Raw genomic sequence first — 56280 nt, forward strand, 5'->3', positions numbered from 1 at the left:
GCGAGCAGTCGCTGAAGGAGCGCGTCGAGCAGTTCGAGCGCGCCGTGATCGCCGACACGCTGACGCAAACAGGCGGCGCGGTGGCCGCCACGGCCGACCGGCTGCATTTGGGCAAGGCCACGCTCTACGAGAAGATCAAGCGCTACGGTTTGTCGACCAAGGGCGACAGCGAGCGCTGAACCGGGGCGAGCTCGGTGATCGGGGTCAGGGGCAACAAAAAAGCCGGCGGCGCCTGCAAGGCGCGGCCGGCTTGTTGCCGAACCGGGTGGAGCGTTCGCTCAGGCGTTGCTGTTGCCGAGCGCCTTTTGCAGCAGTTGGTCGAGTTCCGCGAATTGCGGCTCGCCGACGTAGCGCTTCAGGATCTTGCCGTCCTTGTCGACCACGAAGGTGGTGGGCGTGAGCTGGACGTTGCCGAACTGCTTGGCGAGCGAGCCGTCGTCGAACGCAACCTTGAACGGCAACTGGCGCGTCTTGACGTAGTTCGAGACGTACACCGGCGAATCGTAGTTCATCGCCACCGCGACGAATTCGAGGCCCTGGTCCTTGAAGCGCTTGTACGTGTCGACCATCTGCGGCATTTCCTTCATGCAGGTCTCGCAACTGGTTGCCCAGAAGTTGACGAGGTAGACCTTGCCCTTCAGATCCGCGCCGGTGGAGACCTTCTGGCCCGACAGCAGCGTGAACGTGGCGTCCGGCACGCTCGACTTGCCGTTCAGGGCGAAGTAGCCGGCCACGGCGATCGCCACGGCGACGGCCGCGATCGCGACATAGCGCAGCGGGCTCGCGCGGCGGGGGGAAACGGGGGCTTGGCTCATCGTCGGTACCTCGGAAGACTGCGGGGCCGCGCGGCACAGGCGCACGGCGGCGATCATTGTAGCCTCAAAACATGACGGATATCGGTAGGCGTGGGCGCCCCAGCGGTTGCGGAGGGTGCTCGGCTCGATACCCGCAATGGCACGGCCGGCGCGGCTTCCGGGCAGCGGCGGCGCGGCTTGGGCATCGTTCGCTTATGCCGGGCATTTCGGGGCGCGAGGCCGCGCCGGACGACGATAATGGCGGCTCGATGCTTCCTCTTGCCGATGGCCGTTGAGCCGATCCATGTCCGTCCCCCATTTCTTCACCCACCGCATGACGATGGTCCGCCGCCTGGCGCGGCGTTCGGCCGTGCTCGCAATGGCGGCGCTGCTCGTGGCCGCATGCTCGCCGGCGCTCGACTGGCGCACGCTTCACAACGACGCCGGCTACACGATCGACCTGCCGGCCAAGCCGATGCTCGACGCGCGCGAGATCACCATTGGTGGCGCACCGATGACGATGCGGATGCAGGCCGCGCACGTGAGCGGCGCGGTGTTCGCGGTCGGCACGGTGATGCTGCCCGATGCGCGCCCGGCCACCCGGCAGGCGGCGCTCGACGTGCTGCGCGCCGCGCTGTCGCGCAACTTGCATGCGCCCGCGGCCCGGCGCGAGGTGACGGTGCCGCTCGCGGCCGGCGGCACGGTGCCGGGCATCGAACTGACCGTGAACGGCGAGCCGGCCGGCACGGCATCGGGCGCGCAGGGCGCGGCAGCCGGCAAGACGCTGGTGGCGCGGCTCGTCGCGCGCGGCACGCATGTCTATCAGGCCGTCGCGATCGCCGACGCACCGCTGCCGGCCGACGTGCTCGACTCGTTCTTCGGCTCGTTCAAGCTCGACTGAAGGATGCGCGGCACCGCGCAATTTGTTGACGAATTGAAGGTCTGCTCGCAGGAAGCCACGCTAATCGCCGGATTTTCCTGGACTTTTCCACTATCCACAGCGGGTGTGGATAACTTTGTTGACAACCTTCGCCTCGCCCCGACACCGCCCGCGCCACGTGCTTTCAAACGGATTTCATCGTTTTTGACTTCTTAAAAAACGATTGACAATTCAATGCCTTGCGTCGGCCCTTACAGGCACGCCGCATGCGTTGCGGCGACGACGTTCGATTCCGGTAAATGTGTATAAGTCAAGTCTTGACAGGCCGTTTTTTCGGTTCAAACCAGCTCGACAGCCCGCCGGTAGCGGATTGCCTCGCCGATCTGGGCGGCGTCCGGATCGGTATCGCCGGCTAGATCGGCGATCGTGCGCGCAACTTTCAGTACCCGGTAATACGCCCGCGCGGACCAATGGAAGCGCTCGCCCGCCTCGCGTAACAGACGTTCGCCGGTGGAATCGAGGCGGCAGAACGCGTCCGTTTCGCGGCCACTGAGCATCTGGTTGGTCTTGCCCTGGCGAGCCAACTGGCGCTCGCGGGCTGCGGCCACACGCCGCGCCACGGCCGCGCTCGGCTCGGCCGGCGTCACGCCGCGTTCGGCCAGTTCGGCCGGGGAGAGCGCCGGCAGTGCGACCTGCAGATCGATGCGATCCATCAGCGGCCCGGACAACTTTCGCAGGTAGCGCGCGGCCACATCCGGCGTGCAACGGCAGCGGCCCGACGGATCGCCGCGCCAGCCGCACGGGCACGGGTTCATGGCCGCCACCAGTTGGCAGGCGGCGGGGAAATCGGCTTGCAGGGCCACGCGCGAGATCGTGATGCGGCCCGCTTCGAGCGGCTCGCGCAGCATTTCGAGCACATGGCGGTCGAATTCGGGCAGTTCGTCGAGAAACAGCACGCCGTGGTGCGCGAGCGTGATCTCGCCGGGTTGCGGCGGATTGCGGCCGCCCACCAGCGCCGCCGCGCTCGACGAATGATGCGGCGTGCGAAACGGCCGCCTGCGCCACTGCGCGGGCGAGAAGCCGAGCCGGCTCGCCGACAGCAGCGCGGCCGAGGTCAGCGCCTCGTCGTCCGTCATCGGCGGCAGCAGGCCCGGCAGGCGCGCGGCCAGCATCGACTTGCCGGCGCCGGGCGGCCCGATCATCAGCAGGTGATGCGCGCCGGCCGCCGCGATTTCGAGCGCGCGTTTCGCACCCTGTTGCCCGACCACGTCGGCCAGATCGGGCGCGGTGGCATCGGGTGCGGCATCGGGCGGCGAGACGGCGATCGGGCTCAGGCGCGCGTCGGCGGCGCCGTTCAGATGCGCGCAGAGCGCCGGCAGATCGGCCGCGCCATACACAGTTACGCCCGGTGCGAGCGCCGCCTCGGCCGCGCTGGCCAGCGGCAGATACAGCTCGGGCGTGCGCGTCGGCAGCGGGCCGTCGGACGCGAGCGCGCCGCGTGCGATTCCGCAGGCCATCGCGAACGCGCCGCGCATCGGCCGCAACGCGCCCGTCAGCGACAGTTCTCCCGCGAATTCGCGCCCGTCGAGCGAGGCCGGCGGCAGATCGCCGTTCGCGGCGAGGATGCCGAGCGCGATCGGCAGATCGAATCGCCCCGATTCCTTGGGCAGATCGGCTGGCGCCAGGTTGACGGTGATGCGCCTGACCGGGAAATCGAAGCCGCAGTTCTGCAGCGCCGCGCGCACGCGCTCGCGGCTTTCGCGGACTTCGAGATCGGGCAGGCCGACGATCGAGAACGACGGCAGGCCGTTCGCGAGATGGACTTCGACGGTGACTTCCGGCGCACGGCCGGCAGCGGGCGCGCGCGAGCGCACGACGGCAAGCGACATGAGGCACTCCGAGGAGCAGGCCCGCGGGCGGTGGGCCGCCCGGCGGGAGATTCCATTGAGGTGCGCGCTTGCCGGCGTGGCGCGGGCGGGTACAGCGGGGAGCCGCGGCGTGGGCCGCGGCGGGAGGATCAGAGGCCCGAGGGGCGCTCCGTGAGCTTGCGTTCGAGGTCGGCCACGCGGCGCTCCAGCTCCTCGAGGCGCGCGCGGGTGCGGGCCAGGACTTGGGTTTGCGTGTCGAATTCCTCGCGGGTCACGAGGTCGAGTTTCGAGAAGCCTTGCGTGAGCATGGCCTTCACGTTGCGTTCGACGTCCTTGGCCGGCGAGTTTTTCAGCAGATCGCTGACGCGCGACTGCAGATCATTGAAAACGTCGCTGGGTTGCTTCATGGGATTCCCCTTCTCTGCACAAAAAATGTGCAATTTCCGTTGCGTTCGTGCCCACGATGCATGCATGAGCGGATTTGGTGCGTGCCGTGGGCCCGTTTCCGGGCATCGTGCGCCCCGTTGCGGCGCGCCGGGTGCCCCGGACGTCCGTGCACTCTAACAACCTTCGATTACGCACGCCAGCAATGAGCCGCCATGTTGGCCGTTCGGGCAGGCTCCAGGCGGCCCGGGCCTGACTTTTCGGTGACCGAAACGTATTCGGCCGGTGACTTGGCACGCGAGTTGCTGAGTGTGTTCCCGCTACCTACGGAACGCGCTCGGTCGGACCTCCGACCTGACAACCAGAAAGCGAGAGGACTTCATGAAACTGATTACCGCAATCATCAAGCCGTTCAAGCTCGATGAGACGCGCGAAGCGCTCTCCGCGCTCGGCGTCTCCGGCATCACGGTGACGGAGGTGAAGGGCTTTGGCCGCCAGAAGGGCCATACCGAGCTCTATCGCGGCGCCGAATATGTCGTCGACTTCCTGCCGAAGATGAAGATCGAGGCAGCAGTGTCCGACGATCTCGTCGACCAGGCTGTCGAGGCCATCGAGCGGGCAGCCCGCACGGGGAAGATCGGTGACGGCAAGATTTTCGTCACGCCGATCGAACAGGTTATCCGGATTCGCACCGGGGAGACGGGCGCCGACGCCCTGTAAATCAAACAGAACGACAAGCGACAAGAGGAAACCTAAGATGCGCAAACTTTTGATGTCACTGCTGATGGCCGGATCGCTCGTCGCGACCGGCATCGGTGCTGCGATGGCCGACGATGCGTCGTCCGCGCCCGCCGCAGCCTCGGCTGCCGTTGCTTCGGACGCCGCCGCCAGCGCCCCTGCCGCCAGCGCCGCACCTGCGCCGGCCCCGGCTGCTTCGGCCGCCCCTGACGCCAGCGCGGCCGCCGCCGCACCGGCCTCGGCTGCCTCGGCCCCGGCCGCGCCTGCCGCACCGACCGCGCCCGTCTCGGTGGATTCCTCGAAGATCAACTCCGGCGACACCGCCTGGATGCTGACCTCGGTGGCACTCGTGCTGTTCATGACGATCCCGGGCCTGGCCCTGTTCTACGGCGGCATGGTCCGCAAGAAGAACGTGCTCGCCACGGTCATGCAAAGCTTCGCGATCACCGCGCTGATCACGGTGCTCTGGACGGTGATCGGCTACAGCCTCGCGTTCACGCCGGGCAATGGCTTCATCGGCGGCTTCTCGCGCGTCCTGCTCTCGGGCATGAGCTACGTGAAGGGCGACACGGCGACCACGCTGACCGTCAGCCACCTGGCCACGACGATTCCGGAATCGGTCTATGTCGTGTTCCAGATGACGTTCGCGATCATCACGCCGGCCCTGATCTGCGGCGCGTTCGCCGATCGCATGAAGTTCTCGGCGATGCTGGTGTTCATGACGATCTGGTCGCTGGTGGTGTACGTGCCGATCGCCCACATGGTCTGGGAACCGACCGGCTGGCTGGCAACGGACGGCGTGCTCGACTTCGCGGGCGGCACGGTGGTGCACATCAACGCCGGTATCGCGGGCCTGGTCTGCGCCCTGGTGCTCGGCAAGCGCGTCGGCTACGGCCGCGAAGCGATGGCGCCGCACAACCTGGTCCTGACGCTGATCGGCGCCTCGATGTTGTGGGTGGGCTGGTTCGGCTTCAACGCAGGTTCGGCAGTGGCGGCTGACGGCCGTGCCGGCTTCGCGATGCTGACGACGCAGGTCGCCACGGCTTGCGCCGCACTGGGCTGGATGTTTGCCGAGTGGATCGCCAAGGGCAAGCCCTCGGTGCTGGGTATCGTGTCGGGCGCCGTTGCGGGCCTGGTGGCCATCACCCCGGCAGCCGGCTTCGTCGGCGTGGGCGGTGCACTGGTGATCGGTATCGCCGCGGGCGTGGTCTGCTTCTGGTCGGCCACGTGGCTCAAGGTCAAGCTGGGCTACGACGACTCGCTCGACGCATTCGGCGTGCATGGCGTGGGCGGTATCCTCGGCGCGCTGCTGACGGGCGTGTTCGCGGTCAAGGACATCGGCGGCTTCGACGGCAGCCTGCTGGTTCAGGCCAAGGGCGTGCTGATCACGCTGCTCTACAGCGGCATCGTGACCTTCATCATCCTGAAGGTGATCGACATGGTGATGGGCCTGCGCGTGACGGAAGAAGAGGAACGCGAAGGGCTGGACATCATTCTGCACGGCGAACACGTCGAGTAAGTATCGAATCACATACCGGTAATGCGCCGGGCGGCGCCGCGAAACGCCGCCCGGCCAACATAATGAGCGCAGCGACTTCGACCCGCCTTCCCGGCGGGTCTTTTTTCGTCTGCTGTTTCGCACGCGTCGCGCGCCTCGCGGCCCGGCTGGAAAACCCTTCCGCCTATCGGGTCAATAGCGAGAAAAAGAACTGGACAACCTTGCGAACCCGGGAACAATCCCCAAATGGGCGCAGTAATTGCTCTACAATCTTTTTTCTCCTGTTCGCGAGTGATTCATGGTTCCCCATCTCGTTACGGCGTTAAACGGTCCGCTGCTCGAGCTGGAGCGGAAGATCCTCGATGCAACGCCAGCAATCGAACGCTGGTTCCGCCTCGAGTGGCAGGAACACACGCCGCCGTTCTACTGTTCGGTCGATCTGCGTAACGCCGGCTTCAAGCTCGCCCCCGTCGACGCCAATCTGTTCCCCGGCAGTTTCAACAATCTGCCGCAAGAAGTGCTGCCCCTCGCCGTGCAAGCGGCGATGGCCGCGATTGAAAAAATTTGCCCGGATGCGAAAGGCCTGCTGGTCATTCCGGAGCTGCCCACCCGCAATGCGTTCTACCTCGAAAACGTCGCGCGGCTCGCCGCGATCATGCGTCAGGCCGGCCTGAACGTGCGTTTCGGTTCGCTCGACCCGAGCGTGACGGATACCACGCCGATCACGCTCGCCGACGGCCAGAAGATCGTGCTGGAGCCGCTCGAACGCTCGCAGCGCCGCCTCGGCCTGAAGAATTTCGACCCGTGCTCGATCCTGCTGAACAATGATCTGTCGGGCGGCATTCCCGACGTGCTCGAAAACCTGCACGAGCAATACCTGCTGCCGCCGCTGCACGCGGGCTGGGCCGTGCGCCGCAAGTCGACGCACTTCGCCTGCTACGACGACGTCGCGAAGAAGTTCGCGAAAATGGTCGGCGTCGATCCGTGGATGGTGAATCCGTACTTCGCGCATGTGGGCGACATCGACTGGCAGGCCGGCAACGGCGGCGAGGCGCTGGCCGACGCGATCGACGCGGTGCTCAAGAAGATCGCCCGCAAGTATCGCGAGTACGGCATCAGCGAGAAGCCCTACGTGGTCGTGAAGGCCGATGCGGGCACCGCGGGTCGTGGCGTGATGACGGTGCACGATGCCTCCGAGATCGGCGGCATGACCAAGCTCGAACGCGCGCAGATGTCCGAAACCAAGGCCGGGCTGCCGGTGAGCGACGTCATCGTGCAGGAAGGCGTGTATACGTTCGAGCGGATCGGCGACGACGTGGCCGAGCCGGTCGTCTACATGATCGACCGCTACGTGGTGGGCGGCTTCTACCGCACCCACTCGGCGCGCGAGCGCGACCAGAACCTCAACGCGCCCGGCATGCACTACGTGCCGCTCGGTTTCGAGCACACCGCGCTGCCCGACGCGCACGCGAAGCCCGGCGCCGCACCGCCGAACCGCTTCTATATGTACGGCGTGGTGGCCCGGCTCGGCCTGCTCGCCTCGTCGATCGAGCTCGAAAAGACCGATCCCGAGGCGATTCAGGTCTGAGGCGCCGCCGCCGATCCAATCGCCCGACATCACAGGATTCGCATGGACATTCTTTTTATCGCCGACCCGCTGGATCGCTTCAAGATCTACAAGGACACGACCTACTCGATGATGGCCGAGGCCGCGCGCCGCGGCCACGCGATCTACGCGTGCGAGCCGCAGCAACTGGCCTGGACGGGCAGCTCGGTCGAGGCCGACGTGCGGCGTGTGACGATCGTCGGTGATCCGGCCGATCTGCACCGCGATGCCTGGTTCGAGGCCGCCGCGCCCGAATCGCGCGCGCTGACCGCGTTCGGCGCGGTGCTGATGCGCAAGGACCCGCCGTTCGACATGGAGTACGTGACGTCGACCTGGCTGCTCGAAGTGGCCGAGCGCGCCGGCGCGAAGATCGTCAACCGCCCGCAGGCGATCCGCGATCATTCGGAAAAGCTCGCGATCGGCGAATTCCCGCAGTTCGTCGCGCCCACGCTGGTCACGCGCGACGCCGCGCGGCTGCGCGCGTTCCATGCCGAGCATGGCGACGTGATCGTCAAGCCGCTCGACGGGATGGGCGGGATGGGCGTGTTCCGCGTGAAGGCCGACGGCATGAATCTCGGCTCGATCGTCGAGATGCTCGGCGAGGACGGCCGCCGCTCGCTGATGATTCAGAAGTTCATTCCCGAGATCAAGGCCGGCGACAAGCGCATCCTGCTGATCGGCGGCGAGCCGGTGCCGTTTTCGCTCGCGCGCATTCCGCAGGGCAATGAAGTGCGCGGCAACCTGGCCGCGGGCGGCATCGGCGTGGCGCAGCCGCTGACCGAGCGCGACCGCGAGATCGCCGCCGCGCTCGGCCCGGTGCTGGCCGCGCGCGGCCTGCTGCTGGTCGGGCTCGATGCGATCGGCGACTGGCTCACCGAAGTCAACGTCACGAGCCCCACCTGCTTCCGCGAGATCATGGAGCAGACCGGTTTCGACGTGGCCGGCATGTTCGTCGACGCGCTGGAGCGCCTGGTCGGCTGAGGATTGCCGAGTATTGCCGGCGGCGGCCGCGCAGGTCCCCCGCCGCCGGATCTAGCGGGGCCACTTCAATGTGGAGTGGCCCCGAAATCGGCCTGCTACAATGCCCGCACGCCCGGTAGGACTACTACTCGTGGCTTCTGGTCCGGCGGTCGGGCCGACATTGTTGCAAGGTTGACATGGCAGGCATCCTGATCATCGCTCATGCTCCGCTCGCCACTGCATTGCGGGAGTGCATTTCCCACATCTATGGCGGGCTGCCCGCGCGCATCGGCGCCATCGATGTGATGGCGGACAGCGATCCCACTCAAGTCATGGCGTACGCCCATTCCGAAATCGCGCGTCTGCGCGAGGAAAACGGCGTGCTGGTGCTGACCGACATGTATGGCGCGACACCGGCCAACATCGCCGGCCAGCTCGCGAAGCTCGATGGCGTGCGCGTGCTCGCCGGCGTCAATCTGCCGATGCTGGTGCGTTCGGTGTGCTATCGCACCACGCCGATCGACACGCTGGTCGAAAAGGCGCTGGCCGGCTCGACCAAGGGCATTCATGAAGTGGCGGCCGGCACGCCGCCGCCGCGTCCCGGCCTGGGCTGCGGCGAGTGCGCTCCGATTCCGCCCGAACCCAAGCCGCAAACCGAAACGCATTAGCCGACGGCCGCCTCGCGCGGCCGTTTGGCATCCCTTCGCCGGCGCGAGGGCGCCGGCTGTCTCCACCCGAACGGAACACCATGCTTCAGCAAGAAACGACCATCGTGAATAAATTGGGGCTGCATGCCCGCGCGTCGGCCAAGCTGACCCAACTGGCCGGCAACTTCCAGTCGGAAGTCTGGATGACCCGCAACGGCCGGCGCATCAACGCGAAAAGCATCATGGGCGTCATGATGCTGGCGGCCGGCATCGGCAGCACGGTGACCCTCGAGACCGAAGGCCCGGACGAACAGGAAGCGATGACGGCGCTGCTCGGGTTGATTGCCGACAAGTTCGGCGAAGGCCAGTAAGGCCGGCTCGCTGCCGGACTGGTTCTGAATCCGGAATGCCGCGTGATCTCACGCGGCATTTCTCTTTATTCAGACAACAGATCATTGTTGGCGGATGGTGCGGCGCATGCAGCCACGCGGGGCGTGCGGAATTTATAATCGCGAGTCGGGGTCATATGCGCAGCGCGGCGATGGGCCGCGGCAGACCGGACTCACAGGAGGTGCGCGTGTCGTTCACGCTGCAAGGAATTCCCGTTTCGAGAGGCATCGCGATCGGTCGTGCGTATCTGATCGCGCCGGCGGCGCTCGACGTCGCGCATTACCTCGTCGAGGCGCTGCAGCTCGACGCCGAGGTCGACCGATTGCGCGCGGCCTTGCTGGCCGTGCGCGGCGAGCTCGACGCGCTGCGCGCCGACCTGACCGAAGAGACGCCGAGCGAGGTGGCCGCCTTCATCGACGTCCATTCGATGATCCTCAACGACGCGATGCTCGTGCAGGAAACCATCGATCTGATCCGCGACCGCCGCTACAACGCCGAGTGGGCGCTGACCGAGCAGCTCGATGTGATCGTCGGCCATTTCGACGACATCGAGGACGAGTACCTGCGCGAGCGCAAGGCCGACATCCAGCAGGTGGTCGAGCGCGTGCTGAAGGCGCTGGCCGGCGCGCCGTCGGCCTCGCAGGCACTTGGCGGCGCGGCCAGTGGCAAGGACGACATGATCGTGGTCGCGCACGACATCGCGCCGGCCGACATGATGCAGTTCAAGAACCAGGCGTTCCGCGCGTTCGTCACCGATCTCGGCGGGCGCACCTCGCACACGGCGATCGTCGCGCGCAGCCTCGGCATTCCGGCGTCGGTCGGCGTGCAGCACGCGAGCGCGCTGATTCGCCAGAACGACGTGATCATCGTCGACGGCGATCAGGGCATCGTGATCGTCGATCCCGCGCCGATCGTGCTCGAGGAATATTCGTACCGGCAATCGGAGAAGGCGCTCGAACAGCGCAAGCTGCAGCGGCTGAAGTTCTCGCCGACGCAAACGCTGTGCGGCACCAAGATCGAGCTGCTCGCCAATATCGAATTGCCCGACGACGCGAAAACAGCCGTGGATGCGGGCGCGGTGGGCGTCGGCCTGTTCCGCACCGAGTTCCTGTTCATGAACGACGTGCACGCGCTGGCCGAGGAGGAAGAGCAGTTCCGCGCCTACCGCCGCGCCGTCGAGCTGATGAACGGCATGCCGGTGACGATCCGCACCATCGACGTGGGCGCCGACAAGCCGCTCGATTCGCACGACGAAGGCTACGAAACGGCGCCGAACCCGGCGCTCGGGCTGCGCGCGATCCGCTGGAGCCTGTCCGAGCCGCAGATGTTCCTCACGCAGTTGCGCGCGATCCTGCGCGCGTCGGCCACCGGGCCGGTCAAGATCCTGATTCCGATGCTCGCGCACGCGCAGGAGATCGACCAGACGCTCGACCTGATCCGCGAGGCGAAGCGCCAGCTCGACGATGCCGGCATGGCCTACGATCCGAACGTGCAGGTCGGCGCGATGATCGAGATTCCGGCCGCGGCGATCGCGGTGCCGCTGTTCCTCAAGCGCGTCGATTTCCTGTCGATCGGCACCAACGATCTGATCCAGTACACGCTGGCGATCGATCGCGCCGACAACGAGGTCGCGCACCTGTACGACCCGCTGCATCCGGCCGTGCTGCACCTGATCGCGTTCACGCTGCGCGAGGCCAAGCGGGCCGGCGTGCCGGTGTCGGTATGCGGGGAAATGGCTGGCGACCCGGCGATGACGCGCCTGCTGCTCGGCATGGGCCTGACCGAGTTCTCGATGCATCCGAGCCAGTTGCTGGTGGTCAAGCAGGAAATCCTGCGTGCGCACCTGAAGGCGCTGGAGAAGCCCACCGCCGACGTGCTGGCGTCCTACGAACCGGAAGACGTGCAGCTTGCGCTCAAGCAGTTGTCGGCGGCGGAACCTAAGGCCGACATGGCGGCCTGAGCGCGTTTCACGGCGGCAAAACGAAACGGCGGCGCATCGCAACGATGTGCCGCCGTTTCGTTTTGCCCGCGTCGTTCAGTGCCGGCCGCCGCAGACAGGGCAGTCGGGTTGCCGCGCGATGCGCATCGTGTTCCATTCCATGCGCAGCGAATCGAGCATCATCAGCCGGCCCACGAGCGGCTCGCCGATGCCGCCGATCACGCGCAGCGCCTCGGCCGCCTGCATCGCGCCGATGATGCCGACGGTCGGCGCGAACACGCCCATCGTCGAGCAGGCCGTTTCCTCGAACGGCTGATCCTCGGGAAACACGCAGGCGTAGCAGGGCGAGGCCGGATCGCGGAAATCGAACGTGCTGATCTGGCCGTCGAAGCGCAGCGCCGCACCCGATACGAGCGGCACGCCGTGCGCCGCACAGGCGCGGTTGATCGCATGGCGCGTCGCGAAGTTGTCGCTGCAATCGAGCACCACGCTCGCGCGCGGCACGGCCGCATCGAGCCAGGCCGCGTCGGCGCGCTCGGCCACGGCGTGCACGGTCACCTCCGGGTTGAGCCGCGCGAGCGCCTCGCGGCCCGACGCCACCTTGGGCTGGCCGATCGATTCGGTGACGTGCAGGATCTGCCGTTGCAGGTTGGTCAGGTCGACGGTGTCGGCGTCCACCAGCATGATCGTGCCGACGCCGGACGCCGCCAGATACATCGCGGCCGGCGAGCCGAGGCCGCCGGCGCCGATCACGAGCGCATGCGCGTCGAGAAAGCGCTGCTGCGCCTCGATGCCGATCTCGTCGACGAGGATGTGGCGGGAATAGCGGAGCAGTTGTTCGTCGTTCATCGCGGGGCGGATTGCGGATTGGGCGCCGTGCTTGGCTTTGGCTTCAGCCGCTATTTTAGGCGCGTTCACCTGCCGGCTGCCGGGCACGGGCCGACGGCCGCACAAAGGAAACGGGCCACCGCGGCAGCGCCGCGATGGCCCGTTGCAGGCGCAGCGACCGGCTTACTTGGTCGCCGAGGCCGGCTTGGCTGCCGCCGGCTTGGCCGGCGCCGTGACCTTCGGTGCCGAGGCCGACGGCGCGGCTGCGGCTGCCGTCAACGGCTTCGAGGTGCTTTCGGCCAGCAGCGACTTCGATTCCTGAACCGGCTTGCCTTCGAGCTTGGCCAGCGCTTGCTGGAGCATGAAGTCGTCGGCGCTGCCGAATTCCACCGGCTTGCGGTTGCGATCCTTCTCGCGCTGCTCCGGCGTCTTCTTGTCGTTCTGCTCCTCGAGAATGCGAAGCTGGTCGAGACGGCGCTGTTCGCGGGCCTCGAGTTCCTTCTTCTCGTTCGGATCCTGGGTGTTCGCGAGGTGGTTCGTGTAATCCACTTCGCGCGTGACGAGCACGTCGTCCGGATCGCCGTCGGCGAACTGATCGACCGGGATATCCGGCACGATGCCCTTGTTCTGGATCGAACGGCCGCTCGGCGTGTAGTAGTACGCCGTGGTCAGGCGCAGGCCGGTGTCGGCGGTCAGCGGACGCACGGTTTGCACCGAGCCCTTGCCGAACGTGGTCTTGCCCATGATCTGCGCGCGGTGCGAATCCTGCAGCGCGCCGGCGACGATTTCCGATGCCGACGCCGAATAGGCGTTGGTCAGCACGATCATCGGCACGGTCTTGAAGACGGCCGGCAGGTTCTTCAGCGGATCGGAATCGAAGGTCGGCAGACGGTAGTTGTCGTAGTCGTCGCGATAGACCTGCTTCGAATCGGGGATCTGGCCGTTGGTCGACACCACCACCGAGTTCGGCGGCAGGAACGCGCCGGCCACGCCGACCGCGCTCTGCAGCAGGCCGCCGCCGTTGTTGCGCAGGTCGACCACGAGGCCCTTCAGGTTCGGCTGCTGACGCGCGATGTCCTGCAGGCGGGCTGCGAGATCGGGCGTGGTGCGTTCCTGGAAGCTGGTGATGCGGATGTAGGCGTAGCCCGGATCCAGCATCTTCATCTTCACGCTCTGCACCTTGATGATGGCGCGCGTGACCGACACCGGGAAGGTGCGGTCGTCGGTCTTGCGGAAGAGGGTCAGCGTGACCTTGGTGCCCGGATCGCCGCGCATCTGCTTGACGGCCTTGTCGAGCGTCATGCCGCGTACGGGCTTGTCGTTGATGCGGGTGATCAGGTCGCCCGGACGGATGCCGGCGCGGAACGCGGGGGTGTCCTCGATCGGCGAGATGACCTTGATCAGGCCGTCTTCCTGCGAAATTTCGATGCCCAGGCCGGCGAAGCTGCCCTTCGTCTGTTCCTGCAGTTCCTGGTAATCGGTCTTGTCGAGATAGGACGAGTGCGGGTCGAGGCTCGACACCATGCCCTTGATCGCGGCGGTCAGCAGTTTCTTGTCGTCGACCGGTTCGACGTATTCACGCTTGATCTGGCCGAACACCTCGGCGAACAGCCGCAGTTGGTCGAGCGGCAGCGGCGTCGTGATCGTGGCTTGCTGGGCGGACGCCGAAATTTGGAGCGTCGCGAAAACACCGGTGGCAAGGCCCGCGGCAACGAGGCCGATATTCTTCAATTTCATTCGCATAGGATCGTGTGCGTCGGAAAGCGCGTGTGGCTATGGCTTGAAGGTGTGAGGACGGACAAGTATATCCCCGATCGTTCGAATGCTTCGCCGTTGCGGGCGGAAGCGACGACGAAGCGGGTTCGACAGCGGCGGCGCGGCGGGGTTCTCGTGAATTTGCGACGACCCCGCCGTGCCGTTTCGAGCCGATTTCAACCGGATCGAGCCGATTCGCGCTGCGTGAAGCGGCTGGCTGGCGCGAACCTGACACGCGGCTGACCGACGCGACCGCTACTGTGTCGTGCCGGCGCCGCGCTTACTTCGACTTGCCCTGTTGCGCGACGGCGGCTTGCGCGGCCGCGATGGCGGCCTGGTCGCCGAGGTAGTAATGCTTGATCGGCTTGAGGTTCTCGTCGAGTTCATAGACGAGCGGCACGCCGTTCGGGATGTTCAGGCCGACGATGTCGGCATCCGAAATGCCGTCGAGGTACTTGATCAGCGCGCGCAGCGAGTTGCCGTGCGCGGCGATCAGCACCTGCTTGCCGGCCTTGACCGCCGGCGCGATCGACTCGCTCCACAGCGGCAGCACGCGGGCCACGGTGTCCTTCAGGCATTCGGTGAGCGGCAGTTGCTCGCGCGGCACCTTGGCGTAGCGCGGGTCGGCGAACGGCGCGCGCTCGTCGGTCGACTCCAGCGCCGGCGGCGGCGTGTCGTAGCTGCGGCGCCAGACGAGCACCTGCTCGTCGCCGAACTTGGCGGCCGTCTCGGCCTTGTTCAGGCCCGACAGCGCGCCATAGTGGCGTTCGTTGAGGCGCCACGAATGGACCACCGGCAGGTACATCTGGTCCATCTGGTCCTGCACGTGCCACAGCGTGCGGATCGCGCGCTTGAGCACCGACGTGTAGGCGATGTCGAACGCGTAACCGGCTTCCTTCAGCAGCACGCCGGCCTGGCGCGCCTCGTGGTTGCCTTGCTCGGTCAGGTCGACGTCGACCCAGCCGGTGAAGCGGTTTTCCTTGTTCCAGGTCGATTCGCCGTGGCGGATGAGAACGAGCTTGTACATAGCGATAGCTTGCAGGTCGGTAGTGAGGAAGCGGGCCGGAAGGCGCGTTCGTTGCGGGTGCGCCATCGTGTCGTAGCGGTTATTTTATAATGGCGGGATTGTCCTTTTCGATTTCTCTTTTTAGCGGCGGATCCTCCGTGACGTTCTTTACCGATTACTTCAACCTTGCGCTCATCGCGATCCTGCTCGTTTCGGGTGGTTTGCTGGTCTTCCCGACGCTGCGTCGCGGGGGCGGCGGCCTGTCGAGCGCCGAGGCGACCCAACTGATCAATCGCCGCAACGCGATCGTCATCGACCTGCGGCCGTCCGCCGAATACGCGGTCGGGCACCTGCCGGCGTCGCGCTCGGTCGAATACGCGGAGCTCTCGACCAAGCTGGGCCAGGTTGCCAAGAACAAGAGCGCACCGCTGCTGCTGGTTTGCCAGAACGGCCAGCAATCGAACAAGGCGGCCAAGGTCGCTCGCGAAGCCGGCTACGGCGAAGTCCATGTACTGCAAGGCGGCGTTGCCGAGTGGCAGAAGGCCGGCATGCCGGTTGTCAAACAAGGAGTGGCGAAGTGAACAAAGTAGTCATGTACAGCACGCAGGTCTGCCCGTATTGCATGATGGCCGAGCGCCTGCTGAAGCAGCGCGGCGTCGAGCTGATCGAGAAGGTGCTGATCGACAAGGAACCCGCGCGCCGCGCCGAGATGATGGAGCGCACCGGGCGTCGCACCGTGCCGCAGATCTACATCGGCGAAACGCATGTCGGCGGCTACGACGACCTGTCGAAACTCGATCGCGAAGGCGGCCTGCTGCCGCTTCTGGAAGCCGCCTGATTCCGGCAGAATGTCGCCTCCCGGGCGCCGGGGCGGGGCAACGTGCCGTGCGGGCATGTCAAGACAATCGGGTGGTCGGTCAAAACCGGCCGCCGTCACATCATTTTTAGGGAGCCAACATGTCCGACGTCGAAAACCAGCCGTTCTTCAACATCCAGCGTATCTACCTGAAGGATCTGTCGCTCGAGCAGCCGAATTCGCCGGCGATTTTCCTCGAGCAGGACATGCCGTCGGTTGAAGTGGAAGTCGACGTGAAGGCCGAACGTCTGGCCGAAAGCGTGTACGAAGTGATCGTGTCGGGTACCGTCACGGCGAAGGTGAAGGACAAGGTCGCGTTCCTGATCGAAGCCAAGCAAGCGGGTATTTTCGACATCCGCAACATCCCGGAAGAGCAGCTCGATCCGCTGGTCGGCATCGCCTGCCCGACGATCCTGTTCCCGTACCTGCGCTCGAACATCGCCGACGCTATCACGCGTGCCGGTTTCCCGCCGATCCACCTCGCGGAAATCAACTTCCAGGCGCTCTACGAGCAACGTCTGGCGCAAATCACCCAGCAGCAGGGTGGCGCCAACGGCGCGACGCTGAACTGAGCGCTTCCCACGAACCGGTGCTGGGTCTATGAAAGTTGCTGTTCTCGGCGCCGGTGCGTGGGGCACCGCGCTTGCCGCGCATCTGGCCGCGCGGCACGATACGCTGTTGTGGGCGCGCGATCGCGCGCTCCTCTCGGGGCTGGCCGCCCATCATGAAAATTCCCGCTACCTGCCCGGCGTGCCGTTGCCGGCCGCGCTGCGCTGCGAGCCCGATCTCGCGATCGCGCTCGATCATGCGGCCGCCGCCGACGCGCTCTGCGTGATTGGTGCGCCCGTGGCCGGGCTGCGCGCACTGTGCGCCGCGATGCGCGCCGCGCCGCGCGTGCCGGCGCACGTGATCTGGGTCTGCAAGGGCTTCGAAGCCGAAACGGAATTGATGCCGCACCAGATGATCGCCGAAGCGCTGCCGGGGCATGCGAGCCACGGCGTGCTGTCGGGGCCGAGCTTCGCGCGCGAGGTGGCGCAGGGCCTGCCGGTTGCGTTGACGGTCGCCAGCAGTTCGGCGGCGTGCCGCGATCGCACGCTCGGAGCGTTCCATCACGGCGCGATGCGCATCTATACCGGCGACGACGTGGTCGGCGTCGAAGTGGGGGGCGCGGTCAAGAACGTGCTGGCGATCGCTACCGGCATCGCCGACGGGCTCGGGCTGGGCCTGAACGCGCGCGCCGCACTGATCACGCGCGGGCTGGCCGAGATGTCGCGGCTCGGCGTGGCGCTCGGCGGCCGTGCCGAAACGTTCACGGGCCTGACCGGCCTGGGCGACCTGATCCTGACCGCCACCGGCGATCTGTCGCGCAATCGCAAGGTCGGCCTGCAACTGGCGGCCGGCTTGTCGCTCGACGAGATCCTCGCCGCGCTCGGCCATGTGGCCGAAGGCGTGCGCTGCGCCCGCGCGGTGCTGGCGCTGGCGCGCGCGCAGTCGATCGATATGCCGATCACCGAAGCGGTCTGCAGCGTGCTGTTCGAGGGTGTCGCCGCGCGCGATGCCGTCAGCGGGCTGCTGCGCCGCGACGCCAAGGCCGAGTGAATTCAGGCGGCCGCAAGCGCCGCCCTGCACGCTGGAACGGGCTTGAACGAGGCCTGGCCGGTTGCCATCATCGGACGGGAGATATCTGATGAATCTCCGTCAACTTTCCTGATTGAATGCCGATCGGCGTTGAATGTCGGGCAATGCGCTGCTGTGCTCCGGCCGGAACTGCCATGTTGCCGCCTGCGTAAAGCGCAACAAACGGTTCGGTTTCTGGCGCCGCGCCGTCATCGCGCCTACGCTTGCCTTATCGAGATTGCCCCCGATGGGAGGCCTGCATGCTCACGATCGGTTCGACGCGCATCGAAGCGCGTGTCGTCGACATCACCACGCTGACGGTCGACGCGATCGTCAACGCGGCGAACGAATCGCTGCTCGGCGGCAGCGGCGTCGACGGCGCGATCCATCGCGCGGCCGGCCCCGAACTGCTGGCCGAATGCCAGACGCTGGGCGGCTGCACGACGGGTGACGCGAAGCTCACCCATGGCTACCGGCTGCCGGCGCGGCATGTGATCCATGCGGTCGGCCCGGTGTGGCACGGCGGGATGTCGGGCGAGGCCGAGCAGCTTGCCGCGTGCTACCGGCGCTCGCTCGAAGTGGCGGCCGCGGCCGGCTGCGCGTCGCTGGCCTTCCCGGCGATCAGTTGCGGCGCGTACCGGTTTCCGCCCGAGGTGGCCACGGCGATCGCCGTCAGCACGGTGGTGTCGATGCTGCCCGGCGCGGGCTTCACGCGCATCGTGTTCGCCTGCTTCAGCGACGACATGCTCGACCACTACAACGCCGAACTGGCGCGGCTCTGACGGCAAGCGCGTGAAGTGAACGCGTGAGGCAAGCGAATTACTCGCCGCCTTCGAAGCCGGCCTGGCGCCACGCTTCGAACACCACCACCGCCACCGTATTCGACAGATTGAGGCTGCGATTGCCGGGCCGCATCGGCAGACGCACGCGTTGCTCGTTCGGAAAGCGCGCCAGCAGCGCCTCGCTGAGGCCGCGCGTTTCCGCACCGAACACGAACCAGTCGCCGGGCGTGAACGCGTGATCGTGGAAGCGGCCCGAGCCGCGCGTGGTGAATGCGAACAGGCGCGCCGGGTCGGGCGTTTCCTTGTCGAGGAACGCGTCCCAGTCGCGATGCACGTTCATCTGCGCGTATTCGTGATAATCGAGCCCGGCGCGACGCAGCTTCGCGTCGTCGAGCGGGAAGCCGAGCGGCTCGATCAGATGCAGCCGCGCGCCGGTATTCGCGCACAGGCGGATCACGTTGCCGGTGTTCGGCGGGATTTCGGGTTCGACGAGTACGACGTTGAACATGTTCGTTTCCAGTTCGTTGATGCGTGATGCAGATGGGGTTCTGCAGCGCGAGGCCGGCGCTTGCCCAAGCCGCTTCGGCCCCGCTAATCCTTCGCGGTGCGCAGCGCGACGTAGTTCGTCACGCGCCGCGCGCCCGCTGCCTTCAGCCTTGCGGCCAGCGCGTCGAGCGTGGCGCCCGACGTCATGACGTCGTCGACGACGCCTACATGCAGCCCGCGCACCTCGCCCGCAACGACGAACGCGCGCGCGACGTTGGCGCGCCGCGCTGCTTCGTCGAGCCGCGATTGCGGCGCGGTGTGCACGGCGCGCGCCACGAGTCGCGCATCGGCTGGCACGCCGAGGGTGCGTGCGAGCGGCTGTGCGATCGCCCAGGCCTGGTTGTAGCCGCGCTCGACGAGCCGTTGCCGCGACAGCGGCGCGGGCACGATCACGTCGGGCCGCGGATCGCCGGCCGGCGCATCGGCGGCCATGCGCGCGAGCCGCTCGCCGAACAGCGTACCGACGGCGAGCCGCGCGCGGAACTTCAGATCGAGCACCAGCGTATCGAGCGGCGCGCGATAGTCTGCCAGCGCGAGCGTTGCATCGAACGGCGGTGGTGCGGTGCGGCAGCGGTCGCAACGGTAATCGGTGCGATGCCCGGCCGGCGCGCGTTGCCGATGCGGTTGCCGCGCAGCAAGCGGCAGCGCGCATTGGGTACAGCGCAGGCGCGACTCGTTCCAGTACGCCGCGTCGCAGGCTTCACACAGCACGTTGCGTGACGAATTGCCGCACAACGCACACAGATTCGGCAGCGCAACGGCAATCGCGCGTCGGCAAGCCATGCGCAGCGCCCCAGCGAGCCCGGCCGACATGCTGCGGCGCAATACGGCGGTGATGTTCATCGGGTTTCTCCACGCGGGCCGCTCGCACTGAAGCACGCGAGGCTAGCGAGTATACTTCGCGCACTTCGCCAGTTTGCCCGACATGTCCTCCGTTTCCGCACCCTCCGGCCGTCCGGCCAATGATCCCCGGCATCTGCAGCGGATCTTCGATCGCCGTGCCGCCGTCTTCGACGCGGTTGCATTCCTGCCACGAGAAATTGCCCAACGCATGGGCGAACGTCTTGACTACATCAAGGTGAATCCATCGGGCGTGCTCGATGCGGGCTGCGGCGTCGGCAACGATCTGCCGCTGCTGCGCGCGCGGTTTCCCGAGGCACCTGTCTATGGCGTCGATCTATCCACGGCGATGCTCGCGCGTGCGGCCTCGCAGGAATCGGCCGATACGAGCTGGCGGCGGTTCCTGCCGGCCTCGCTGTCGAAGGCGCTCGGCCAGCGCGGGCCGCGTCTCGCGCAGGCCGATTTCGCGGCGTTGCCGTTCGCGGGCAGTGCGTTCGATTTCGTCTGGTCGAATCTCGCGCTGCACTGGCACTCGCGCCCGGACCTCGTGTTTCCCGAATGGCAGCGCGTGCTGCGCGTGGGTGGCCTGCTGATGTTCAGCACGCTCGGCCCCGATACGCTGCGCGAATTGCGTGCCGCTTATGCCGATGCTGAGGCCGTTACCGATTGCGCGCCGCGCCCACACGTGATCGACTTCGTCGACATGCACGATCTCGGCGACATGCTCGTCGAAAGCGGTTTCGAGATTCCCGTGATGGATCAGGAAGCGTTGACGATCACCTACAAGTCGGCCGCCTCGCTGTTGGCCGACGTGCGGCGCTGGGGCGCCTATCCGTTCGCGCGCGGCGCGGGCGAACGCCTGCCGGCACGCACCTATCGTGCGTTGGTCGATGCGCTCGAAGCGCGTCGGCGCGACGACGGCACCATCGCCTTGAGCTTTGAAGTGATCTACGGACACGCCTGGAAAGCCACGCCGCGCATGACCGCGGAAGGTCATGGAATCGTGCGTCTGGAAGATATCGGACGCGGCCCTCGCAAGAATATTTAATGCGGTAAAGAGGGGTTTCGTTATGCCGGAAATTAGCGCTCGAAAACGACGCCAAAAAGTCTCCTAAAATGCTTGAAACGCTTGTCCAGCATGGGTTTGGCGGCGCCGGGGGCTTGCTTGTAGATGCGGTTTTTCACGCCTATAATGCGTCAGTTTGCCATTCTGTAAACGCCCCGCAATACAGGGCTGCAGGCCCGTTTCGGGCCAGCTTCGATGCCGATCGCGAGAGGCAGCGATGAGTGGAACGACAGGTATCTCGGACACCGAAACAGTTTTGATGGATTGGCTCATCAAGCGCAATTGTTCGGTTTCGCCGCGCCAGTTCGTGGCGTGTTACGTGTCGCTGGCCGTGTTCTCGCTCGCGATCGCCGTGCTGTTGTGGTGGCGCGGCGCCTGGCTCGTGCTGCCATTCACCGGCGCGGAGTTGTTGGCAGTCGGCGCGGCATTCGCCATCTATGCGCGCCACGCAGTCGATTACGAACGCATCAGGTTGTTTCCGCATCGTCTGCTGATCGAGCGGATGAGCGCCGAGCAACTGACGCGCTTCGAGTTCAACCCGTGCTGGGTGCGGGTCGAACCGGGGGCGTCGCCGCGCGATCCGGTCAGGGTCGTGTCGCGCGGGCAGAGCGTCGTGGTCGGGCAGTACCTCGCTCAATATCGGCGAGCCCAGTTCGCTCGTGAGTTGCATGCGTCGTTGAGGCGATGCGGCTGATCGGGGCGGCCGCCGGCATCGTGGGCGGGTGGGGGGAGGGTAGGAATGACAATTTTGGGTAAGGAAATCATGAAAACAATCAATCGCGCCCTCATTGGTTTGCTGGCGGTAGGCGGGTTACTCGCGTCCGGCGCTGCCCTGGCCGTCGGCGACAGCCCCGGTGGGCCGCGCGTCAACGAGATCAACCTCCAGCCCCCCGTCACGAAGATCGCGCAGGAACTGTACGACCTGCACACCATGATGCTGATCCTTTGCACGGTGATCTTCGTCGGCGTGTTCGGCGTGATGTTCTATTCGGTTTTCGCACACCGCAAATCGCGCGGCCACAAGGCCGCGAATTTCCATGAAAGCACCACCGTCGAAATCATCTGGACGATCGTGCCGTTCGTGATCGTCGTGCTGATGGCGCTGCCGGCCACCAAGGCCGTGGTCGCCATGAAGGACACCACCAACGCCGATCTGACCGTCAAGGTCACGGGCTATCAGTGGAAGTGGGGCTACGACTACGTGAAGGGGCCGGGCGAGGGCATCAGCTTCGTGTCGACGCTGACCACCCCGCGCAGCGAAGTGAACGGCCAGCAGCCGATCAGCGATACCTACCTGCAGGAAGTCGACAACCCGCTCGTGGTGCCCGTCGACAAAAAGATCCGCATCATCACCACGGCCAACGACGTGGTCCATTCATGGTCCGTGCCGGCGTTCGGCGTCAAGCAGGACGCGATCCCGGGCTTCGTGCGCGACGCCTGGTTCAAGGCCGACAAGATCGGCACCTATCGCGGCTCCTGCACCGAGCTGTGCGGCAAGGAACACGCCTACATGCCGGTGGTCGTGAAGGTCGTGTCGGCGGACGATTACGACAAATGGGTCAAGGACGAAAAGGCCAAGGCCGCTGCCGCGACGCTCGATCCGAACAAGGTCTGGACCAGCGCCGAGCTGATGGCGCACGGTGAGGACGTCTACAAGGCCAATTGCGCGGCCTGCCACCAGCCGAACGGCAAGGGCCTCGGTGCGTTCCCGGCCATCGACGGCAGCAAGATCGCCACCGGCCCGATCGCCGGGCACCTCGACATCGTGCTGCACGGCAAGGGCGCGATGCCGAGCTGGGCGTCGCTGTCCGATGTCGATCTGGCCTCGGTGATCACCTACGAACGCAATGCCTGGGGCAACCACATGGGCGACGCGCTGCAGCCGAAGCAGGTGACCGACGCGCGCAACGGCAAGATGCCCGAAGGCGGCGCGGCACCGGCCGCCGGCAACGCGCCGGCCGCGAATGCATCGGCATCCGAAGCATCGGTGCAGGCTGCGGCGGCAACGGGCGCGTCGGATGCCGGTGCGGCGGATGCGGCGCAAACCGCCGCGCTGCCCGCCGCGGTCTATTTCGACACCGGCAAGAGCGACCTGCCGGGTGACGCCCGGGCCGTGATCGACGCGGCGGCGCAATATGCGAGCGCGCATGCCGATGCGAAGCTCACGTTGTCGGGTTACACGGACAAGACGGGGTCGGCGGCTGCCAATGCCGATCTCGCCAAGCGCCGCGCACAAGCCGTGCGCGACGCCCTCAAGGCCGCGGGCGTGGCCGAGGGCCGCATCGTGCTGCAAAAGCCGCAAGCGATCACGGGTGGCGCCGACGCCAGACAAGCGCGACGGGTACAGATCGCACCGGCCGCCTGAGCCACCGTTCGTCGTCCTGACCGACGGCATCGGAATACGAATTAGGAGACATCCATGTCTAGCATTGGACACGACGTACCCGCAGACCACGCGCACGACGAGCATGCGCACGCGCTGCCGCATGGTTGGCGCCGCTGGCTGTTCGCAACGAATCACAAGGACATCGGCACGCTGTATCTGCTGTTCTCGTTCGTGATGTTCCTGTCGGGCGGCGTGATGGCGCTCGGCATCCGCGCCGAGCTGTTCGAGCCGGGCCTGCAGATCATGCGCCCCGAATTCTTCAACCAGCTCACCACCATGCACGGCTTGATCATGGTGTTCGGCGCGATCATGCCGGCGTTCGTCGGCTTCGCGAACTGGATGATCCCGCTGCAGATCGGTGCGTCGGACATGGCCTTCGCGCGCATGAACAACTTCAGCTTCTGGCTGCTGCCGGTGGCGGCGGTGCTGCTGGTCGGTTCGTTCTTCGCGCCGGGCGGCGCCACGGCGGCCGGCTGGACGCTCTACGCGCCGCTCTCGACGCAGATGGGGCCGGGCATGGATTTCGCCATCTTCGCGGTGCACTTGATGGGCGCCTCGTCGATCATGGGCGGCATCAACATCGTCGTGACCATCCTCAACATGCGCGCGCCCGGCATGACGCTGATGAAGATGCCGATGTTCGCGTGGACCTGGCTGATCACGGCCTACCTGTTGATCGCCGTGATGCCGGTGCTGGCGGGGGCGATCACGATGGTGCTGTTCGACCGTCACTTCGGCACCTCGTTCTTCAACGCGGCCGGCGGCGGCGATCCGGTGATGTACCAGCACATCTTCTGGTTCTTCGGGCATCCCGAGGTCTACATCATGATCCTGCCGGCGTTCGGGATCGTCTCCCAGGTGATCCCGGCGTTCTCGCGCAAGCCGCTGTTCGGCTACAGCTCGATGGTGTACGCCACCTCCTCGATCGCGATTCTCTCGTTCATGGTGTGGGCGCACCACATGTTCGCCACCGGCATGCCGGTCACGGGCCAGTTGTTCTTCATGTACGCGACGATGCTGATCGCGGTGCCGACCGGCGTGAAGGTGTTCAACTGGGTCGCCACCATGTGGCGCGGTTCGCTGAGCTTCGAGACGCCCATGCTGTTCTCGATCGGCTTCCTGTTCGTGTTCACGTTCGGCGGCCTGACGGGCCTGATGCTCGCGATGGCGCCGCTCGACATCCAGTATCACGGCACCTATTTCGTGGTGGCGCATTTCCACTACGTGCTGGTGGCCGGCTCGCTGTTTGCGCTGTTCTCGGGCTGGTACTACTGGTCGCCGAAATGGACCGGCTGGATGTACAACGAGATGCGCGGCAAGATCCACTTCTGGGCGACGATGATCTTCTTCAACGTCACGTTCTTCCCGATGCATTTCGTCGGCCTGGCCGGCATGCCGCGCCGCTACGCCGATTACCCGGCGCAGTTCACCGATTTCAACCAAGTGGCGACGATCGGCGCGTTCGGCTTCGGTCTTGCCCAGGTGTACTTCCTGTTCGCGGTGGTGCTGCCCGCCTATCGCGGCGGGGGCGAGCTGGAGCGAGCCGGCGACAAGCCGTGGGATGGGGCGACCGGCCTGGAATGGACGGTCCCGAGCCCGGCACCGTTTCATACCTTCGAGCACCCGCCGACGGTCGACTGACGCACCATGCGCTGGTCGCCCGGCCCGGGCGGCGGCGCCCACCACCCGCCCGAGCCGATGACCCGCCACTCTTCACAAGCACGCACACCCGCGCAGATCCGCGCGGGCAACAAGCGCCTCGGCCTGATTTTGCTTGCCGTGGTCGCCGTATTCTTCATTGCCGCCGTCGCCAATCAGTGGATCGCTTCGACCTCATGATGTAGACGCCGGCCCAGACAGAGAGGATTCCTCACCATGTCGAAATCGATCGCCGAGGCCGACAGCCTGTTCAACCGCACGATGCTGATCAAGCTCGTGATCGTGGCGGCGCTGATGTTCGGTTTCGGCTTTGCGCTCGTGCCGATCTATCGCGCGATCTGTCAGGCGACCGGCATCAACAATCTCGTGCAGCGCGATGTCAGCGCGCGCGAGGCGCGCAACACGCAGGTCGACCTGAGTCGCACGGTGTCGGTCGAACTCGATGCGAACGCGCGCGGGCCGCTCGGCTTCCGGCCCGAGCAGCGCAGCCTCGACGTGCATCCGGGCGAGGTGATGACGGTGGTGTACGAAGTCACCAACGGGCAGGACCGGCCGGTCGTCGCGCAGGCGATCCCGAGCTACGCGCCGAAGCAGGCGACCGAGTACTTCAAGAAGATCGAGTGCTTCTGCTTCACGCAGCAGACGCTGAAGGCGAACGAGTCGCGCAAGATGCCGGTGGTGTTCGTGATCGACAAGGCGCTGCCGAAGGATGTGAAAACCATCACGTTGTCCTACACGTTTTTCGAACTGAACAAGCCGGCGCCGGTGGCGGCCGTGCAGGCCAGCCAGGGCGCGTGACGCGGCAGGGCTGCACGGCGAATGCAATGCAGGCGGGAGAGGTCATGGCACAAGGCTCGATCGGCAAGACGTTCAAGGCGGTGTTGTGGTCGTTCTTCGGCGTGCGCAAGCGCAGCGATCTGGAGGCGGACGCGCAATCGCTGAATCCGCTGCATGTGCTGCTGGTCGCACTGGTCGCGGCGGCGCTGTTCATCGGCGTGTTGTTGCTGATCGTGCGGGCGGTGGTGGGGTAGCGGCAGGAACAACGGCGCGAGGCGTTGCGCTCGCGCGGCGGTCCGGGTGATCCGGACTCAACTGGACTGAAGTGGAGAATCAAGCATGAGCGCTCATAACGAAAGCCCTTACTATTTCGTGCCGCATCCGTCGCAATATCCGATCAGCGCGGCGCTCGGCCTGCTCGTCATGCTCGGTTCGCTGGCGCTCTGGATCAACGGCCACGGATGGGCGCCGATCACGGTGGTGCTCGGCCTGCTGTGGGTGCTGTTCGTGCTCTATCACTGGTTCGGCGATGCGATCTCCGAATCGGAGGGCGGCATGTACGGCCAGCGCGTCGACAAGTCGTACCGCTGGAGCATGAGCTGGTTCATCTTCTCCGAGGTGATGTTCTTCGGCGCGTTCTTCGGCGCGCTGTTCTATGCGCGCGAGATCGCGATGCATCAGCTCGGCAGCCTCGATTACCGGCTGATCTGGCCGGACTTCAGCGCGGTATGGCCGAACGAGGGGCCGGCCGCGCTGGCCGGGCACTTCCGCACCATGGGGCCGTGGCCGGTGCCGACCATCAATACCGCGCTGCTGCTGACCTCGGGCGCGACGCTGACGGTGTCGCACCACGCGCTGCGCGAGGATCACCGCCGCAAGGCGATCGCCTGGCTGGCCGCCACCATCGTGCTCGGCGTCTCGTTCCTGTTTCTGCAGGGCTTCGAATATTTTCATGCGTACCACGAGCTGAATCTGACGCTGGCCTCGGGGGTTTACGGTTCGACGTTCTTCCTGCTGACGGGCTTCCACGGCTTCCACGTGTTCCTCGGCGGCACGATGCTGACGGTGGTGCTGGTGCGGATGCTGCGCGGGCACTTCACGGCCGATCACCACTTCGCGTTCGAAGGCGCGGCGTGGTACTGGCACTTCGTGGACGTGGTGTGGCTCGGCCTGTACGTGGTGGTGTACTGGCTGTCGTAAGCGCGAGGCGTGGGCGGGCCGGCTTCAGCGGCCCATCGGGATGCCGGTCGAGTGAATCCAGCCCATCCAGTTTGCAAACAGGATGAACAGGAACAGCGAGATCGACAGCCCGACGCGCGTGGCGAGCGACCAGACCATGCGCTTGGTGTGGCCACGGTCGTGCATCATGAAATAGAGGGCTGACGCGAGGCTTGCGAGGATCAGCGCAAACGCGATGGGAACGAGGATGTGCATGGCACTTACCGTTGACCGGCGGTTCGTCGACGACCGGACGATTATCGCACTTCGCTCCAGCGGATGCGAATGTTCTGGAGTCCGAAGATGAAGCTGCATTGGCTGCCCGCGCTGCTGATTCTCGCGGTGATTGCGCTGACCGTGCGGCTCGGCTTCTGGCAACGCGATCGTGCGCATCAGAAGGAAGCGCTGGAAGCGAACGTGACGCGTTATGAACATGCGGCGCCGTTCGTCGCGGGCGCTGCGCCGGTGACGCTGCAGGCGGTGGAGTTTCATCGCGTGCGTGCGACCGGGCGCCTGATTGCGGCCGACGCCGTGTTTCTCGACAATCGCGCGTACCGCGATCAGCCCGGCTTCTATGTGGTGATGCCGATGCGGCTCGCCGACGGCGCCTACGTGCTCGTCAACCGTGGCTGGTTGCCGCGCAATCTGGCCGAACGCACGACGATCGCGCCGTTCGCGACACCGCCGGGCGAGGTGACGATCGAGGGTATCGCGCGCGCCGATGCGTCGCGTGCGTTCGAGCTCGGCAGCGGTGGCTCGGCCGCGCATCAGCCGATCCGGCAGAACCTCGACGTGGCCGAGTTCGCGCGCGAAACAGGGCTGCCGTTGCTGCCTTACGTGATCCAGCAGACCAGCCACGGCGACGACGGCCTGGTGCGCGACTGGCCGCAGCCGACGCAGGATGTCGGCCGCAACTACGGCTACATGGTGCAGTGGTGGGCGATGGCGGCGGCTGCCGCCGTGGCGGGCCTGTATGCCGCGCGGCGTGCGGCCCGCAAGACTGCCTCAGGCGTGGCTCGAGATACCTGAAGCAGAACCGGGCGGCGCGTCGCGTCGCACTTCGAATGAGATTCGTATGGAGAACGATGCCGTGTCGACCCCGTCTTCCCGCCCGGCGCCGGCCCAAACCGGGCGCGGCACATCGTCGCAGAATGGCTCGTGGCGGCGCGGCCGCTGGGTGCTGCTCGCGCTGTTCCTGATCTGCGCCGCGCCGGTCATCGCATCCTATTTCACGTACTACGTCGTCAAGCCCCGTGGCGGTTCCACCAACTACGGCACGTTGATCTCGCCGCAGCGGCCGATCCCGGCCGGCCTGACGGCGACCGACGAAACCGGCCGCACGGTGCCGCTCGCGTCGCTGCGCGGCGTCTGGCTGCTGGTGATGGAAAACGGTGGTTTGTGCGATGATGCGTGCGCCCGGAAACTGTACTTCATGCGGCAGGTGCGCGCGACGCAAGGCGGCGAGCGGCAGCGGATCGTCCCGGTCTGGCTGCGCAGCGATGCCGTGCCCGTCGACGCAAAGTTCCTGTCGGCCTATCCGGACACGCGGCGCTTCGTCGTCGATCCCGCCGCGGTCGAGGCCTGGCTGCCCGCCGATGCCGGCACGCACGCCACGGATCACATCTATCTGGTCGACCCGAGCGGCAACCTGATGATGCGGTTCCCGAAGGATCCCGACCCCAGCAAGATCAAGAACGACGTGACGAAGCTGCTCAAGTGGTCGAGCATCGGTTGAGGCCGGGCCACGCTGTGCGGCGCAACGAGAATTCTGGATGTACCTACTGCAACTCGGCCTGATCGGCCTGACGATCGCGCTTCTGCCCCTGTCCTATGTGTGGGTGAAGGCCGACGACGACAAGTTCCGCAAGCTCGTCTGGATGACGACCTTCTTCACGCTCGATCTCGTGATGTTCGGCGGCTTCACGCGCCTGACCGATTCGGGCCTCGGCTGCCCCGACTGGCCCGGCTGCTACGGCACCTCGTCGCCGTTCATTGCGCACGCGGCGATCTCGGCCGCGCATCTGGCGATGCCGTCGGGGCCGGTCAGCATGTCGAAGGCCTGGATCGAGATGATCCACCGCTATTTCGCGATGGCGATCGGCGTGCTGATCATCGCGCAGGTGCTGATCGCCTGGGTGGCGCGCGCGCGGCGCCGGCCGTTGTCGGTGTCGCCGTGGTGGCCCACCGGCCTGCTGCTGCTGATCCTCGTGCAGGGCGCGTTCGGCGCCTGGACGGTAACGATGAAGCTGCAACCCGTGATCGTGACGATCCACCTGCTGCTCGGCCTGACCCTGCTCGGTTCGCTCGGCTGGCTCGCGGCGCGCATGACGCCGCTGCCGGCGTACGACCCGGACGCGGGCCGCCATCGCGCCGCGGCGCTCGCGGCGCTGCTGCTGCTGGTCGTGCAGATCGCGCTGGGCGGCTGGGTCAGCACCAATTACGCGGTGCTCGCCTGCACCGATTTCCCGACCTGCAACGGCCAGTGGGTCCCGCCGATGGATTTCGCGCACGGCTTCCATCTGTGGCGCGCGCTCGGCATGGCCGGCAACGGCGAGGCGATCACGCAGGACGCACTGGTGGCGATCCACTGGACCCACCGCACGTTCGCGTTCGTCGTGATCGCGTTCCTGGTGGTGTTCGCGTGGCGCATGCGCCGCTATGCGTCGCTGCGGCGGCCCGCCGACGGCGTGCTGCTGGTGGTCGCGATCCAGTTCGTGACGGGGCTGACCAATATCGTGCTGCAGTGGCCGCTGCCCGTCGCCGTCGCCCACAACGGCGGGGCAGCGATCCTGTTGCTGTTGCTGATCATGTTAAACTTTCGAATCCTTTCAAGTCGCTCCAGCCGCGTCGCGCTCCCCACGCGCGACATCGCGCGCGCCTGACGACGCCAAGCGCCCATGGAATCCTCGCTTTCCCAGTCCCCCGGCAGCCGCCTGTCTCAGTATTTCGCGCTGACGAAGCCGCGTGTCACCCAGCTTGCCGTGTTCTGCGCGGTCATCGGGATGTTCCTCGCCACGCCCGGCATGGTGCCGTTGCGCGTGCTGATCGGCGGCACCATCGGCATCTGGCTGCTGGCCGGCGGCGCGTTCGCCATCAATTGCCTCGTCGAGCAGAAGATCGACGCGAAGATGCGCCGCACCGCCTGGCGGCCGTCGGCGCGCGGCGAGATCACCTCGCCGCAGATCCTCGCGTTCTCCGCGGTGCTCGGCGGCGCCGGTGCCTGGACGCTCTACACGTTCACCAACGCACTGACGATGTGGCTGACGATCGCCACGTTTGTCGGCTACGCGGTCATCTACACGCTGCTGCTCAAGCCGGCCACGCCGCAGAACATCGTGATCGGCGGCGCCTCGGGCGCGATGCCGCCGGCGCTCGGCTGGGCCGCCGTCACGGGCAGCGTCCCCGGCGACGCGTGGATCCTCGTGCTGATCATCTTCGTCTGGACGCCGCCGCACTTCTGGGTGCTCGCGCTCTATCGCGTCAAGGATTACGAACAATCGGGCCTGCCGATGCTGCCGGTCACGCACGGCTCGAAGTTCACGCGCCTGCATATCCTGCTCTACACGGTGATCCTGTTCGTCGTGACGATGATGCCGTTCATCTCGGGCATGAGCGGCGTGGTCTATCTGGCCAGTGCGGTGGTGCTCGGCGCGGTGTTCCTCGCCTATGCGTGGAAGGTCTACGTCGATTACTCCGATGAACTCGCGCGCCGCGCCTTCCGCTATTCGATCGTGTATCTGTCGCTGCTGTTCGCGGCGCTGCTGATCGACCACTACGCGCGTCCGGCTCTCGGTTTCTGAGCGCCACGTGACGTCGCCTTCCCGCTTCGCGCGGCGGCGCCGCCTGCTTGCCGCCGCCGCAACCTGCCTGCTGGCGGGCAGCGCGGCCGCCGGCCTCGCGGGCTGCCAGCCGCAACCCGCCTTCCAGAATCTCGACATCACCGGCAATACGCAGTTCGGCAAGGATTTCGCGTTGCCGGATACGGCCGGCAAGATGCGCACGCTGGCCGATTTCAAGGGCCGCGCGGTGGTGCTGGTGTTCGGCTACACGCATTGCCCCGATATTTGCCCGACCACGATGGCCGACCTGGCGCAGGCGATGCAGACGCTTGGGCCCGATGCCAGACGCGTGCAGGTGCTGCTCGTGAGCGTCGATCCCGAGCGCGATACGGCCGCGCTGCTCGCGCAATACGTGGCCGCGTTCGACCCGTCGTTCGTCGCGCTGCGGCCGGCCGACGATACGCAACTGAAGCAGGTCGCGAAGGCGTTCCGCATCTACTACGCGAAGTCACCGGGCAAGACGCCCGGCAGCTACACGATGGACCACACCGCGGCCAGCTACGTGTTCGATCCCGACGGCAAGCTGCGCCTGTTCGTGCGCGACGGGCAGGGCGCGGGGCCGTGGGTGCACGACCTGAAGCTGCTGCTCGGCTGAGTGCGCGGCGGCGGCCGGCGCGCGCTCAGGGCAGCGCCGGCAGGTTCAGCCCCGCCGCCACGCGGGTGGTCCTGAATTCGGTGACGGTGTAGGTCACGAGCCCCTCCAGTACGAACGGATCTTCGGCGAGGATCGCGTCGAGCCGTTCGCGTTCGATGCGCGCCGCGAGAATCACGCCGCCGTCGCGCGGCACCTTCGGCCCCGAGGCGATGAACACGCCACTGTCGAAATGAATCTGCAGATGGGCGCGATGCCGGTCGAGCGCCGCGTCGATGCGATCGCGCGAGGCCGTGTAGTGGAAATCGATGACGTACATTCGGGGTCCTGTCCGGGAGGGCGGCGGCCTGTGCGCCGCGCCGATCTGCTTTGTAGCACAGCCGCTTCGAGGCCCGTGCGTCGCGCGTCGATTCGCTGCGACGATTCGCAGCATGGATTCGCGCCGCCAGGCATACCCATATGAGCGGGATGTATTTCACTTGGCGCGAATCCTGTGACACCATTCGCATCCTTGACGGGCGGGCGGCCACGAGCCGCGCTGCTCATATCCGGTAAAGCAACAGCAATACAGCAAGCGAGAACAACAAATGATGAAGCGTCGCAATCTCCTGAAAGTGGTATCCGCCGTCGCCGCCAGCGCGGCCCTGGGTGTGTCGTTCGGCGCGCAGGCGCAGGACAAGGTGATCAAGGTCGGCACGGTCGCAGGCCCCGATGCGCAGGTCTGGCAAGTCGTGCAGAAGGTCGCGAAGGAGAAGCAAGGCCTGAACGTGAAGGTCATCGAATTCAACGATTACGTGCAGCCGAACGCGGCGCTCGATTCGGGCGATCTCGACGCCAACAGCTTCCAGCACCAGCCCTACCTCGACAGCCAGGTGAAGCAGCGCGGCTACAAGCTCGTCAGCGCGGGCCTGACCTACATCTCGCCGATCGGCGTCTACTCGAAGAAGTTCAAATCGCTGAAGGACCTGCCGGAAGGCGCGAAGGTCGCGGTGCCGAACGATCCGTCGAACGAGAACCGCGCGCTGCTGCTGCTGCAATCGCAAGGCGTGATCAAGCTGAAGGCCGGTGCGGCTACCGGCGGCAACAACGCGACGGTGCTCGACGTGACGAGCAACCCGAAGAAGCTGAAGCTGACCGAACTCGATGCGGCGCAACTGCCGCGCGTGCTCGGCGATGTGGATGCGGCCGTGATCAACACGAACTACGCGATCGCCGCGAACCTGCAACCGACCAAGGATGCGATCGCGCTCGAATCGCTGACCAGCCCGTACGCGAACCTGATCGCCGTGCGCGCGCAGGACAAGAACCAGCCGTGGGTGAAGAAGCTCGTGGCGGCTTACCAGTCGCCGGAAGTGCGCGCCTATATCCTCAAGGAATTCAAGGGTTCGATGGTGCCGTCGTTCTGAGCGACCGCCGCGTTTCCCTGGTTTGACCGAAAGGCCCTGCGGGGCCTTTCGTCGTTTACGGCGCCGGTTGGCGATACGGTTTTCGATACCGCTTCCGGCCCCTGAAATTGTTTCTCGAAAATCATGCGTCGCCGGACGGCTTCTCATATACTGTATAAATATACAGTTATTGTCGGCTTCACACCGCCTGCCCGTCTGCCCAATGTCGTCCGCCTCCGTTCCCCTCGAATCGCTGCATCCTTCGCTCTGGCGCGGCTCCCAGCTCGCCCGGGGCGGCGCGCGCACGGTCGGCACCGGCTATCCGGCGCTGTCGGCCGAGCTGCCGGGCGGCGGCTGGCCGGTCGGCGCGCTCGTCGAGCTGCTTGTGCCGCATGCGGGCTGCGGCGAGATGCGTCTGCTCGCGCCGGGGCTGGCCGGCACGGTGGCCGAGCGGCGGCCGCTGGCCCTGGTCGCGCCGCCGCATCCGCCGCACGCGGCGGCGCTCGCCGCGCTCGGCGTGCCGCTCGATGCCCTGCTGTGGTTGCGCACAGGCAATCGGCGCGACGCCCTGTGGACAGCCGAACAAACGCTGAAGGCCGGATGCTGTGGCGCGCTGCTGTTCTGGCAAATGGAGGCCGCGCCGGCCGACGTGCTGCGCCGCCTGCATCTGGCGGCCGCGCGCGCGGGCGACACGCTGTTCGTCATGCTGCGCCCGCTCGCGGCCGCGCAGCAGCCGTCGCCGGCCGTGCTGCGGCTGGCGGTGCATCCTTCGCCGGCGGGCGTGACGGTCGAAATCGTCAAGCGGCGCGGGCCGGCCAGCGCCGCACCGCTCGAACTGGCGCTGCCGTCGCCGATCGTGGAGGGACGTTATGCGCGTCTTGCTCGGCATCCATCTGCCGCGCCTGTCGCTCGACGTGTGCGCGCCGCCGTCCGAGGATGAGGCCGGCCGCGCCGTGCTCGAACAGGGCGTGGTGCTGCTGGCCGATGCGGCGGCGCGTGCGCGCGGCGTGCGTGCCGGCATGAAGCGCGGCGGCGTGCTGACGCTCGCGCCCGACACGCGCATGGTGGAGCGCGATCCGGCCCGCGAGGCCGACGCGTTGCGCGCGGTCGCGCTCGCGCTGCTGCGCTTCTCGCCGTCGGTCGCGCTCGACGAGGAAGCGACGCTGATCGTCGATGTCGGCCCGAGCCTGCGCCTGTTCGGCGGCCTGCCGTCGTTGTGCCGCCAGGTGCGCGCCTCGCTCGAGGCGCTCGGTTATGCGGCGCGTGTGAGCGCCGCGCCCACCGGCCGTGGTGCATGGCTGATGGCGCGCGCCTGGCGGCGCGCCATCAGCCGGCGGGTGGCGCGCCATGCGTCGCTGCAACGCGTGCTCGATGCGCTGCCGTGCGTGCTGATGCCGGCCGCGCGCCCGTATGCCGGCTGGTTCGACGGGCTCGGCTGCACGGTGCTGGCCGACCTGCGCCGGTTGCCGCGCGCGGGCCTGCAACGCCGCTGCGGCCCCGAACTGCTGGCCGCGCTCGATCGCGCCTATGGCGAGCTGCCCGAGCCGTTCGCGTGGCTGCCGATTCCCCCCGAATTCGATGTGCGGCTCGAACTGCCCGAGCGCGTCGAGCATGCCGAGGCGGTGCTGTTCGTCGCGCGCCGGCTCGTCGCGCAGCTTGGCGGCTGGCTGTCCGCGCGGCAGTTGTCGCTGTCGGCGCTGCGCCTCGATCTCGATCACGAGCGTGGCCGCGCCGCCGTGCCGCCCACCGCGATCGCGCTGGCGTTCGCCGAACCGACGCGCGACGAAACCCACTGCCTGCGCGTGCTCGGCGAGCGGCTCGCGCGCATCGCGCTGCCGGCCGCGGTGATCGCGGTGCGGCTCGTGGCGACGCGCGTCGAGGCGGTTGCGCCGCCGCCCGTCGATCTGTTTCCCGAGCCGGGCCGCACGCACGAGGAACGCGCGCGGCTGGTCGAACTGCTGGGCGCGCGGCTCGGCGCGGACAACGTGTTGCGCGCCGCGCCGTCGGCCGATTACCGGCCCGAAGCGGCGAACCGCTGGCTGCCGCTGCATATGCCGGCCAGGCGCGGCGGCGTGCCCGCCATGCCCGACGCGCCGGCCGCCGCACCGCGCCCGGCCTGGCTGCTGGCCGAACCGGTGGCGCTGGCGATGCGCGAGAACCGGCCCTGCTATCGCGGGCCGCTGCGCCTGATGTCGACGCACGAGCGCATCGAGGGCGGCTGGTTCGACGGCAGCAACGTCGAGCGCGACTATCACGTCGCGCAGGACGAGGACGGCGCCTGCTACTGGATCTACAAGGCCGCAGAGGGCGGCGAGCTGCGCTGGTTCCTGCACGGCCTGTTCGGGTGACGCGATGGCGACCTCGGCCGCGCTGCCCCTGCCCGATTACGCGGAGCTGTTCTGCCGCTCGAATTTCTCGTTCCTGACCGGCGCGTCGTCGGCCGACGAGCTGGTCGAGCGCGCGCTGAAGCTCGGCTATCGCGGCATCGCCATCACCGATGAATGCTCGCTGGCCGGCGCGCCGCGCATGCACGTCGCCGCCAAGGCGCTCGGCCTGCCGCTCGTGATCGGTGCGTATTTCGAGGTGACGGCCGACGCGGTCGCGCCGGGCGGCGACCCCGGCCCGGGCGCGTTCGGGCTGGTGCTGCTCGCGCGCAACCGCGAGGGCTACGGCAACCTGGCCGAGCTGATTTCGTGGCGGCGCATGGAATCGCCGAAGAAGGGCAGCTACACGCTGACGCCGCGCATGCTGGCCGCGCCGCCGCCGCCGTTTGCGCACCTGCGCGGCGTGCCCGATTGCTTCGCGATCCTGGTGCCCGCGTATCCGGTGCGCGCCGATGTGCTCGACGCGCAGCTTGCGTGGTGCGCGCGCGTGTTCGGCGCGCAGGCGCGGCTCGGGCTGGTGCAGCTTGGGCGCGCGCTCGACGGCGTGCACCGCGAGACGATCGAGGCCGCTGCCGCGCAGCGCGCGATGCCGCTCGTCGCGCTCGGCGACGTGATCATGCACGCGCGTTCGTGCAAGCCCCTGCAGGACACCATGACGGCGATCCGCATCGGCCGGCCGGTCGGCGAATGCGGCTATGCGCTCGCGTCGAATGCCGAGCAGCACCTGCGCGCGCGCAACCGGATCGCGCGACTGTTTCCATCCGAGGCGGTGGCGGAAACCTGCCGGATCGTCGAGGCCTGCCGCTTCGACATGAAGGAGTTGAAGTACGAATATCCGCTCGAGATCGTGCCCGACAACATGACGCCGGCAGCGTATCTGGAGCAGGAAGTCTGGAACGGCGCGCGCACGCGCTATTCGAAAGAGGATTACCCCGACGGCGTACCCGATACGGTCAGGCAACGGATTCGCTACGAACTCGATCTGATCATCGAGAAGGAATACGAACCGTTCTTTCTCACCGTGTACGACGTCGTCAAGTTCGCGCGAAGCCGGGCGATCTTGTGCCAGGGGCGCGGCTCGGCCGCGAACTCGGTGGTGTGCTATTGCCTGCGCGTGACCGAAGTGGACCCGGCGCGCAGCACCACGCTGTTCGAGCGCTTCATCAGCCGCGAGCGCGACGAGCCGCCCGATATCGACGTCGACTTCGAGCACGAGCGCCGCGAGGAGGTCATTCAGTACATCTACGAAAAATACGGCGAGGATCGCGCTGCGCTCGCGGCCGCCGTCTCCACCTACCGGCCGCGCGGCGCGCTGCGCGAAACGGGCAAGGCGCTCGGCGTCGATCCGATGCTGGTCGAGCGCGTGGCGAAGGAGCACCGCTGGTTCGACGGCCGCGACGACCTGCTCGCGCGCTTCGCGTCGGTCGGGCTCGATCCCGAGGTGCCGATCATCCGGGCGTGGGCGGAGCTGGCCTCGCGGCTGCTCGGTTTTCCGCGCCATCTGTCGCAGCATTCGGGCGGCTTCGTGATCAGCCGCGGCAAGCTCACGCGGCTCGTGCCGATCGAGAACGCGGCGATGGAAGGGCGGCGCGTGATCCAGTGGGACAAGGACGATCTCGAAGCGCTCGGGCTGATGAAGGTCGACGTGCTCGCGCTCGGCATGCTGACCGCGCTGCGGCGCGCGTTCGATTTCATCCAGGCGTGGCGCGGCGAGCGAATCGGGATCGACGATATTCCCGAGCCCGACCAGCCGACCTACGACATGATCTCGAACGCCGATACGGTGGGCGTGTTCCAGATCGAATCGCGCGCGCAGATGTCGATGCTGCCCCGGCTGCGGCCGAAGGAATACTACGATCTCGTGATCGAGGTGGCGATCGTGCGGCCGGGGCCGATTCAGGGCGGGGCCGTGCACCCTTACCTGCGGCGGCGGCAAGGCCTCGAGGAAGTCAGTTATCCGAAGGATGATCTGAAGCCCGCGCTGGAACGCACGATGGGCGTGCCGATCTTCCAGGAACAGGTGATGCAGATCGCGATCATCGCGGCCGGCTTCACGCCGGGCGAGGCCGACCAGCTCAGGCGCGCGATGGCGGCCTGGAAGCGCAAGGGCGGGCTCGAACACTATTACGCACGCATCGTGGACGGCATGAACGCGCGCGGCTATCCGCGCGATTTCGCCGAGCGGATCTTCGAGCAGATCAAGGGCTTCGGCGAATACGGTTTCCCGGAGAGTCACGCGGCGAGCTTCGCGATCCTCGTCTATGCGAGCAGTTGGCTCAAATGCCACGAGCCGGCGATCTTTCTGGCCGCGTTGCTGAACAGCCAGCCGATGGGCTTCTATCCGCCCGCGCAACTGGTGCAGGACGCCAAGCGCCACGGCGTCACGGTGCGGCCCATCGACGTGACGGCCAGCAACCGGGACGCCTCGCTCGAAGCCCTGCCCGGCGAGCCCCCGCCGCTGGGCCGCCCGGCGGTGCGGCTGGGCTTGTCGCTGGTGGCGGGCTTGGGCAAGGAGGCGGCGCTACGCATCGAGGCGGCGCGTGCGGTGCGCGCGTTCGACAGCGTCGATGACCTCGCGCGTCGCGCGCGGCTGGAGCGTCGCGATCTCGAAGCGCTGGCCGCCGCGAACGCGTTCGCGACGCTGGCCGGCAACCGGCGCGATGCGCTCTGGCAGGCGGTGGCGGCCGCGCCGTCGCGCGACCTGCTGGCGGCCGCGCCGATCGACGAGCCGGTGCGGCCGGAGTTGGGCGCGCCGTCGGAAGCCGACGACATCCTGGCCGACTACCGCACCACCGGCCTGACGCTGAACCGTCATCCGGTGGCGTTGCTGCGCGATGCATTGCGCGCGCGGCGGCTGGCGTCGGCCGAGGAGTTGAGCGTGCACCGCAACAAGCGGCTCGCGCGCGCCTGCGGCATCGTCACCGCGCGGCAGATGCCGGGCACGGCGAAGGGCACGCTGTTCGTCACGCTGGAGGACGAAACCGGCAGCGTCAACGTGATCGTGCGGCGCGAACTGATCGAGCGGCAGCGCCGCGAGGTGCTCGATGCGAAGCTGCTGGCCGTGTACGGCGTGTGGCAAGCGGAGAACGAGGTGCGGCACCTGATCGCGCAGTATCTGGAGGACCTGACGCCGCTGCTCGGCGGGCTGCGGACGTCGAGCCGCGAGTTCCACTGAGCCACGCCGTTTTAGTTTGCAATCCGGATCATTCGACGGTGGCCAGATCGCGCCCGCGCGTCTCGGGCAGCACCCAGGCGGCCAGCACCACGATCAGGTAGGCGCAGCCGGCGCACACGCCCATCGCCGCTCCGAGCCCGGTGCGCAGGCTGACCACGCCCACCAGCGTCGGCATCACCGCGCCGATCGCGCGCCCGGCGTTGCCGCACAGCCCTTGCGCGGCGCCACGAATGCGCGTCGGGAAAAGCTCCGCCAGGAACGCGCCGGTGCCGGCGGCGGTGCCCGATTGCAGCGTGCCGAGCACGAAGCCGAGCACCAGCGTGGCCGCGAGATTGATCGGCGCCATCGTGTAGACGCCGACCGCCACCGCCTGCAGGCACGCGATGATCATGAAGGTCTTGCGGCGGCCGAACGCGTCGGCCATCCAGCCGTTCAGGAACGCCCCCGCGAACGAGCCGAGGATGTTGATCGCCAGATAGCCGCCGATGTTGTTGATCGACAGGTTCAGCACGATCTTCAGATAGGCCGGCAGCCAGGTGATCATCACGTAGTTGCCGCCGTAGATGCCGAACGTCAGCAGGATCGCCTTGATCGTGGTGGCGCGGCTCGGCCCGCGGAAGATATCCCAGATGCCGACCTTCGCGGCCGGCGCGGTGCCGGCCGCGCCGCCCTGTTCGCGCACGAACACCGGCGCGTCCTCGATATTGCGGCGAATCCACAGCACCAGCACCGCCGGCACCACGCCGAGCGCGAACAGCAGACGCCACGCCAGGTTCGGCGCCAGCGTGTTGAACAGCAGCGTGGTCAGCAGCACCGCGATGCCGTAGCCGATCGCCCAGCCGGCCTGCAGCGCGCCGACCACGCGCCCGCGCAGCTTCGGGTTGATCGTCTCGCTGATCAGCACCGCGCCCACCGCCCATTCGCCGCCGAAGCCGATGCCCTGCAGGCTGCGCGTGATCAGCAGTTGCCAGAACGAATCGGTGAAGGCCGACAGGAACGTGAACAGCGAAAACCAGGCGATGGTGATCTGCAGGATGCGCACGCGCCCGTAGCGGTCGGACAGCACACCGGCGATCCAGCCGCCGAGCGACGCCATGATCAGCACCGTGGTGCCGAGAATGCCGGCCTGCCCGCGCGTCATGCCCCACAGGGCGATCAGCGTCGGGATCGTCAGCGCGTACATCTGGGTATCCATCGCGTCGAGCCCCCAGCCGCTGAAACAGGCCCAGAAGGTGCGCTTCTCCGATTTGCTTAGTTCTCTTAACCATGAAGGCATCGTGTCGGTTTCCTCGTCATCCGTATGGGGGCGGGCATTGCGGGCCGCGCGGCGGCCGTCGTCAGGCCGGCGTGTCGGGGGCGTCCTGCGTGCCGGCGTGGCGTTGCGCGGCGGCCAGCAATGGGCCGTCGTCGCCGCCGAGCCGGTTGGTGGCCTGCGCCGCATAGCCGAGCAGCAGCGGCAGGTAGCGCGTCATGGCCGCGTCGTTCAGGCGGCTGATCGGGCCGACCAGCCCGAGCGCGCCGGTCAGGCCGTGCGCCGCGCCGAACACCGGCACCGAGATGCCGGCCGTTTCGGGGTCGCGCTCGCCGGCCGACTTGTAGTGGAAGGACTGGCGCACCGTGTCGTACGGTTCGCCGGCCGCGCCCCCGAACGCCAGCAGCACGCGCCCGCTTGCGCCGCGTTCGAGCGGCAGGATGTCGCCGGGCTGGACCTCGGCGCGCAGCACGTGCCGCGAACTGATGCGATACAGGCAGACGCGCTGCTCGCCGTCGCGCACGTGGAACGACACCGATTCGCCGGTTTCCTCGTTGAGCCGCCGCATCAGCGGCATCAGCACGTCGGTCAGGTCGAGCGTGGATTCGTAGATCGCCGCGAGACCCAGCGTGGCGGGGCCGACCCGGTAGCGGCCATCGTCGAGGCGCATCAGCAGCCGGTGGTGGCAAAGCGCGCCGAGCAGCCGCAGCGCGGTGCTCTTGTAGAGCCCGGTGCGGGCGGCGATCTCGGTCAATGTCAGGGGCGCTTCGTCGCGCCGGAACGCGAACAGGATCGACGCGGCGCGATCCAGCACGTCGATGCCGCTCGGCGTGACGCCGAGCGGAGATTGGGTGGCTTCACGCGCCCTGACCATAATCGGGTTTCCGGAAATTCTATCTGATAGAACAATCACTTAGCAGATAGAACAGATTATCGAAACGCCCCGGGATGTGCAATGGTCAGCGGAAAGACGGCCCCGATGCGTGATCGCGCCCCGGGGCCATGCGGTATGTCTGGCGTGGGTTCGATACCAGATCGGAAACTGGTTCTATATTGGTATTGGTAGGCCTTGAAAGGCGTTCGTCTGCCCGTCGGTATGCAAAGCGTCAAAGAACGGGTTGGGGTAAATCCCGATCCAAAAAATCTTAAGTAAACAACGCCATGAGTCGACTAAAACACGCTCGTGGCAAGGTTTTTCGGCGAATCCAGGGCACGGAGCCCACTAAATTGACTGGTATTAGTTTGGTTATATAATCGGCTCGCTTTAAACGGGAAAGCGGCCTGCCGCGCCGCACCGTCCCGTCAAGCACCGCCGCCGCGATCGAGGTCAGATGCCAAGTCCGTCTGATCCGCCGGCCGGCTTCCTCTCGCAACCGCCATACCGGAAATCAAGTGAACGCGATGCTGACCGGAAATATCCTGACACCCGAGGGCTGGCGCCAAGGCACGATCGAATTCGGCAACGGCCGGATCACGTCGCTGACGGGCCGGCCTGTCGATCCGACCACCAACGATGCGCCCTATATCGTGCCGGGCTTCATCGACCTGCACGTGCACGGCGGCGGCGGCGCCGACGTGATGGAAGGCGGCGACGCGATCGAGAAGATCGGCCGGACTCACGCGCGCTTCGGCACCACCAGCCTGCTGGCCACCACCATGACGGCCCCGCGCGATGAACTGATGAACGTCGTCGCGCAACTGGGCGAGCGCGCCCGCAACCGCACGCCGGGCGCCGCCCGCGTGCTCGGCGTGCACCTCGAAGGCCCGTACATCAACCCCGGCAAGCTCGGCGCGCAGCCCGACGCGGCGGTGTCGGCGGCGCTCGACGAAGTGCTGCGCTATCTGTCGATCGCGCCGATCCGCGTGGTCACGCTGGCGCCGGAAATTGCCGGCCACATCGAGATCATCTCGGAGATGGCCGCGCGCGGCGTGCGTGTGCAGCTCGGCCATTCGCTCGCCACCTACGAAGATGGCGTGGCCGCGCTCAAGCACGGCGCCTGCGGCTTCACGCACCTGTTCAACGCGATGTCGCCGCTGCATCACCGCAACCCGGGCCTGGTCGGCGCGGCGCTCGCCCATGCCGAATACGCGGAGATCATCCCCGACCTGCTGCACGTTCACCCGGGCGCGATCCGCGCGGCGCTGCGCGCGATCCCGCGCCTGTACGTCGTCACCGACAGCACCTCGGCCACAGGCATGCCCGACGGCGAATACCGCCTCGGCAGCCAGCACGTCACCAAATGCCTGGGCGGCGTGCGCCTGGCCGACGGCACGCTGGCCGGCAGCACGCTGACGATGGACCAGGCGTTCCGCAATCTCGTCTCGCTCGGGCTGCCGATGGCCGACGTGTCGAACCGCATGTCGCGCTACGCGGCGGACTACCTCGGTCTCGAAGATCGCGGCCGTCTCGCGCGCGGTGCATGGGCCGACGTCGCGGTGTTCGACCGCGACCTGAACCTGAGCGCAACCTACGTCGAAGGAGAATCGATTGTCGAATATGCTTGAAGAGGCGCGCCAGGCGTCCGAGGTGGTGGCCACCCAACTGGCTGATCAGTCCGCCGTTGAGGCGCTGGTCGGGCGCCTGCTCGATACGCCGCCGCAAGTCGCGCTGACCGTCGCGCGCGGCAGCTCCGATCACGCGGCCAGCTATTTCGCGAGCCTGACCATGAGCCGCCTCGGCGTGCCGGTCGCGTCGCTGCCGATGTCGGTGGCCACGCTCCAGCAGGCGCCGCTGCGCGTGCGCGACCAGCTCGCGATCGCGTTTTCCCAATCGGGCAAGAGTCCCGATCTCGTCAACACGATGGCCGCGCTGCGCGACGCCGGCGCCCGCACGGTGGCCGCCGTCAACGTGCTGCCGTCGCCGCTGGCCGATGCGTGCGAACACGCGCTGCCGGTGGCCGCCGGCCCCGAATTGTCGGTGGCCGCCACCAAGAGCTATATCGCGATGCTGTCGCTGTCGGCGCAGATCGTCGCGCTCTGGCAGCGCGACGCGGCGCTGATGACGGGCCTGCGCGCGTTGCCCGACACGTTGGCCAAGGCCGGCGCGCTCGACTGGAGCGCCGCGGTGGACGAGTTGCGCGACGCCGAACGCATGATCGTGATCGGCCGTGGCCTGGGCCTCGCGATCGCGCAGGAAGCCGCGCTCAAGCTCAAGGAAACCTCGGGCATCCAGGCCGAGGCGTTCTCGAGCGCCGAGGTGCGTCATGGCCCGATGGAGCTGATCGACCGCGACTATCCGCTGCTGGTGTTCGCCCCGCCCGGTCCCGAGCAGGCCGGCCTGCTGACGCTGGCCGCCGACATGCGCGCCCGCGGCGCCCGCGTGCTGCTCGCCGCGCCGCACGGCACGCCCGATGCGACGCTGCCGCTCGAACGCGCGGCCCACGTGGCGCTCGATCCGGTGGCCGCGATTCTGTCCTTCTACGTGATGGCCGCGCAGCTTGCCGTGGCGCGCGGGCGCGATCCCGACGCGCCGCGCCATCTGAACAAAGTTACCGAAACGCATTGAACCGCGAGACGAACGATGAGACGTGCCGAGGAATCCCAGTTGAAAAAGCCATCCCCTGACCAGTTCGTGTTGTTGTCGCCGCTGACCGGGCCGGTCGTGCCGCTTGCCGATGTGCCGGACCCGGTGTTCTCGGGCGGCATGTTCGGCGACGGGATCGGCATCGATCCGCTCGACGGCCGGCTCGTCGCGCCGTGCGAGGGCATCGTCACGCATCTCGCGCGCACCGGGCACGCGGTCACCATCACCACCGTCGAGGGCGCGGAAGTGCTGCTGCATATCGGCATCGACACGGTCGAGCTGAGTGGGCGCGGCTTCACGCCGAAGGTCGAAGCGGGCGCGCGCGTGCGGGCCGGCGACCTGCTGGTCGAGTTCGATCAGGATGTCGTGGCGCAGGCCGCGCCGAGCCTCGTCTCGGTGATCGCCGTGGCGAACTCCGAGGCGTTCGAGATCGTCGAGCGCGCGGGACGCGGCGTGGTCAAGGCCGGCGAGACGCCGCTCCTGACCTTGCGCGCGAAGTCGACCGAAGTGGCGGCGGCCGCGCGCGACGTGGCCGATGCGATGGAAGCACGCCGCCAGATCACGCTCGCGCATGCGGGCGGCCTGCATGCACGGCCGGCGGCGCGGGCGCGCGAAGCGGCGCGCGGGCTCGATGCGCGCGTGCATGTGCATTTCGGCGAGCGCCGGGCCGCGATCGAAAGCGTGGTCGGCCTGCTCGCGCTCGGCGCGGGCGAGGGCGCCGTGATCGAACTGGTGGGCATCGGCTCGCAGGCGGCGCAGGCCGTCGACGCGATCGCCGAGGAACTGCTGCGCGCCGCGCACGGCGAGGTCGAGGCGCGCCCGGCGCGTCAGGCCTTTCCGGCGCCGAAGATGGCCGCGCGCGCGCCCGGCACGCCGCTCGATCCGAATACGCTGGCCGGCGTGTGCGCCGGGCCCGGTATCGCCGTCGGCCAACTGGTGCGCTGGGACGAAGCCGACCTGACGCCGCCCGAGCGGGCGAGCGGCACGCCGGCCGCCGAAAGCCGCCTGCTCGACAGCGCGCTCGCGGCCATCGACGCCGAACTCGAGCACACGGTGCGCAGCGCCTCGCAGCGCGGCGCGGTGGGCGAGGCGGGCATCTTCGCGGTGCATCGCGTGCTGCTGGAGGACCCGGCGCTGATCGACGCCGCCCGCGACCAGATCAGCCTCGGCAAGAGCGCGGGCTTCGCCTGGCGCGAAACGATCCGCGCGCAGATCGCCGTGCTCGGCGGTCTCGACGATCCGCTGCTGGCCGAACGCGCCACCGACCTGCGCGACATCGAGAAGCGCGTGCTGCGCGCGCTCGGCCTGACCGCCGGCACGGCCGCGCGCGAATTGCCCGACGAGGCCGTGCTGGCCGCCGAGGAATTCACGCCATCCGATCTGTCCTCGCTCGATCGCCAGCGCGTGACCGCGCTCGTGATGGCGCGCGGCGGCGCGACCTCGCACGCGGCGATCATCGCGCGCCAGCTCGGCATTCCCGCGCTGGTCGCCGTGGGCGACGCGCTGTTCGCGATTCCCGATCGCACCCAGGTGGTGGTCGACGCCACCGCCGGCCGCCTCGAATATGCGCCCACCGCGCTCGACGTTGAGCGCGCCCGCCTCGAACGCCAGCGCCTGGCCGGCGTGCGCGAGGTGAACCGCCGCCAGTCGGGCGAGGCCGCGAGCACGACCGATGCGCGTCATATCGAGGTGGCCGCCAACATCGCCACGCTCGACGACGCGAAAACGGCCGTCGAGAACGGTGCCGACGCGATCGGCCTGCTGCGCACCGAGCTGATGTTCATCCACCGTCAGACGGCTCCGACCACCGACGAGCATCGCGACAGCTACCAGTCGATCGTCGACGCGTTGCAGGGCCGCACGGCGATCATCCGCACGCTCGATGTCGGCGCGGACAAGGACGTCGATTACCTGACGCTGCCGCCCGAGCCGAACCCGGCGCTCGGCCTGCGCGGCATCCGGCTCGCCCAGGTGCGCCCCGATCTGCTCGACGACCAGTTGCGCGGCCTGCTCGCCGTGCAGCCGCTCGGTGCGGTGCGCATCCTGCTGCCGATGGTGACCGACGCCGTCGAGCTGGTGCGGATTCGCGAGCGCATCGATGGTTTCGCGCGCGCCATGGGCCGCACCGATCCGATCGAGGTGGGCGTGATGATCGAGGTGCCGTCGGCCGCGCTGCTGGCCGACCAGCTCGCGCAGCACGCGGATTTCCTGTCGATCGGCACCAACGACCTGACCCAGTACACGCTGGCGATGGACCGCTGCCAGGCCGATCTGGCCGCGCTCGCCGACGGCTTGCATCCGGCCGTGCTGCGGCTCGTCGATGCGACGGTGCGCGGCGCCGAGAAGCACGGCAAGTGGGTGGGCGTGTGCGGCGCGCTCGGCGGCGACCCGGCCGCGGTGCCGATCCTCGTCGGCCTCGGCGTGACCGAGCTGTCGGTCGATCCGGTCTCGGTGCCGAGCATCAAGGCGCGCGTGCGCGGCCTCGACTACGCGCTGTGCCGCCAGCGCGCCCAGGATCTGTTGTCGCTCGACTCCGCGCAGGCGGTACGGGCGGCCAGTCGCGAAATCTGGCCTCAGGATTGACGCTTGCCGAAGCCCGATTCGCGCCGTAGTTCCCTTCGCAATACATACATCAACAACGAAAGACGAGATGATTTGGAGGTCTGAATGGACGGGAACCCGTTTCTGAAAATACAGAGCCTGGGCCGGGCGCTGATGTTGCCGATCGCGGTGCTGCCCGTAGCGGGCATCCTGCTGCGGCTCGGGCAGTCGGACGTGCTCAACATCAAGATGATCGCCGACGCCGGCGGCACGGTGTTCGACAACCTGCCGCTGTTGTTCGCGATCGGTGTGGCGGTGGGCTTTGCGCGGGACAACAACGGCGTGGCGGCGCTCGCGGGCGCGATCGGTTACCTGATCGAAACCGCGATCATGAAGGACATCGACCCGAAGCTGAACATGGGCGTGCTGTCGGGCATCATCGCCGGCGTGGTGGCGGGGCTGCTCTACAACCGCTACAAGGACATCAAGCTGCCCGATTACCTCGCGTTCTTCGGGGGCAAGCGCTTCGTGCCGATTGTCACGGGGCTGGCCTGCGTGGTGCTCGGGATCGTGTTCGGCTATATCTGGGGGCCGATCCAGAACGTGATCGACGCCGCCGGCCACTGGCTGACCACGGCCGGCGCGATCGGCGCGTTCGTCTACGGCTTCCTGAACCGGCTGCTGCTGGTCACGGGCCTGCACCACATCATCAATTCGCTGGCCTGGTTCGTGTTCGGCAGCTTCACGCCGCCGGGCGGCGGCGCGGCGGTGACGGGCGACTTGCACCGCTTCTTCGCCGGCGATCCGACCGCGGGCGGCTTCATGGCGGGCTTCTTCCCGATCATGATGTTCGGCCTGCCGGCTGCCTGCCTGGCGATGTTCCATGAAGCGCCGAAGGAGCGCCGCGCGATGGTGGGCGGCCTGCTGTTCTCGATGGCGCTGACCTCGTTCCTGACGGGCGTGACCGAGCCGATCGAATTCAGCTTCATGTTCCTCGCGCCGGTGTTGTACGTGATCCACGCGCTGCTGACGGGCCTGTCGCTCGCGATCTGCCAGTTGCTCGGCGTGAAGCTCGGCTTCACGTTCTCGGCCGGTGCGATCGACTACGTGCTGAACTACGGGCTGTCGACGAAGGGCTGGATTGCGATTCCGCTCGGCGTGGCCTACGCGGTGGCGTACTACGGGCTGTTCCGCTTCTTCATCCGCAAGTTCAACATGGCGACGCCGGGCCGCGAGCCGGCCACGGCCGATGTGCCGGTGGTGGGCGTGCCGGCTGCGGCAGGCGGGGCAACGGGCGGTGTTGCACCGGCTGGCGCGGCGCTTGCGCCGAGCTCGGCGCCGCGTGCGGTGCGCTATATCGCGGCGCTTGGCGGGGCAGCCAATTTGTCGGTCGTCGATGCCTGCACGACGCGCCTGCGTCTGTCGGTGGTCGATCCCGAGCAGGTGTCGGAAGCCGGCCTGAAGTCGATCGGCGCGCGCGGCGTGCTCAAGCGTGGCGGCAGCAGCGTGCAGGTGATCATCGGGCCGGAAGCGGACCTGATCGCCGACGAGATCCGCACCGCGATCGCCAATGCAACGGGAGGCGGCGCGGCCGCGGCCGTTGCGCCGACGCCGGCCGTGGTGGCGGCGCCCGCAGCGGCGGCGCCGGCCAGCGAGCCCGGCCCGCTCGACCCCGATCCGATGCGCTGGCTGGCCGTGTTCGGCGGCGCGACCAACGTGCTGTCGCTCGAAACGGTGGCCGCGACGCGGCTGCGCGTGGTGGTGCGCGACCCGTCGGCCGTCGATCGCGAGCGTCTGTCGAGCGTCGACGTGGCCTGGGTGTCCACCGATACGTTCCACATCGTCTGTGGTACGGCCGCCTCGCGCTACGCGCAGCAACTGTCGACGCGTCTGCCGTCGCAAGGCACCGGCGGCCCTGCGGTGCAGCCGGCCTGAGCGCTTTTTGGCAGCGTGTCATGACAGAAGGCGCCCTCGGGCGCCTTCTGCGTTTTCACGGCCGCACATCGTTCAAGCGATGCGCGGTCGGCGAGTGAGAGGCACTGCGATCAGCGATCGCCGCCCTTCTCATGCGCCTCGTGGGCTTCGTGCGATTCGAGCCACATCGCATTGATCACGCCGAACGACAGCGCGACGCCGATGCCGAGGATCCAGGTGAAATACCACATGTCGTATCTCCGGTAGAGAGCGTTTCGGTCAGTACATCGAATGGTTGTTGTCTTTGATCACCTGCGTCGTGATCTTGCCGCGCAGCACGCGATAGACCCAGCTCGTGTAAAGCAGGATCAGCGGCAGGAACACGATCACGGCCCCCAGCATCACGCCGAGCGTCAGGTGGCTCGAGGTCGAATCCCAGACGGTCAGGCTGCTGCGCGGATCGAGCGAGGACGGCATGATGAACGGGAACATCGAGAAGCCGGCCGTCAGGATCACGCCGATGATCAGCAGGCTGGTGGACATGAACGCCGTTTTCTCGAAGCGCGAGCACGCGAGCACGGCCGCCAGCACGCCGCCGAGGAACGCGATGGCCGGTGCGGCCGTCATCCACGGGTAGGTGTGATAGTTGGCGAGCCAGAGGCCATGGCCGGCCGCGACTTGCTTGAGCAGCGGGTTGGCCACGGTATCGAACGGCGCGGCCTGGGTGATCTGATAGCCGCCGATCGAGGTGCAGATCAGCGCGCCGGCCAGCGCGAACAACACGATCGCGACGATGGCCGCGATGCGCAGCGCCCGTGCTGCACGGCGCGCGATGATGCCGTCGGTCTTCATGCGGATGAACGCTGCGCCGTGCGCGACCAGCATCGTCAGCGACACCAGCCCGCACAGCAGCGCGAACGGGTTCAGCAGCGCCCAGAAGCTGCCCGTGTAGGTCACGCGCAGGTCGCTGTCGAACGAGAACGGCACGCCTTGCAGCAGGTTGCCGAACGCCACGCCGAACACCAGCGCCGGCACGAAGCCGCCGATGAACAGGCCCCAGTCCCAGCCCGCGCGCCAGCGCGGATCGCTGCGCTTGCTGCGGTAATCGAAGCCGACCGGCCGGAAGAACAGCGCGAACAGCACCAGCAGCATCGCGAAGTAGAAGCCCGAGAACGACGCGGCATATACCATCGGCCAGGCCGCGAACATCGCACCGCCGGCCGTGATCAGCCATGTCTGATTGCCTTCCCAGGTTGCGCCGACGGTGTTGATGACGATGCGGCGCTCGTCGTCGGTCTTGCCGAGGAACGGCAGCAGTGCAGTGGCGCCCATGTCGAAGCCGTCGGTGAGGGCGAAGCCGATCAGCAGCGTGCCGATCAGCACCCACCAGATCACCTTCAGAGTTGCGTAATCCATGACGATTCCTTGTTCGGTTTCGGTGAGAGGGCGCGCATCAGGCGGCCGGGGCCGTGTGCTGCTGCTCGTGGTGGTAACGGCCGGTGTGCAGCGACGACGGGCCGAGGCGCGCGTACTTGAACATCAACGTGATCTCGATCACGAACAACGCCGTGTAGAACAGGACGAAACCGGCGATGCTCAGGTAGAGGTCGGTGGGCGTCAGGCTCGATGAGGACAGATGCGTCGGCAGGATGCCGGCGATGGTCCACGGCTGGCGCCCGACTTCGGCCACCACCCAGCCGAACTCCGCGGCCAGCCACGGCAGCGGAATCGCCCAGACGGCCCAGCGCAGGAACCAGCGGCGCTGCGGCTTCAGCAGCTCGCGCCGCGCGCAGAACCAGAACGCCAGCACGAAGGTGACGAGCATCATCACGCCGAGCAGCACCATCAGCCGGAACGAGAAGAACACCGGCGCGACGGGCGGGATGGTTTTCTTCGCCGCCTCGGCGATCTGCTGCGGCGTGGCATCCGTGACGTTGTTCGTGAACTGCTTGAGCATCAGCCCGTAGCCGAGGTAGGTTTTGTGTGCGTCGAAGCTGGCGCGCGTGGCCTCGCTGGTGTCGCCGGCCTTCAGCTTCTGCAGGGCCGCGTAGGCGATCATGCCGCTGCGGATGTGGTCCTCGCTGCGCTTGATCAGATCATTGAGGCCCACTACCGGTTCGTCGATCGAGCGCGTGGCCATCAGCCCGAGCACATAGGGAATGCGGATCGCGTAATCGGTGCGCTGCTCCTGTTGGTTCGGAATCCCGAACAACGTGAGTGCGGCCGGCGCCTGGGTCGTTTCCCATTCCGATTCGATCGCGGCCAGCTTGACCTGCTGCACTTCACCGGTGGTATAGCCCGATTCGTCGCCGAGCACGATCACGCACAGCGTGGAAGCCAGCCCGAAGCCGGCGGCCACCGCGAACGAGCGCAACGCGAAGGCCGTGTCGCGGCGGCGCAGCAGATACCACGCGGACACGCCCAGCACGAACATCGACGCCGTGACATAACCGGCCGACACCGTATGCACGAACTTGACCTGCGCGACCGGATTGAACAGCACGTCGGCCAGGCTCGACAGCTCCATGCGCATGGTCTGATAGTTGAACTGCGCGCCGACCGGGTTGTTCATCCAGCCGTTCGCGACGAGGATCCACAGCGCCGACAGGTTCGAGCCGACCGCCACGAGGAACGTGACCATCAGGTGCTTGACCTTCGACAGCTTGTTCCAGCCGAAGAAGAACAGCCCGACGAACGTGGATTCGAGGAAGAAGGCCATCATCCCTTCGACCGCGAGCGGCACGCCGAAGATGTCGCCGACGTAGTGCGAGTAGTACGACCAGTTCGTGCCGAACTGGAATTCGAGCGTGATGCCGGTGGTCACGCCCATCGCGAAATTGATGCCGAACAGCTTGCCCCAGAACTGCGTCATGTCCTTGTAGACCTGCTTGCCCGTCATGACGTAGACGGTTTCCATGATCACGAGCAGCCAGGACATGCCGAGCGTGAGTGGAACGAACAGGAAATGGTAGAGCGCTGTGATGCCGAACTGCAGTCGCGACAGATCGACGACTTCGCTACTGATCATGGTGGTCTCCCTTGGAGGAATCAGGGGTGGTGGGCCCAAGCAGGCGGGCGGCGACGACGGCCGGCGGCAATTGCATGTGATCCGCCTGCGGGTGATTGAAGAAGGCGTACTTGAGCGCCATCAGAAGAACCAGCTTGATGGCCAGCACGGCCGACAGGTCGCGCACGAGCGTCGGCCCCTTGGCCCAGGCGACGAGGCGTGTGCGTAGCGTGCGCGGGGCATCGCGCGGTGTGGGCTTGGGAGTGAGAAGCAGCGACATGATCGGTTGAGCAGCGCCCTGGATAGGCCGGTTGGGTATCGTTCGTCGCGCCGTTTGGCGCACGCGGAAGGACATTAAAATTTTAAAATTGTGCGCTGCGATAATTGCAATTCAACCTGCGGCGGACGGTCGCGAAATGGCGATTTGTATTTGATGTGTCGCAAAGCTTGCTCTGAATCGCGAATCCGATTTGGAACAATCCTACGGAATGCCGAATATTTCTAGTTATAGGATGGCACCCGACGAGTGTCAGGAAAAATGGAGCGGGGGTGGTAGCGCTGTTGTGCAGCCCAAAACAAAAAACCCGCTGTCTTGCGACAGCGGGCTCGATCAAACGAGGCCGGGCAGCTTGCCTGGGCGTTACGCGTATTCGGCGAGTGCGGCGCGCATTTTCTTCATTGCGCTGGCTTCGATCTGGCGGATGCGTTCGGCCGACACGCCGAACTCGGCGGCGAGATCGTGCAGCGTCGAGCCGCCCGAACCGTCGTCGTCGACATGAAGCCAGCGCGCCTCGATGATGCGGCGGCTGCGCGCGTCGAGCGATTCGAGTGCTTCCGAGATGCCGTCCGTCTGCAGGCGGTCGCGCTGGCGCGCGGCGATCACGGCCGTCGGTTCGTTATGCGAATCGGCCAGATAGGCGATCGGGGCGAACGATTCCTCGCCGTCGTCCACCTGCCCTTCGAGCGCGATGTCGCCGCCCGACAGCCGCGTTTCCATCTCGGCCACTTCTTCGCGCTTGACGTTCAACTCTTGCGCGAGGCCTTCGATTTCCTCGGGCGTCATCGCCTGCAAGCCCTTCTTGTGGCTGCGCAGGTTGAAGAACAGCTTGCGTTGCGCCTTGGTCGTGGCGACCTTCACCATGCGCCAGTTGCGCAGGATGTACTCGTGGATCTCGGCCTTGATCCAGTGGATCGCGTACGAAACGAGGCGGACGTTCTGAGTCGGATCGAAGCGCTTCACGGCCTTCATCAGGCCGATGTTGCCTTCCTGGATCAGGTCGCCGTGCGGCAGCCCGTAGCCCAGGTAGTTGCGCGCGATCGACACGACTAGCCGCAGGTGCGACAGCACCAGCCGGCGAGCCGATTCGAGGTTGTTCTGGTCACGGAATTCCGTGGCGTATTGACGCTCTTCTTCAAGCGTCAGCATCGGAATCCGGTTGGCCGCCTGGATATAGGCGTCGATATTGCCGAGTTGGCCCGGCAGCATCGATTGGGACGCGAGCGCCAGCGAGCCTGCCGATGAGGCTTTCGCAGGCGCCGAGCCAAAAATATTCGGAAGGGTCAGAGCGTTGCTCACTTAAACTCCTTTGGAATCAGGGACATTCCCCGTTACTAGGCGATTCCACCAAGCTCATCTTAGCACTCTCGCCAAGTGAGTGCTAAACACTTAGAGGCGACAGGGCCATTCGAGTTCCGGGATGTCTATCAAAAAATGTATATTGATAGTACACCGTTCCTGTCAGGGTTGCTGCTGATTCAAATTGACGATGATTCGTGAATCTTTTGGGATGTAATTTTGATTCTTGTTATTTTTGAAGAAAATTATTTCGAAAGACGATGCCGATAAGAAATCCCCTTTAACCTAAGATGCACTTCGTTTTTTGAGTCGGCGGCGTGATGCGTGGCCGATGCTCCATTCAACCCCGGAATCTGGAGTGGCGAATGCAGAACAAGAAGAACAGTCCCGGAACGGGACGATGGCTGCCAAGCGTGGCGCTGGCAGTCGTACTGGCGGGTGGTTCGACCTCGGCCATGGCCGACCGCTGGGGTGTCCAACTGGGAGGCGGCATCGCCGATCACGACATGAAGAAGGTCGATCTCGGCGTGGTGTGGGACCCGGGCTGGTCGTGGTGGCAGGTCGGCGATTGGCACTTCACCTTCGTGGCCGAAGGCCATGTGTCCTATTGGCATTACGGCGGCGATCACACCGTGCACGGCAACATCGGCGAATTCGGCTTCACGCCGGTGGTTCGCTTCATCAAACGCACCGGCTACGTGCGGCCGTTCATCGAGGGCGGCGTGGGCGTGCGGCTGCTGACTCACCCGACGATTGCCACCGATTACACGATGTCGTCGGCGTTCCAGTTCGCCGACATGGTGGGCGTCGGTGCGCAGTTCGGCTCCCGTCAGCAATACCTGGCAGGCTTCCGTTTCCAGCACGAATCAAACGCCAGTATCAAAGAACCGAATCCTGGTATAAATTTCAGCCAAATCTACTTGCAGTACAACTTCTGAGTGGCATGCGCCACGGGCGCGAGGCCGGGGAGTGCGGCGATGGTGGAGCAGCAGATGGAGGCGATCCGGACGCTCGAGCGCGACCGGTTTCGAGCGATGGTCGACGGCGACGGCGAGGCGCTCGACGTCCTGCTGTCGGACAACGTCTATTACGTGCACACCAACGGCAAGCGCGAGTCGAAACAGCAGTTCATCGACGCGATCCTGGCCGGACGCCGCCGCTATCGCCAGATCGAGGTGCAGTCGCAGGAGGTGATGCCGGTGGGCGGCGACGCGTTCGTCGTGACCGGGCGGGTGATCGTGGAACTCGAGGCGAACAACGGCGGGATCGTGTTCCCGATCGCCTACACCTCGCTGCAGGCCCGGGAAAGCGGCCAATGGCGCTTGCTCGCCTGGCACGCAACGCGCTGCGCAACCGAAACCTAGATCCCGCCGTTCGCGGGTGAAGCGGATGCTCGTCGCATCCCTGCGGTTTCATCGAGGCGGCCTGTCGGGCCGCCTTTCCGTTCCTGCCTGCCGAGGATCGCCCGGCCTGCATGTCGGTTGCGCATTGCGTGCCGACCGTGTGCGGCCGGTCGGCCTGCCGTATTCGGGGCGCGATTCGGCCCGTGAAATCAGGCCGCGGCGCGGTGATCCGAGCAGTGCCAGTCGGAGCGGTTGATCGCGCTGGCCACCGCGTCGATCGCCGCGACCACCGGCTCCTCGTGTGCGCCTACGCCGTAGCGCATGGCGGCATCGCCCATCTTGATGCCGACGAACATGGCCGTGCGCCCGTCGGCCGCGCGCACCGTCTCGACCGAAGCCACTTCGATCTCGGCGCCCGCCGCGCCGGCGAAGGCGGCCGCGGCATGGGCCACCACCGCTTCGGCCGTCGCGTCGCTCGCGATCGGGCCGCCGGCCGCAATCTCGTGCCGCTCCCAGCTCATCGTGCCGCCGACGCGCGCGGCCGGCCCGGTGGTTTCGAAATATTCGCGATGGAACAGCGCGCAGATCGCGTCGCCGGTCACTTCCTCGCCGGACTGGTCGGCCACCGTCTGCACGGCGTGGCTGAATTCGATCTGCACGCGGCGCGGCGGCGTGAAGCCCATGCCGCGTTCGAGCAGGTACGTGGCGCCGCCCTTGCCGGACTGGCTGTTGACGCGGATCACGGCGTCGTAGCTGCGGCCGAGATCGGCCGGATCGATCGGCAAGTACGGCACTTCCCAGATTGCGTCGGGCTGCTGCTGCGCGAAGCCCTTGCGGATCGCGTCCTGGTGCGAGCCCGAGAAGGCCGTGAACACGAGGTCGCCGGCATACGGATGGCGCGGATGCACCGGCAACTGGTTGCAGCGCTCGACCACGCGGCGCACCGCATCGATGTCGGAGAAGTCGAGGCCCGGGTCGATGCCCTGCGTGTAGAGGTTCATCGCGAGCGTGACGAGGTCGACGTTGCCGGTGCGCTCGCCGTTGCCGAACAGGCAGCCTTCGATGCGATCCGCGCCGGCCAGCAAGGCCAATTCGGCGGCGGCAACGGCCGTGCCGCGGTCGTTGTGCGGATGCACCGACAACACGATGCTGTCGCGGTAGCCGAGGTTGCGGTCCATCCATTCGATCTGGTCGGCGAACACGTTCGGCGTGGCTGCCTCGACGGTGGCCGGGAGGTTCACGATCATCTTGTGATCGCGCGTCGGCCGCCACGTTTGCGCGACGGCGTCGCACACTTCGCGCACGAAGGTCAGCTCGGTCATGCTGAAGGTTTCGGGGGAATACTGGTAGGTCCAGTGCGTGCCGGGGCGGGCCTGCGCCTGTTCCTTGATCATGCGCGTGCCGTTCACGGCGAGCGCCTTGACGTCGTCCTTCGACAAGCCGAACACGATCTTGCGGAACGACGGGGAGGTGGCGTTGTAGAGGTGGACGATCGCGCGCTGCACGCCGTCGAGCGCCTCGAACGTGCGAACGATCAGATCCTCGCGAGACTGCACCAGCACCTCGATCGTCACGTCGTCCGGAATCCGCTTCTCGTCGATGAGCTTGCGCACGAAGTCGTAATCCGTCTGCGAAGCCGACGGGAACCCCACTTCGATCTCCTTGAACCCGATCGCCACCAGCATCTCGAAGAATTCGAGTTTCTGTTCGATGCTCATCGGCTCGATCAGCGACTGGTTGCCGTCGCGGAGATCGGTGCTCATCCAGATCGGCGCACGTTCGATCGTGCGGCTCGGCCACTTGCGGCCGTTCAGGCGGACGGGTTCGAACGGGCGGTATTTGTCTGCGGGATTGCGCTTCATCTTGGCCTCAAGGCGATTCAGTCGCGAGCGAAGAGGGGCGGCAACGGATTCGGTGACGCTGCCTGCGCACGGGTACGCAAGGTCGCGTGACGGTGCGGCGGATCTTCGCGGCCATTCGACGGATGGACGAACGACGGCTGACGACTACAGGGTTAGGTACGGCGAGAAGGTGCTGCGAGAACTGCTCAGGGGGGACCGTGCGGGATGCACGGCGCTACGACAGCTTTACGCTAGTCGTAGCGATAGCGACCGCGCTAGGCGGCCGGAAGTAATTCGGAGGGGGTTCGGAAAGCAACGCATGGCGACAACTGTATTCGAAGTCGTTTCGCGTTGTCAATCGGTGGCGTGGCGGCAGGTTGTCGCGAATCGGTCGAATAGCCGTGCGATTCGGGCGGCCAGGCGGCCGATGCGGCTCGGCGGCGGTCGGGCCCGAGCGGGCCGGACCGCCAGCGCACCGGCCGCAGCCGGGCAACCGTTAGCCGGCGATGCGAGCGACGCGCAGGATCGTGCCGATTTGCCGCGCGAGTGCGTCCGGCACCGGAGTCTCGCCGTTCAGCACGGTGCGCGTCCAGGCCGCGGTGGTCGCCGCGTCCTTCGATTCGGGCAGATCGACGGCCGGGGCATCGGGCGACGAGCGTTCCGGTTCGATCAGCGTGTCGCATACCCCGTCGTGCAGCCAGTCGACCTGTACCTGGCGGCGCGTATCGGCCACCGCCTCGCCTTCGGTGCCGCGCGCCAGCAGCGCGCCGCCCGCGGCCGCGTCGGGGTGCTCGCGGAACAACTGCGCGAGGCTGTCGCGATACGGCGGGTGCGTGTAGTTGACGAGCCGCAGCCCGAGCGGCGCGAA

General features: G+C 66.9%; 56 protein-coding genes (2 of these 56 cut by a window edge). 37 read left to right on the forward strand and 19 right to left on the reverse strand.

Translation table 11 applies throughout. The annotated features are described in order from the left end of the window. Nucleotides 1–179 carry the end of a sigma-54-dependent transcriptional regulator gene (locus AB4851_RS18065; RefSeq protein ID WP_414450931.1) on the forward strand. It extends 1186 nt beyond the left edge of the window, so 179 of the gene's 1365 nt are visible here — the last part of the coding sequence; its start codon lies off the left edge, out of view; it ends in the stop codon at nt 177–179. A gap of 99 nt (nt 180–278) precedes the next feature. On the opposite strand, the gene AB4851_RS18070 is transcribed toward AB4851_RS18065, so the two are convergent. Beyond that, entirely contained in the window at nt 279–815 is a 537-nt protein-coding gene (locus AB4851_RS18070) for a TlpA disulfide reductase family protein (RefSeq protein WP_414450932.1), read from the reverse strand. A gap of 283 nt (nt 816–1098) precedes the next feature. Here AB4851_RS18070 and AB4851_RS18075 point away from each other — a divergent pair, with 283 nt between their 5' ends. After that, a complete protein-coding gene (locus tag AB4851_RS18075; protein WP_414450933.1) occupies nt 1099–1695 on the forward strand; it encodes a hypothetical protein in 597 nt (198 codons plus the stop codon). Nucleotides 1696–2012: 317 nt separating this feature from the next. Here AB4851_RS18075 and AB4851_RS18080 read toward each other — a convergent pair whose 3' ends face one another. After that, complete coding sequence (locus AB4851_RS18080) at nt 2013–3563, reverse strand: YifB family Mg chelatase-like AAA ATPase (RefSeq protein ID WP_414450934.1); 1551 nt, start codon at nt 3561–3563, stop codon at nt 2013–2015. 128 nt (nt 3564–3691) lie between these two features. Then, nucleotides 3692–3949, reverse strand: a complete 258-nt coding sequence (locus AB4851_RS18085; protein ID WP_206131574.1) for an accessory factor UbiK family protein — start codon at nt 3947–3949, stop codon at nt 3692–3694. A 358-nt stretch (nt 3950–4307) separates the two neighbouring features. Between AB4851_RS18085 and AB4851_RS18090 the strand changes: the two genes are divergently transcribed. The 7 genes from AB4851_RS18090 (at nt 4308) to ptsP (AB4851_RS18120) (ending at nt 11725) form a co-directional block, all read left to right on the forward strand. Next, the gene (locus AB4851_RS18090; protein WP_006398175.1) at nt 4308–4646 is read left to right on the forward strand and encodes a P-II family nitrogen regulator; all 339 of its coding nucleotides are present in this window, start codon (nt 4308–4310) and stop codon (nt 4644–4646) included. Nucleotides 4647–4683: 37 nt separating this feature from the next. Beyond that, a complete protein-coding gene (locus tag AB4851_RS18095; RefSeq protein WP_414443170.1) occupies nt 4684–6183 on the forward strand; it encodes an ammonium transporter in 1500 nt (499 codons plus the stop codon). 277 nt (nt 6184–6460) lie between these two features. Then, nucleotides 6461–7750, forward strand: a complete 1290-nt coding sequence (gene gshA, locus AB4851_RS18100) for a glutamate--cysteine ligase (protein WP_414443169.1) — start codon at nt 6461–6463, stop codon at nt 7748–7750. 42 nt (nt 7751–7792) lie between these two features. After that, entirely contained in the window at nt 7793–8749 is a 957-nt protein-coding gene (gshB, locus tag AB4851_RS18105) for a glutathione synthase (RefSeq protein WP_414443168.1), read from the forward strand. 176 nt (nt 8750–8925) lie between these two features. Then, nucleotides 8926–9396 carry a PTS sugar transporter subunit IIA gene (locus AB4851_RS18110; RefSeq protein WP_414443167.1) on the forward strand — a complete coding sequence of 157 codons (471 nt, stop codon included), beginning with the start codon at nt 8926–8928 and terminating at the stop codon, nt 9394–9396. A gap of 80 nt (nt 9397–9476) precedes the next feature. After that, nucleotides 9477–9746 carry an HPr family phosphocarrier protein gene (locus AB4851_RS18115; protein ID WP_414443166.1) on the forward strand — a complete coding sequence of 90 codons (270 nt, stop codon included), beginning with the start codon at nt 9477–9479 and terminating at the stop codon, nt 9744–9746. A gap of 155 nt (nt 9747–9901) precedes the next feature. Beyond that, nucleotides 9902–11725, forward strand: coding sequence for a phosphoenolpyruvate--protein phosphotransferase (gene ptsP / locus AB4851_RS18120; protein ID WP_414450935.1), 1824 nt, complete (start codon nt 9902–9904; stop codon nt 11723–11725). Nucleotides 11726–11800: 75 nt separating this feature from the next. Here ptsP (AB4851_RS18120) and AB4851_RS18125 read toward each other — a convergent pair whose 3' ends face one another. From AB4851_RS18125 to gpmA, 3 genes are all read right to left on the reverse strand, one after another. Then, entirely contained in the window at nt 11801–12553 is a 753-nt protein-coding gene (locus AB4851_RS18125) for a HesA/MoeB/ThiF family protein (RefSeq protein WP_414450936.1), read from the reverse strand. A 162-nt stretch (nt 12554–12715) separates the two neighbouring features. Then, nucleotides 12716–14275 carry a S41 family peptidase gene (locus AB4851_RS18130; RefSeq protein WP_414450937.1) on the reverse strand — a complete coding sequence of 520 codons (1560 nt, stop codon included), beginning with the start codon at nt 14273–14275 and terminating at the stop codon, nt 12716–12718. Between the two features lie 292 nt (nt 14276–14567). Continuing rightward, a complete protein-coding gene (gene gpmA, locus AB4851_RS18135; protein ID WP_414443162.1) occupies nt 14568–15314 on the reverse strand; it encodes a 2,3-diphosphoglycerate-dependent phosphoglycerate mutase in 747 nt (248 codons plus the stop codon). 137 nt (nt 15315–15451) lie between these two features. Here gpmA and AB4851_RS18140 point away from each other — a divergent pair, with 137 nt between their 5' ends. The 5 genes from AB4851_RS18140 (at nt 15452) to AB4851_RS18160 (ending at nt 18548) form a co-directional block, all read left to right on the forward strand. Beyond that, entirely contained in the window at nt 15452–15874 is a 423-nt protein-coding gene (locus AB4851_RS18140; protein WP_414445666.1) for a rhodanese-like domain-containing protein, read from the forward strand. Then, on the forward strand, nt 15871–16131 hold the full coding sequence (gene grxC, locus AB4851_RS18145; protein ID WP_414443161.1) for a glutaredoxin 3: 261 nt from the start codon (nt 15871–15873) through the stop codon (nt 16129–16131). The genes AB4851_RS18140 and grxC overlap by 4 nt, the downstream gene beginning before the upstream one ends. Nucleotides 16132–16250: 119 nt before the next feature. Beyond that, on the forward strand, nt 16251–16721 hold the full coding sequence (secB, locus tag AB4851_RS18150; protein WP_414443160.1) for a protein-export chaperone SecB: 471 nt from the start codon (nt 16251–16253) through the stop codon (nt 16719–16721). Nucleotides 16722–16749: 28 nt separating this feature from the next. Beyond that, complete coding sequence (locus AB4851_RS18155) at nt 16750–17748, forward strand: NAD(P)H-dependent glycerol-3-phosphate dehydrogenase (protein ID WP_414450938.1); 999 nt, start codon at nt 16750–16752, stop codon at nt 17746–17748. Between the two features lie 278 nt (nt 17749–18026). Continuing rightward, entirely contained in the window at nt 18027–18548 is a 522-nt protein-coding gene (locus tag AB4851_RS18160; protein WP_414450939.1) for an O-acetyl-ADP-ribose deacetylase, read from the forward strand. 37 nt (nt 18549–18585) lie between these two features. Here AB4851_RS18160 and trmL read toward each other — a convergent pair whose 3' ends face one another. Together trmL and AB4851_RS18170 are read right to left on the reverse strand one after the other, a co-directional pair. Continuing rightward, nucleotides 18586–19056 (reverse strand): tRNA (uridine(34)/cytosine(34)/5-carboxymethylaminomethyluridine(34)-2'-O)-methyltransferase TrmL, encoded by a 471-nt coding sequence (trmL, locus tag AB4851_RS18165; protein WP_206129623.1) that lies wholly within the window; start codon nt 19054–19056, stop codon nt 18586–18588. A gap of 83 nt (nt 19057–19139) precedes the next feature. Beyond that, nucleotides 19140–19937, reverse strand: coding sequence for a ComF family protein (locus AB4851_RS18170; protein WP_414450940.1), 798 nt, complete (start codon nt 19935–19937; stop codon nt 19140–19142). A gap of 82 nt (nt 19938–20019) precedes the next feature. Here AB4851_RS18170 and AB4851_RS18175 point away from each other — a divergent pair, with 82 nt between their 5' ends. The 8 genes from AB4851_RS18175 to AB4851_RS18210 all read left to right on the forward strand — a co-directional run bounded on the left by AB4851_RS18175 (nt 20020) and on the right by AB4851_RS18210 (nt 27022). Continuing rightward, nucleotides 20020–20982: a methyltransferase domain-containing protein gene (locus AB4851_RS18175; protein WP_414450941.1), complete on the forward strand. Its 963-nt coding sequence runs from the start codon at nt 20020–20022 to the stop codon at nt 20980–20982. A 235-nt stretch (nt 20983–21217) separates the two neighbouring features. Then, nucleotides 21218–21694, forward strand: a complete 477-nt coding sequence (locus AB4851_RS18180) for a DUF2244 domain-containing protein (RefSeq protein WP_414443155.1) — start codon at nt 21218–21220, stop codon at nt 21692–21694. 45 nt (nt 21695–21739) lie between these two features. Next, nucleotides 21740–23365 (forward strand): cytochrome c oxidase subunit II, encoded by a 1626-nt coding sequence (gene coxB, locus AB4851_RS18185; protein ID WP_414450942.1) that lies wholly within the window; start codon nt 21740–21742, stop codon nt 23363–23365. Between the two features lie 54 nt (nt 23366–23419). After that, nucleotides 23420–25027 carry a cytochrome c oxidase subunit I gene (gene ctaD / locus AB4851_RS18190; protein ID WP_414443153.1) on the forward strand — a complete coding sequence of 536 codons (1608 nt, stop codon included), beginning with the start codon at nt 23420–23422 and terminating at the stop codon, nt 25025–25027. Between the two features lie 57 nt (nt 25028–25084). Then, nucleotides 25085–25225 (forward strand): cytochrome oxidase small assembly protein, encoded by a 141-nt coding sequence (locus AB4851_RS18195; protein ID WP_414445665.1) that lies wholly within the window; start codon nt 25085–25087, stop codon nt 25223–25225. A 36-nt stretch (nt 25226–25261) separates the two neighbouring features. Further along, nucleotides 25262–25843, forward strand: coding sequence for a cytochrome c oxidase assembly protein (locus AB4851_RS18200; RefSeq protein ID WP_414450943.1), 582 nt, complete (start codon nt 25262–25264; stop codon nt 25841–25843). Nucleotides 25844–25887: 44 nt separating this feature from the next. Next, entirely contained in the window at nt 25888–26076 is a 189-nt protein-coding gene (locus tag AB4851_RS18205; protein ID WP_414450944.1) for a DUF2970 domain-containing protein, read from the forward strand. An 85-nt stretch (nt 26077–26161) separates the two neighbouring features. Further along, nucleotides 26162–27022 carry a cytochrome c oxidase subunit 3 gene (locus AB4851_RS18210; RefSeq protein ID WP_414443150.1) on the forward strand — a complete coding sequence of 287 codons (861 nt, stop codon included), beginning with the start codon at nt 26162–26164 and terminating at the stop codon, nt 27020–27022. Between the two features lie 24 nt (nt 27023–27046). Here AB4851_RS18210 and AB4851_RS18215 read toward each other — a convergent pair whose 3' ends face one another. Next, nucleotides 27047–27256, reverse strand: a complete 210-nt coding sequence (locus AB4851_RS18215) for a twin transmembrane helix small protein (RefSeq protein ID WP_206129766.1) — start codon at nt 27254–27256, stop codon at nt 27047–27049. 87 nt (nt 27257–27343) lie between these two features. Between AB4851_RS18215 and AB4851_RS18220 the strand changes: the two genes are divergently transcribed. From AB4851_RS18220 to AB4851_RS18240, 5 genes are read left to right on the forward strand one after another with little or no spacing between them, the layout of a single operon-like run. Continuing rightward, on the forward strand, nt 27344–28069 hold the full coding sequence (locus AB4851_RS18220) for an SURF1 family protein (RefSeq protein ID WP_414450945.1): 726 nt from the start codon (nt 27344–27346) through the stop codon (nt 28067–28069). Between the two features lie 46 nt (nt 28070–28115). Continuing rightward, nucleotides 28116–28775 (forward strand): SCO family protein, encoded by a 660-nt coding sequence (locus tag AB4851_RS18225; RefSeq protein ID WP_414451883.1) that lies wholly within the window; start codon nt 28116–28118, stop codon nt 28773–28775. A gap of 37 nt (nt 28776–28812) precedes the next feature. After that, nucleotides 28813–29922, forward strand: coding sequence for a COX15/CtaA family protein (locus tag AB4851_RS18230; RefSeq protein ID WP_414450946.1), 1110 nt, complete (start codon nt 28813–28815; stop codon nt 29920–29922). 15 nt (nt 29923–29937) lie between these two features. Further along, the gene (gene cyoE, locus AB4851_RS18235; protein ID WP_414443146.1) at nt 29938–30840 is read left to right on the forward strand and encodes a heme o synthase; all 903 of its coding nucleotides are present in this window, start codon (nt 29938–29940) and stop codon (nt 30838–30840) included. 7 nt (nt 30841–30847) lie between these two features. Continuing rightward, nucleotides 30848–31474 carry an SCO family protein gene (locus AB4851_RS18240; RefSeq protein ID WP_414450947.1) on the forward strand — a complete coding sequence of 209 codons (627 nt, stop codon included), beginning with the start codon at nt 30848–30850 and terminating at the stop codon, nt 31472–31474. A gap of 25 nt (nt 31475–31499) precedes the next feature. Here the strand turns inward: AB4851_RS18240 and AB4851_RS18245 are convergent, their stop codons facing one another. Then, on the reverse strand, nt 31500–31790 hold the full coding sequence (locus AB4851_RS18245) for a YciI family protein (protein ID WP_414450948.1): 291 nt from the start codon (nt 31788–31790) through the stop codon (nt 31500–31502). Nucleotides 31791–32061: 271 nt separating this feature from the next. On the opposite strand from AB4851_RS18245, the gene AB4851_RS18250 reads away from it, so the two are divergent. The 4 genes from AB4851_RS18250 to AB4851_RS18265 all read left to right on the forward strand — a co-directional run bounded on the left by AB4851_RS18250 (nt 32062) and on the right by AB4851_RS18265 (nt 38415). Then, entirely contained in the window at nt 32062–32877 is an 816-nt protein-coding gene (locus AB4851_RS18250; RefSeq protein WP_414451884.1) for a MetQ/NlpA family ABC transporter substrate-binding protein, read from the forward strand. A gap of 202 nt (nt 32878–33079) precedes the next feature. Beyond that, nucleotides 33080–33796, forward strand: a complete 717-nt coding sequence (imuA, locus tag AB4851_RS18255; protein WP_414450949.1) for a translesion DNA synthesis-associated protein ImuA — start codon at nt 33080–33082, stop codon at nt 33794–33796. Continuing rightward, the gene (locus AB4851_RS18260) at nt 33726–35204 is read left to right on the forward strand and encodes a Y-family DNA polymerase (RefSeq protein ID WP_414450950.1); all 1479 of its coding nucleotides are present in this window, start codon (nt 33726–33728) and stop codon (nt 35202–35204) included. Before imuA ends, AB4851_RS18260 begins: the two co-directional genes overlap by 71 nt. Nucleotides 35205–35208: 4 nt before the next feature. Next, nucleotides 35209–38415, forward strand: a complete 3207-nt coding sequence (locus tag AB4851_RS18265; protein WP_414450951.1) for an error-prone DNA polymerase — start codon at nt 35209–35211, stop codon at nt 38413–38415. Between the two features lie 28 nt (nt 38416–38443). On the opposite strand, the gene AB4851_RS18270 is transcribed toward AB4851_RS18265, so the two are convergent. Beyond that, on the reverse strand, nt 38444–39691 hold the full coding sequence (locus AB4851_RS18270) for an MFS transporter (protein WP_414443140.1): 1248 nt from the start codon (nt 39689–39691) through the stop codon (nt 38444–38446). 61 nt (nt 39692–39752) lie between these two features. Then, on the reverse strand, nt 39753–40541 hold the full coding sequence (locus AB4851_RS18275) for an IclR family transcriptional regulator (RefSeq protein ID WP_414450952.1): 789 nt from the start codon (nt 40539–40541) through the stop codon (nt 39753–39755). Nucleotides 40542–41068: 527 nt separating this feature from the next. Here AB4851_RS18275 and nagA point away from each other — a divergent pair. From nagA to nagE, 4 genes are all read left to right on the forward strand, one after another. Beyond that, the gene (gene nagA, locus AB4851_RS18280) at nt 41069–42172 is read left to right on the forward strand and encodes an N-acetylglucosamine-6-phosphate deacetylase (protein ID WP_414445663.1); all 1104 of its coding nucleotides are present in this window, start codon (nt 41069–41071) and stop codon (nt 42170–42172) included. Continuing rightward, nucleotides 42165–43172 (forward strand): SIS domain-containing protein, encoded by a 1008-nt coding sequence (locus AB4851_RS18285; RefSeq protein WP_414445662.1) that lies wholly within the window; start codon nt 42165–42167, stop codon nt 43170–43172. Before nagA ends, AB4851_RS18285 begins: the two co-directional genes overlap by 8 nt. 15 nt (nt 43173–43187) lie before the next feature. Beyond that, the gene (ptsP, locus tag AB4851_RS18290; protein WP_414450953.1) at nt 43188–45773 is read left to right on the forward strand and encodes a phosphoenolpyruvate--protein phosphotransferase; all 2586 of its coding nucleotides are present in this window, start codon (nt 43188–43190) and stop codon (nt 45771–45773) included. Between the two features lie 84 nt (nt 45774–45857). After that, nucleotides 45858–47666: an N-acetylglucosamine-specific PTS transporter subunit IIBC gene (gene nagE, locus AB4851_RS18295; RefSeq protein ID WP_414450954.1), complete on the forward strand. Its 1809-nt coding sequence runs from the start codon at nt 45858–45860 to the stop codon at nt 47664–47666. Nucleotides 47667–47776: 110 nt separating this feature from the next. Here the strand turns inward: nagE and cydX are convergent, their stop codons facing one another. From cydX to rpoH, 5 genes are all read right to left on the reverse strand, one after another. Next, nucleotides 47777–47896 carry a cytochrome bd-I oxidase subunit CydX gene (gene cydX, locus AB4851_RS18300; RefSeq protein ID WP_414443136.1) on the reverse strand — a complete coding sequence of 40 codons (120 nt, stop codon included), beginning with the start codon at nt 47894–47896 and terminating at the stop codon, nt 47777–47779. A 28-nt stretch (nt 47897–47924) separates the two neighbouring features. Further along, nucleotides 47925–49061: a cytochrome d ubiquinol oxidase subunit II gene (cydB, locus tag AB4851_RS18305; RefSeq protein WP_414450955.1), complete on the reverse strand. Its 1137-nt coding sequence runs from the start codon at nt 49059–49061 to the stop codon at nt 47925–47927. A 37-nt stretch (nt 49062–49098) separates the two neighbouring features. After that, complete coding sequence (locus tag AB4851_RS18310; protein ID WP_414450956.1) at nt 49099–50673, reverse strand: cytochrome ubiquinol oxidase subunit I; 1575 nt, start codon at nt 50671–50673, stop codon at nt 49099–49101. Next, nucleotides 50663–50932 carry a cytochrome oxidase putative small subunit CydP gene (gene cydP / locus AB4851_RS18315; RefSeq protein WP_414450957.1) on the reverse strand — a complete coding sequence of 90 codons (270 nt, stop codon included), beginning with the start codon at nt 50930–50932 and terminating at the stop codon, nt 50663–50665. The genes AB4851_RS18310 and cydP overlap by 11 nt, the downstream gene beginning before the upstream one ends. A 360-nt stretch (nt 50933–51292) precedes the next feature. Continuing rightward, the gene (gene rpoH / locus AB4851_RS18320; RefSeq protein ID WP_414450958.1) at nt 51293–52228 is read right to left on the reverse strand and encodes an RNA polymerase sigma factor RpoH; all 936 of its coding nucleotides are present in this window, start codon (nt 52226–52228) and stop codon (nt 51293–51295) included. Between the two features lie 365 nt (nt 52229–52593). On the opposite strand from rpoH, the gene AB4851_RS18325 reads away from it, so the two are divergent. Further along, nucleotides 52594–53166 carry an acyloxyacyl hydrolase gene (locus AB4851_RS18325; RefSeq protein WP_414443131.1) on the forward strand — a complete coding sequence of 191 codons (573 nt, stop codon included), beginning with the start codon at nt 52594–52596 and terminating at the stop codon, nt 53164–53166. A gap of 39 nt (nt 53167–53205) precedes the next feature. Next, the gene (locus tag AB4851_RS18330; protein ID WP_414443130.1) at nt 53206–53592 is read left to right on the forward strand and encodes a nuclear transport factor 2 family protein; all 387 of its coding nucleotides are present in this window, start codon (nt 53206–53208) and stop codon (nt 53590–53592) included. Between the two features lie 188 nt (nt 53593–53780). Here the strand turns inward: AB4851_RS18330 and leuA are convergent, their stop codons facing one another. Both leuA and ybiB read right to left on the reverse strand, forming a co-directional pair. Next, nucleotides 53781–55433, reverse strand: coding sequence for a 2-isopropylmalate synthase (gene leuA, locus AB4851_RS18335; RefSeq protein ID WP_414450959.1), 1653 nt, complete (start codon nt 55431–55433; stop codon nt 53781–53783). A 475-nt stretch (nt 55434–55908) separates the two neighbouring features. Then, nucleotides 55909–56280, reverse strand: the end of a protein-coding gene (gene ybiB / locus AB4851_RS18340) for a DNA-binding protein YbiB (protein WP_414450960.1). 609 nt of this gene lie beyond the right edge of the window; 372 of the gene's 981 nt are visible here — the last part of the coding sequence; its start codon lies beyond the right edge, outside the window; its stop codon occupies nt 55909–55911.

The organism is Burkholderia sp. 22PA0099 (assembly GCF_047497165.1).
Taxonomy (GTDB): domain Bacteria; phylum Pseudomonadota; class Gammaproteobacteria; order Burkholderiales; family Burkholderiaceae; genus Burkholderia.

Coding starts and splice junctions, on each gene's coding strand:
- AB4851_RS18070 (WP_414450932.1), bottom strand. CDS start 815: ATGAGCCAAGCCCCCGTTTCCCCCCGCCGCGCGAGCCCGCTGCGCTAT.
- AB4851_RS18075 (WP_414450933.1), top strand. CDS start 1,099: ATGTCCGTCCCCCATTTCTTCACCCACCGCATGACGATGGTCCGCCGC.
- AB4851_RS18080 (WP_414450934.1), bottom strand. CDS start 3,563: ATGTCGCTTGCCGTCGTGCGCTCGCGCGCGCCCGCTGCCGGCCGTGCG.
- AB4851_RS18085 (WP_206131574.1), bottom strand. CDS start 3,949: ATGAAGCAACCCAGCGACGTTTTCAATGATCTGCAGTCGCGCGTCAGC.
- AB4851_RS18090 (WP_006398175.1), top strand. CDS start 4,308: ATGAAACTGATTACCGCAATCATCAAGCCGTTCAAGCTCGATGAGACG.
- AB4851_RS18095 (WP_414443170.1), top strand. CDS start 4,684: ATGCGCAAACTTTTGATGTCACTGCTGATGGCCGGATCGCTCGTCGCG.
- gshA (WP_414443169.1), top strand. CDS start 6,461: ATGGTTCCCCATCTCGTTACGGCGTTAAACGGTCCGCTGCTCGAGCTG.
- gshB (WP_414443168.1), top strand. CDS start 7,793: ATGGACATTCTTTTTATCGCCGACCCGCTGGATCGCTTCAAGATCTAC.
- AB4851_RS18110 (WP_414443167.1), top strand. CDS start 8,926: ATGGCAGGCATCCTGATCATCGCTCATGCTCCGCTCGCCACTGCATTG.
- AB4851_RS18115 (WP_414443166.1), top strand. CDS start 9,477: ATGCTTCAGCAAGAAACGACCATCGTGAATAAATTGGGGCTGCATGCC.
- ptsP (WP_414450935.1), top strand. CDS start 9,902: ATGCGCAGCGCGGCGATGGGCCGCGGCAGACCGGACTCACAGGAGGTG.
- AB4851_RS18125 (WP_414450936.1), bottom strand. CDS start 12,553: ATGAACGACGAACAACTGCTCCGCTATTCCCGCCACATCCTCGTCGAC.
- AB4851_RS18130 (WP_414450937.1), bottom strand. CDS start 14,275: ATGCGAATGAAATTGAAGAATATCGGCCTCGTTGCCGCGGGCCTTGCC.
- gpmA (WP_414443162.1), bottom strand. CDS start 15,314: ATGTACAAGCTCGTTCTCATCCGCCACGGCGAATCGACCTGGAACAAG.
- secB (WP_414443160.1), top strand. CDS start 16,251: ATGTCCGACGTCGAAAACCAGCCGTTCTTCAACATCCAGCGTATCTAC.
- AB4851_RS18155 (WP_414450938.1), top strand. CDS start 16,750: ATGAAAGTTGCTGTTCTCGGCGCCGGTGCGTGGGGCACCGCGCTTGCC.
- AB4851_RS18160 (WP_414450939.1), top strand. CDS start 18,027: ATGCTCACGATCGGTTCGACGCGCATCGAAGCGCGTGTCGTCGACATC.
- trmL (WP_206129623.1), bottom strand. CDS start 19,056: ATGTTCAACGTCGTACTCGTCGAACCCGAAATCCCGCCGAACACCGGC.
- AB4851_RS18170 (WP_414450940.1), bottom strand. CDS start 19,937: ATGAACATCACCGCCGTATTGCGCCGCAGCATGTCGGCCGGGCTCGCT.
- AB4851_RS18175 (WP_414450941.1), top strand. CDS start 20,020: ATGTCCTCCGTTTCCGCACCCTCCGGCCGTCCGGCCAATGATCCCCGG.
- AB4851_RS18180 (WP_414443155.1), top strand. CDS start 21,218: ATGAGTGGAACGACAGGTATCTCGGACACCGAAACAGTTTTGATGGAT.
- coxB (WP_414450942.1), top strand. CDS start 21,740: ATGACAATTTTGGGTAAGGAAATCATGAAAACAATCAATCGCGCCCTC.
- ctaD (WP_414443153.1), top strand. CDS start 23,420: ATGTCTAGCATTGGACACGACGTACCCGCAGACCACGCGCACGACGAG.
- AB4851_RS18195 (WP_414445665.1), top strand. CDS start 25,085: ATGACCCGCCACTCTTCACAAGCACGCACACCCGCGCAGATCCGCGCG.
- AB4851_RS18200 (WP_414450943.1), top strand. CDS start 25,262: ATGTCGAAATCGATCGCCGAGGCCGACAGCCTGTTCAACCGCACGATG.
- AB4851_RS18205 (WP_414450944.1), top strand. CDS start 25,888: ATGGCACAAGGCTCGATCGGCAAGACGTTCAAGGCGGTGTTGTGGTCG.
- AB4851_RS18210 (WP_414443150.1), top strand. CDS start 26,162: ATGAGCGCTCATAACGAAAGCCCTTACTATTTCGTGCCGCATCCGTCG.
- AB4851_RS18215 (WP_206129766.1), bottom strand. CDS start 27,256: ATGCACATCCTCGTTCCCATCGCGTTTGCGCTGATCCTCGCAAGCCTC.
- AB4851_RS18220 (WP_414450945.1), top strand. CDS start 27,344: ATGAAGCTGCATTGGCTGCCCGCGCTGCTGATTCTCGCGGTGATTGCG.
- AB4851_RS18225 (WP_414451883.1), top strand. CDS start 28,116: ATGGAGAACGATGCCGTGTCGACCCCGTCTTCCCGCCCGGCGCCGGCC.
- AB4851_RS18230 (WP_414450946.1), top strand. CDS start 28,813: ATGTACCTACTGCAACTCGGCCTGATCGGCCTGACGATCGCGCTTCTG.
- cyoE (WP_414443146.1), top strand. CDS start 29,938: ATGGAATCCTCGCTTTCCCAGTCCCCCGGCAGCCGCCTGTCTCAGTAT.
- AB4851_RS18245 (WP_414450948.1), bottom strand. CDS start 31,790: ATGTACGTCATCGATTTCCACTACACGGCCTCGCGCGATCGCATCGAC.
- AB4851_RS18250 (WP_414451884.1), top strand. CDS start 32,062: ATGAAGCGTCGCAATCTCCTGAAAGTGGTATCCGCCGTCGCCGCCAGC.
- imuA (WP_414450949.1), top strand. CDS start 33,080: ATGTCGTCCGCCTCCGTTCCCCTCGAATCGCTGCATCCTTCGCTCTGG.
- AB4851_RS18260 (WP_414450950.1), top strand. CDS start 33,726: ATGCGCGTCTTGCTCGGCATCCATCTGCCGCGCCTGTCGCTCGACGTG.
- AB4851_RS18265 (WP_414450951.1), top strand. CDS start 35,209: ATGGCGACCTCGGCCGCGCTGCCCCTGCCCGATTACGCGGAGCTGTTC.
- AB4851_RS18270 (WP_414443140.1), bottom strand. CDS start 39,691: ATGCCTTCATGGTTAAGAGAACTAAGCAAATCGGAGAAGCGCACCTTC.
- AB4851_RS18275 (WP_414450952.1), bottom strand. CDS start 40,541: ATGGTCAGGGCGCGTGAAGCCACCCAATCTCCGCTCGGCGTCACGCCG.
- nagA (WP_414445663.1), top strand. CDS start 41,069: ATGCTGACCGGAAATATCCTGACACCCGAGGGCTGGCGCCAAGGCACG.
- AB4851_RS18285 (WP_414445662.1), top strand. CDS start 42,165: ATGCTTGAAGAGGCGCGCCAGGCGTCCGAGGTGGTGGCCACCCAACTG.
- ptsP (WP_414450953.1), top strand. CDS start 43,188: ATGAGACGTGCCGAGGAATCCCAGTTGAAAAAGCCATCCCCTGACCAG.
- nagE (WP_414450954.1), top strand. CDS start 45,858: ATGGACGGGAACCCGTTTCTGAAAATACAGAGCCTGGGCCGGGCGCTG.
- cydX (WP_414443136.1), bottom strand. CDS start 47,896: ATGTGGTATTTCACCTGGATCCTCGGCATCGGCGTCGCGCTGTCGTTC.
- cydB (WP_414450955.1), bottom strand. CDS start 49,061: ATGGATTACGCAACTCTGAAGGTGATCTGGTGGGTGCTGATCGGCACG.
- AB4851_RS18310 (WP_414450956.1), bottom strand. CDS start 50,673: ATGATCAGTAGCGAAGTCGTCGATCTGTCGCGACTGCAGTTCGGCATC.
- cydP (WP_414450957.1), bottom strand. CDS start 50,932: ATGTCGCTGCTTCTCACTCCCAAGCCCACACCGCGCGATGCCCCGCGC.
- AB4851_RS18325 (WP_414443131.1), top strand. CDS start 52,594: ATGCAGAACAAGAAGAACAGTCCCGGAACGGGACGATGGCTGCCAAGC.
- AB4851_RS18330 (WP_414443130.1), top strand. CDS start 53,206: ATGGTGGAGCAGCAGATGGAGGCGATCCGGACGCTCGAGCGCGACCGG.
- leuA (WP_414450959.1), bottom strand. CDS start 55,433: ATGAAGCGCAATCCCGCAGACAAATACCGCCCGTTCGAACCCGTCCGC.